The following is a 54272-nucleotide window of genomic DNA, read 5'->3' as shown; positions in this document are numbered from 1 at the left end:
CCTGGCGGAAATCGCGCCCGCGCTCGGTCAGGATGTACTCGGAGCGGGGTGGCCGGTCGCAGTACTGGCGACGCTCCAGCATGCCTTCTTCAACAAGTGAGTTCAGGCGACGGGTGAGCATATTGGGCGCGATAGCCAGGTTTTGCTGGAACTCGTCGAACCGGGTCACGCCGTAAAAGGCTTCGCGCAGGATCAATACGCTCCAGCTGTCGGCAACGCGGGCCGCGGTGCGCGCGATCGGACACGGCGTTTCGCCCAGTGGCTTCTTCTGCATGATTGGCTTCCTCGAAAGACCTACTTGCTATCGATTTGATAGTTAGTCTAGAGTAGTCACTATCAGCATGCAAGTCCGGTTTCCGCTTGTGCTGTATTCCGCGCCTATCAGGCACTGCAAGCACGCGTCTGCCCACACCGTCTGTGTGGAGGACGCTGCCCCAGGTGCTGATTCCGCACGCTGCGCGCCCTCAACCATTTACTTCGCATGCGAACCACCTATATACTTCGCATGCGAACTTAATCGCGATGCGTGCACGGCAGGCGTGCAACTCTCACCTGGAGACCGACCAATGACCCCGGAAATCCGCGTTGACCTCACCGGCGGCGTGCTGACCCTAACGCTTGCCCGGCCGGACAAGATGAACGCCTTGACGAACGAGATGTACGGCGCACTTGCCGATACTATCGAGCAGGCACAGCAGAACCGGGCTATCCGGGTATTGCTGTTGCAGGGGGACGGGAACACCTTTACCGCCGGCAATGATCTCGGCGAATTCGCGGCGATCGCCTCGGGAAATGGCCCCAGCGAACGTCACGTGCATCGTTTCCTGCGCGCCCTTGCCAATTCGACCGTACCGATTGTCGCCGCGGTCAATGGCAAGGCCGTCGGCGTCGGGACCACCATGCTGCTGCATTGTGATTACGTCGTGCTCGGCCAGGACGCGCAACTGATCACGCCTTTCGTCAATCTCGCACTGGTTCCCGAAGCGGCTTCGAGTTACCTGCTCCCGCTGCGGATCGGACACGTCAGGGCCTTCGAGATGTTCGCGCTGGGCGAGCCGCTTGACGCGCAAACCGCCGTGGCATGGGGCATTGCGAACAAGGTTTGCGCCAATGACCAGCTGCGCACGGATGCGCGCCGGATGGCCGAGAAGATTGCCGCCAGGCCGGCGGGCTCCCTGAGCGCAATGAAACAGCTCATGCGTGATGCGGAAAAACTGCTTGCGCAGATGAACAGCGAAAGCGCCAGGTTCGAGGAGCGGCTGGCCAGTGCGGAAGCCCGGGAAGCATTCTCGGCCTTCGCCGAAAAACGCAAACCAGACTTCACCAGGGTTGCCGGGCAGTAAGTCGACTGCCTCGCTTTCCGGCCGCTGCCAGGCTACGCCTCGCCCTCGTCCGCGGCCGGAAACTTTGTCTGCAGGCTGGTCAGCCAGCGCGCCACCACGTCGATCTCGGCGGCGGTGAAACCTTCGGTCAGCCTGGCATTCAATACCTTCATGCTCGCCTTGGAACGCTGGCGCGCCAGGCGCCCTGCCTCCGTCAGCCACAGGCGCGAGGCACGGCCATCGTTCTCGTCCGGCCGGCGCTCGATCAGGCCGGCCCTTTCGGTCCGCTCCGCCAGGCCGCTCATCCCAGGCGCACCCAGGTCCAGCGCCGCGGCAGCCTCGCTCGTCAGCGCGCCATCGTTGCTGCCCAGGAAGAAAAGCAGTCCGGCCTGGGCTGATGTCACGCCACCCGCGGCAGTGCGCGCTTGTGACCAGCGGTGCAGGCGCCGCTGGCCCACGTTCAACAGGTAGACGAGGCGATGTTCCATGTCTGGTGCGCTATAAATGATGAGATTTCGTTCGCATGCGAATATTATCATGCGCCGGTGTCCCGAATAGCGTGAAGCGCAGCGCCCGGCCTGCACTTGCATTGATGCGAAGCTGTCGCCGTGCCGCCCTCCGTCACACGGCGGCCGACTCCGCGATGCGCCGCGCACGGGCGGCACGCTTGAGGGCTTGCGGCGGCTCGCCGAAGATCCGCAGGAACGCTCGCCGCATGCGCTCCGGGTCGGAGAAGCCGGTCTTGCTCGCGATGCGCTCGATTGTCAGCGCGTCGGCTTCCACGAGCACGCGGGCCATGTCGGCGCGCAAGCGCTCGATGGCACGTGCCGGGGATTGGCCCGTGCTCTGCCGGAACTCGCGGCTGAAATGTCGCGGGCTCATGTTGGCGGCGCTGGCGAGCTGCTCCACCGACAAATCCTGGTGCAGATGATTCCTGGCGTAGGTCAATGCCGCTTGTATGCGGTCTGACTTCGATTCCAGTTCCGACAGCATCGAGAACTGCGACTGCCCCCCGGCACGGCGGTGATGAACGACGAGCTTCTTCGCGACCGCCCGCGACACATCGGTCCCGAGGTCTTGCTCCACCAGCGCCAGTGCAAGGTCGATGCATGCCGTCATGCCGGCCGATGTCCACACCGTTCCGTCCCGAACAAAGATTCGGTCCTCCTCGACGCGCACCGCAGGAAAGCGCTGCTGGAGCGTCCTGGCATAGAGCCAATGCGTAGTAGCCCGCCGGCCGTTCAGGATGCCGGCCTCGGCAAAGATGAATGCCCCTGTGCAGATGCTGGCCATGCGCCTGGTCGGCTCGAGTGCCTCGCCAAGCAAGCGCAGCAGCCTGGGCGATGCCGCCGGCACGGAGGAAGCGCCCCCAACCATCAGCGTGTCGTAGGCCAGCGGATCCATCGCGGTGGTCTGGATCGCCGCGCCCATTGAACTCTGCACGGCCCCGCCGCTTTCCGAGACCACATGGATTTCGTAGGCGGGAACCCGCACTTCGAGGTTCGCCATCTCGAAGACTGACGCCGCCGCCATATCGAGCATCTGAAAGCCGGGGAAGAGGGCGAGTCCGATTCGGTTCATGTTGTCCTGAAACGAGGGAAGTTCGTCGTTCAGGACAAAGGCTAGGACCCTATGCTGAAACTGTCAATCCACTCCCGATGGACTTCTCCCAATGAGCGCTATCGACCATGCACAAGGTACCGAATGAACATCATCGCGTTGGCCTGCACAGCTGTCCTCGGTCTGCTTCTGTTCTCACTCGGACTCGCCACCTCGGTGCAGCGGTCCAGGATCGGCGTGCTGAGCGGCTACCCATCCGAGCCTGATCAACTGCTGGCACGGCTGATTCGCGCTCACGGCAACACCACCGAGTACGCGCCGTTCCTTGCGGTGCTCTTCCTGTACCTCGGCACTCAATATCCGCCTGGCTGGGCGGTCTGGTGCATGGCAGGTGCAACCGCCTGCCGCGTGCTCCTGGTGGTTGCACTGCTTGCCTGGCCCTCCATGTCCCTGCCGAATCCGGCCCGCGCGGTTGGTGCCCTGGGAACCTATGCCTTCGGGACAGCCCTTTGCGTGGCCGCCCTCACCGTCTGACCCGGGCTGCCGATGCCGGCAGGGCGGCCACCGTCCAATTCCATTAGTACCTGACCCTTAAGGGGGAATCGCATGAGGACATTGAAAACGTTCATCAGGACTGCAGCGCTTGTTGCCACCGTCAGCAGCCTTGCAGCCGCTGCGAGCACAGCCGCAGCCGCACCGGCTGCGGACAGCCGCACTACCACGGTGGTGTTCGTGCACGGCGCCTTTGCCGACGGATCGGCCTGGGACAAGGTCATTGCCCTGCTCCAGTCCAGGGGGCTTCATGTTGTATCGGTCCAGAACCCGCTGTCTTCCCTGGCCGACGACGTGGCCGCCACGCGCCGCGCGCTCGACATGCAGGCCGGACCGGTCGTGCTGGTGGGGCATTCCTGGGGCGGTGCGGTGATCTCTGAAGTCGGACAGCATGAGCGCGTCAAGGCCCTGGTCTATGTCGCAGCGTTTGCACCTTCGGAAAACCAGTCGGTGGCGGACCTGGCCAAGGACTACCCGAAACCCGAGGGATCCAACTTCATCGTCGCTGACAAGGACGGATTCCTGACGCTGACACCCGAGGGGATGTCCAAACACTTCGCCCAGGACGTGCCGGCGGCCCAGACCCGGATCATGGCGGCGACACAGGGACCCGTCAGCGGCAAGAGCTTCGAGGACAAGGTCACGGTTGCCGCATGGCGGACCAGGCCGTCCTGGTACATCCTCAGCGAGCAGGATCACATGATCCAGCCCGCCTTGCAGAAAGCGATGGCACAGAAGATCTCCGCCCGCATCGTGACACTACCGACGAGCCACGTACCGCAGCTGTCAAGGCCGAAGCAGGTTGCGGACGCCATCTACGCCGCCGCGGTGTATCAGCCGAAACCCGACGTGCACCCGCCAAAACCACGCCGCTGACCGGATTCCACTTTCCCTCTACCTGGTATCGATATGAAACTCCGCGTAACACGCACTGCACCTGCCATCGCCACGCTCGCTTTATGCCTGGCTCAATTGGCCTTGCCAAGCCACGCCCAGGCGTTGCCGGCCGCCGAAGGCGGCGCAATCCCGCAACGCGCGGCGGCCGAAGACGCATCCATTCGCCCCTTCCACGCCAGCTTCCCGCAAGCGGCACTGACCGACCTGCGCCAGCGTATCGCCGCCACGCGCTGGCCGGACCGCGAGACGGTATCCGATCAATCGCAGGGCGTGCAGCTGGCGAAGATCCAGGAACTGGTGCGCTATTGGGGCAACGACTACGACTGGTTCAAGGCAGAGCAAAAGCTGAACGCCTACCCCCAGTTCGTTACCAGGATCGACGGACTCGACATCCACTTCCTTCATGTGCGATCGCGCCATCCCAATGCGCTGCCGCTCGTCATCACCCACGGTTGGCCGGGCTCGGTCTTTGAACTGCTGAAGGTGATTGGCCCGCTCACCGATCCCACCGCCTATGGCGGCCGTGCCGAGGACGCCTTCGATGTAGTGATTCCGTCGATGCCCGGCTACGGCTTCTCCGGCAAACCCGTCGGCACCGGCTGGGGCCCCGACCGCATTGCAGGCGCGTGGGATGTGTTGATGAAGCGGCTGGGCTACACACGCTATGTGTCACAGGGCGGCGACTGGGGCTCGGTCGTGGCGCATGCGCAGGGCCGCCAGGCGCCACAGGGATTGCTCGGCATTCACGTCAATATGCCCGCCACCGTGCCAGCGGACGTCGCCCGCGCGCTGAAGAACGGCGAAGCGGCGCCGGCCGGCCTGTCCGCCGCCGAAAAGTCAGCATTCGAGTCGATGAACAAGTTGTATACGCTGGGCGGCGGCTATGCCGCGATGATGGTGACCCGCCCACAGACCGTGGGCTATGGCCTGGCAGATTCCCCCGCAGGGCAGGCGGCATGGATGTATGACAAGTTTGCCGCCTGGACCTTCAGCGGAGGCAATCCCGAGCGCTCGCTGACCAGGGACGAGATGCTCGACGACATCACGCTCTACTGGCTCACCAACAGCGCCACGTCGTCCGCACAGCTATATTGGGAGAACAACACCAACAACTTCAACGCAGCGGAGCAGATGACAGGACAGATCAAGGTGCCTGTAGGCGTGACGGTATTTCCCGGCGAGCTCTATCAAGCCCCGCGCACCTGGGCCGAGCGCGCCTACCCCAGGCTGACCTACTTCAACAAGGTCGACAAGGGAGGCCACTTCGCGGCATGGGAAGAGCCGCAGCTGTTCGCTCAAGAGCTGCGCGCAGCGTTCAGGTCTCTGCGCTGAGCGCGGCAGGCGGGCGGCGGCGGGTGCTGGGGCATGGCAATGCCCGCAGCGCCCGGGCCGCCCTTGTTTCGTGCCCGCTTATCCGGGCGCATGGTCCGGGGCATGCCGGACCATGCGCACCGATGGCCTGCGCCACCCAGCTCCGATGCCAGCGCCGACAGCGTCATGGCAGCCAGTATCAGCAATCTGCGCATTGCGCCCCTCATGCGTCAGCGCCTGTCTACATCGAGCACCGCCTGCGCAAATGCGGTGGGCGCTTCCTGCGGCGGGTTGTGGCCGATCCCGCCCGTCAGGTTCCGGTGCTCGTAGCGGCCCGTGAACTTGCTGGCATAGGCGCTCGGCTCGGGGTGCGGCGCGCCGTTGGCATCGCCTTCCATGGTGATGGTGGGCACGCCGATGGCGGGCGCCGTGGCGAGCCGCTTCTCGAAGTCGTCGAACCTGGCTTCGCCGCTGGCCAACCCCTGCCGCCAGCGGTAGTTGTGGATGGTGATTTCCACGTGGTCGGGATTGTCGAAGGCGGCGGCGCTGCGGTTGAACGTCGCATCATCGAACTGCCATTGCGGCGATGCCAGTTTCCAGATCAGCCTGGCGAACTGGTGCGTGTACTTCTGGTAGCCGGCGCGGCCCCGATCGGTGGAGAAATAGAACTGGTACCACCACTGGAGCTCGGCCTCAGGCGGTAGCGGCTGCTTGCCGGCTGCCTGGTTGCCGATCAGGTAGCCGCTGACCGAGACCAGCCCCCTGCAGCGGTCCGGCCAGATCGCCGCCATGATGTCGGCGGTGCGCGCGCCCCAGTCAAAGCCGGCCACTACGGCATTGCGGATATTCAGCGCGTCCATCAGCGCGATCATGTCGGCGGCTATCGCTACGGGCTGGCCGTTGCGCATGGTGTCGGCAGACAGGAAGGACGTCGAGCCGAAGCCACGCAGGTGGGGAATGATCACCCGATAGCCGCGGGCCGCAAGCAGCGGTGCCACGTCGACAAAGCTGTGGATGTCGTAGGGCCAGCCGTGCAGCAGCAGCGCGACCGGCCCTGTGGCAGGGCCGGCCTCGGCGTAGCCGATATTGAGCACGCCGGCGTTGACGTGCTTGACCGGCGCGAAGCTGGCATGGGTGCCCGGCGTGGTCAAGGGCAGCGCCGGCGCCTTCGACACACCGGTTTGCGCGCGGGCGGCCTGCGGCAGCCCGAACGGCGCGGAGGCCAGCGTCACTGCCGCTGCACCCAGAAAGCCTCGACGAGGTAGATCGACTGTCTTCGACATTTTCTTCTCCTGTTTGCGTGATCAATGTGAGCACGAGTCTAGGCGGCCACGGCACGCGGCATGTGTCGGATTTCAGGGGATTTGTATCGCTGTGTATTGATCCGCGATGGCGACATACTTGGATACAAAGCAGCCCGGCTGACGGACTGCCACGCCAGTCAAGCGGACTCTCCCTGCGGCACGCCTTGCGGCATTGGCCTGTTGCCCTGATCTGGAAGATTGCAATAAGCATTACCTGCACGAGCGCACGCCACACCGTTGTCGCGCGGGCGCTCCCCCGCATAAGCCACCGTGGCGCTCGCCGCGATCAGCGCGGCAGACAGGAAGCGCTTGCACAGACTGATTGTCATGGTCATTCCCTCATCAATGCGCGTCTGCCGACGGACCCTTCGGCGCTCCAACCTTGCGCATCAGCGGCACCATGGCGGTGGCGATCGCGAAGCAGACCAGGATCAGCAGGAAAATGTCGCCAAAGGTCTGGGTCTGCGCCTCGCGCCAGGCCAGCGCCCACAATTGCCTGAGGGCCGCGGTCTGCGCATCGAGGGCATCGTGCCCGACCGCCACGAACTGGTCGCTGATCCCTTGCAACAGGTTGCCCATGGCTTCATTGCGGATGTTCAGGTGCTCTGCCTCGCGCAGGAAGTGCATGTTGCCGCGGTTGTTGAGGGCGGTCGCGCAGGCCGCGATGCCGATGGCCCCGCCCAGGTTGCGCATCAGGTTGAACAGCCCGGACGCAAGCTTGAGCCGCGCCGGCGGCAGGCTGCCCAGGGTCAGTGTCACCGTGGGCGCCACCGCGAACTGCTGGCCCATGCCGCGCAGCGCCTGCGGCAGCAGCAGCTGCGCCGCGCCCCAGTCGTGCGTGATGGGCGCGAAGTACCACATCGACACCGCGAACAGCCCCAGGCCGATCATCATCAGCCAGCGCAGGTCGACCCGGTTGGCCAGGAAGGCATAGAGCGGGATCGACGCCATCTGGAACACGCCGGTGGAAAACACCGCCAGCCCGATATCGAGCGCGCTGAAGCCGCGCACGCGCCCCAGGAACAGCGGCGTCAGGTAGATGGTGGCAAAGATGCCGATGCCGGTGACAAAGGAAAAGAAGCAGCCAAGCGCGAAGTTCCGGTCCTTGAGCGCGCGCAGGTCCACCACGGGGTTGGCATAGGTCAGCGTGCGCCAGATGAAGCCCACGCCCGACAGGCCGGAGATCCAGGCGGTGGCCAGGATCACGTCGTCGCCGAACCAGTCCCAGCGCGGCCCTTCCTCCAGCGTGTATTCGAGGCAACCCAGGAACAGCGCCATCAGCACCATGCCCAGGTAATCGGCACCGCGCACCAGCGACCAGTCGGGCCGGTCGACCTTGACCAGCAGCGGCACGGCGACGGTGACGAAGATGCCCGGCACCAGGTTGATGAAGAACAGCCAGTGCCAGGAATAGTGATCGGTGATCCAGCCGCCGATGGTGGGCCCCAGCGTCGGCGCCAGCGAGGCCAGCCCGCCGACCGTGGCAGCGGCGATGACACGCTGGGGGCCGACGAAGAAGGCAAAGGCCGTGGTGAACACCATCGGGATCATCGAGCCGCCCAGGAAACCCTGCAGCGCCCGGAACACGATCATGCTGTTGATGTCCCACGCCACCCCGCACAGCAGGCTGGCCACCGTGAAGCCCGCCGCGGAGGCGGCGAACAGCCAGCGCGTCGACATCACGCGCGACAGCCAGCCGGACAAGGGAATCACGATGATCTCGGCGATCAGGTAGCTGGTCTGCACCCACACGGTTTCATCGGCGCCGGCCGAGAGCGCGCCGCCGATATCGCGCAACGAGGCGGAGACAATCTGGATATCCAGCAAGGCGATGAACATGCCCACGCACATCGTGCTGAAGGCGAACACCTTGGCGGCAGTGGACATCTCGTCCGGCATCGCCACGGCGGACGCAGGGGTGGTCAGGGTGGCCGTGGTCATCACTGCACCTGCTTGCCTGGCTGCGTGTTGACCTGGGCGATCACCGACAGCCCCGGGCGCAGGACGCCAAGCCGGGCGTCCTGCTCGTCCAGGCGGATCCGCACCGGCACGCGCTGGACGATCTTGGTGAAGTTGCCGGTGGCATTCTCCGGCGGCAACACGCTGAACTGCGCACCGGTGGCCGGCGCCAGGCTGGCGACGTGGCCATGGAAGACCCGCCCCGGCAGCACATCGGCTTCAATTTCGACCGCCATGCCGGGGCGCATGTGCGCCAGTTGCCCTTCCTTGAAGTTGGCGTCCACCCACAGCCCGCTGGCCGGCACGATGGACAGCAACTGGCTGCCGGCACCGGCAAAGGCGCCGACGCGGGCGCGCCGGTTGCCCACGGTGCCATCCACGGGCGCGCGCAGTTCCGTATAGCCAAGATTCAGCTTCGCGATGTCGCGCTCGGCGGTCGCCTGCGCCAGTGACGCCTGCGCCTGCTGCTTCTGCGTGCCGATCACGTCCAGCTGGCGCTGCGCGGCCAGCAGCGCGGCACGCGCCTTCTCGCCATTGGCCTGGGCCTGCTTGTAGTCCGAGTCAGCCTTCTGCGAGCTCTGGATGGAGACAGCCGCCTTCGCCACCAGGCTGGCGTAGCGCACCTGGTCGTCGCGCGCCCGTACGGTGTCTGCATTAGTCGCCGAGATGCCGGCCTTGGCCTGGGCGATGACCGCCTCCTGCAGGCGCGCGGTGGCATCCAGGTTTGCCAGCAGTGCCTGTTGCGCCGCCACGGCGCCTTCGGCCTTGGCCAGTGCGGCGCGGTAGTCGCGGTCGTCGATGCGCACCAGCACATCGCCCGCGTGGACCGTCTGGTTGTCCGTCACCGCGACTTCCGCGATGTAGCCCCCGACCTTGGCGCCGATCACCGTGACATCGCCGCCAACGTAGGCGTCGTCGGTACGCTGCAGGTGGCGAGCCGATGTCCACCAGTGGTAGCCGTATCCGATCGCGGCCAATCCGGCCACAACCAGCGCGCCGGTCGCCAGCAGCCGCTTGGGGCTGGCCTTGGATTTCGAAGCGGGAACGGGTTCGGTACCCGCCCGTTCAGTCAGCGTATTACTGCTCATGGCACTTCCTTTCTGCTTTCAGGACTTATCCCGCCTGCGAGGCGGCATGGGTGGAGGGTTCGGTAGGGTACGGGAGAGTTCGGGTCAGGCTTCGGCCGAGCGGTCCAGCCGGCGCCGCAGGCCGTCGGTAGCCGCCGGCCCGGGGGCGATGTGGAAATCGGGGTCGGTGACGGGGCGACCGCTGGCGGCATCGACCAGTACCGGCTCGACACGCTCGCCAGTGAGTCGGTTGGCCAGCTGCACGCTTTGGCCCTCGGGCGCGAGATGCTTGTTGGCCCAGGCCAGCATGGCCAGCAGGACCGGGCGGAAGTCATGGCCGCGCTCGGTCAGGATGTACTCGGAACGCGGCGGGCGGTCGCAGTACGGGCGGCGCTCCAGCATGCCGTCCTCCACCAGCGAGTGCAGGCGGCGGGTCAGCATGTTGGGGGCGATGCCCAGGTTCTGCTGGAACTCATCAAAGCGCGTCACGCCGTAGAACGCTTCGCGCAGGATCAGGACGCTCCAGCTGTCGGCAACGCGGGCTACCGTGCGAGCGATGGGGCAAGGCGTATCAGCAAGCGGCTTTCTGTGCATGACTGGCTTCCTCGGAAAATGTGGTTGCTATCAATTTGAAAGTTAGTCTAGAGTAGCAACTATCATCATGCAAGTTAGTTTTTGGCTTGTGCTTTATTCGTCGCTGTTGAAAGGTGTCCGTCATGCCCCAAAGTCCATTCCGTCCCCCGCTCCGGCGCACCCGCGCCGGTATCGCCCGCCTCCTGCCCACCCTGCTTGCGGCCAGCGCCGCGGCCGCCCTGGTGGCCTGCGCTGCCGGCCCCGATTACCACATGCCGGCCTCGGATATGCCTGCGGCCTACCCGCACGCAGCGGCGCTGGACGCCCGCGAGGCCCCGCAGCCCGCGCCGTCACTGGACAGCTGGTGGCTGGGCTTTGACGATCCCGCGCTGACGCGCGTCATCCAGCGCGCGCTGGAGCAGAACCTGGACCTGGCGGCGGCGATTGCGCGGGTCGACCAGGCGCGCGCCGCGGCCAGCCACGCCGGCGCTGAACTGCTGCCGCAGGCCTCGTTGTCCGGCAGCGTGGCCACGCAGCGCCAGTCGCTGGAGGGGCCTTTGGGCAGCCTCGGCAAGAACGCGCCGGGTTTTGACCGCAACAAGACGGTGTACAGCGCTGGTGTGGGGGCAAGCTGGGAGATCGACGTGGCCGGCGGCCTGCGGCGCGGCGCCGAGGCCGCCAGCGCGGAGGCCCAGGCCGCGGAAGCCGAGCACATGGGCGTGCGCGTGCTGGTGGCCGCCGAAGCGGCCGATGCCTACTTCCGTGTGCGCGGCGCGCAGCAGCGCATCGCCATCGCGCAACAGCAGGTGCGGACCAATGCCAAGCTGCTTGAACTGGTGCAGCTGCGGCTGGCCGACGGCATTGGCGCCGAGCGGGAACGGGCCCAGGCGGAAGCACAGCTGGCACAGACCCGCGTGACCATCCCGCCGCTGCAGATCGAGCTGGAGACACAGCTGAACCGGCTCGATGTCTTGATGGGCGCGCATCCGGGCACCTATGCCGCCGAACTCCTGACGCCAACCGAGCGCACCGCCGTGCCGCAGATCGCCGTGGCGCAAGGTCCGGCCAACCTGCTGCAACGCCGCCCGGACGTGATTGCCGCGGAGCGCCGGCTGGCGGCATCCAGTGCCCGCATCGGCGTGGCCACTGCCGAGTACTACCCGAAGCTGTCGCTGTCAGCGCTGCTCGGCTTCGAGAGCCTCTCCGCCGGCAAGCTGTTCACCGGGTCCGCCTTCCAGCCCGCCGCGATCGCGGGACTGCGCTGGCGCCTGTTCGACTTCGGCCGGGTCGACGCCGAAGTGGCGCAGGCCAAGGGCGCCAACGCCGAGGCCCTGGCCACCTACCGCAAGGCCATGCTGCGCGCCACCGAGGACGTGGAGAACGCGATCATTACGCTGACCCAGCTGGAGTTGCAGGGCAAGGAGCTGACCGTGGAAGTGGCTGCGCACGCGCGCTCGCGCGGCGCCGCCGAGGACGCCTACAAGGGCGGCGCGGTCAGCCTGTTCGAAGTGCTGGAGGAAGACCGCCTGCTGCTGGCGGCGCGCGACCAGCAGGCACGTGTGGGCGCCGACAATGCCCGCGCGGCGGTGGCAACGTTCCGTGCGCTGGGGGGCGGCTGGTAACGTAGCGGGCGGCGGCTCAACCCACCCTGAGCCGCGCCTCCAGGCCACCGCCCTCGCGATTGCGCAGCGTCAGTGAGCCGCCGATGGCCAGCGCAAGCTGGTGCGCAATCGCCAGGCCCAGGCCGGTGCCGCCGGTCTCCCGGTTGCGCGATGCCTCAAGCCGGACAAACGGCTGCAGCACGGACTCGAGCTGCTCAGCCGGGATGCCGGGCCCGCGGTCGAGCACGCTGATGGTCACCGCGCCGCCGTCCTCGCGGTGCACGCTCAGCTCCGCCGCCCCGCCGAACTTGAGCGCGTTGTCGGTCAGGTTGGTCAGGATGCGGCGCAAGGCGTGCGGGCGCGTGTCGAGGGTACCGCCGGCACGCTGCAGGATGGTGACGGCCTTGCCGGTGTCCTGGTAGTCGTAGACCAGGCTCTCGACGAACGAGCCGATGTCGATCCGCGACCGCGTCTCGCCATCGCCATGCATGGCGCGCGCGTAGGCCAGCCCCTCCTTCACCAGCGTCTCGATCTCGGTGAGGTCTTGCACCAGCTTGCGCTTGTCTTCAGAGTCTTCCGTCATTTCGGCGCGCAGCTTCATCCGCGTGATCGGCGTCTGCAGGTCGTGGGAGATCGCGGCCAGGATCTGCACGCGCTCTTCGACAAAGCGGGCAATACGCTCGCGCATGGCATTGAATGCGCGCGCGGCACGCACCAGCTCGGTGGGCCCGGTCTCGCCCAGCGGCTGGGTCCTGGCATTCGGGTCGAGCGCGTCGGCGGCATTGGCCAGCGCCACCAGGGGGCGGATCGCCAGGCGCACGGCAAGCCAGCAGCACAGGACCAGCAGCAGCAACTGGATCCCCAGCACATAAGGCAGCCATTGCGCCACCGGCGTCGGCTTAGGATGCACGTCGATGGTCAGCGGGCTGCCATCGCTGAGGGTCAGGTGGGCCTGCATGCGCTTGCCCTGGCCGGGGATGGACTCGACCCTGACCGCGAAGCGGCCGCCGCTCGCTTCCATGATCCGGTCGGCAACTTCCGTGGCCTGCGCGGTCATCTCCGGCACGCCTGGCAGGCCCGGCCCCAGGATGTATTGGTAGGCGCCGCGATTCACGTGGCGCAGCCACTGCGGGCGCTCCGCCGCGGGCAAGCGGTCCAGGATGGCGATCGAGGTGGAGACGTCAGTCTCCAGGGTGCCGAGCATGATCTTGCGCGCGGTGATGTAGCGCTCGGCAAACAGGACGCCAAACGACAAGCCGTGGGCGACGATAAGCCCGGCCAGCAGGATCAGGAACAGCCGCGAGCCCATCGTACGGGGCCAGGGCAAGGCACGGAGATTCACTGGCGTGCCTCCCGGATCTCCACGGGCGTCGAGAAGACATAGCCCTCGCTGCGCACGGTCTTGATGTAGCGGGGCTCGCGCGCATCGTCCCTGAGGTGCTGGCGCAAGCGGCTGACCAGCAGGTCGATCGAGCGTTCGAACATTTCCGCTTCGCGGCCCTGCGTCAGGCTGAGCAGCTGGTCGCGGTTAAGCACGCGCTGCGGATGGTCGACAAAGACGCGCAGCAGCCGGTATTCCGCGCCGCTCAGCGCGACGATGACGCCATCCTGGTCAATCAGGTGGCGCGCGGTGGTGTCGAGCTGCCAGTCGCCAAATGCAAGCAGCTGCCCGGCCTCGGTGATCTGCAGGTTGGGCGGAAGCATCCGGGTCCGCCTCAGCACCGCCTTGATGCGGGCCAGCAGCTCGCGTGCGGCGAAAGGCTTGGCAAGGTAGTCGTCGGCGCCCATTTCCAGGCCGACGATGCGGTCGGTCTCGTCGCTGCGCGCGGTCAGCATCAGCACCGGGGTGGCCTTGTGCTTGCCTGCCCGCAGTTCACGGCACAGCACCAGGCCATCGTCGCCCGGCATCATTACATCCAGCACGATCAAGTCGACGCTGTTGACGTCCAGGAACGACCGCATGTGCCGCCCGTCAGGCACCACGGTAACGCGCAAGCCGTTCTTGGTGAGGTAGGTTGAGACCAGTTCACGGATCTCGCGGTCGTCATCCACGATCAGGATGTGGTCGGTGTGTGCGTCCATCGGCGTCACCTTGGCAGATTGATTGAAAACCGCCAGGCGCGGCGCCGGGCACCGAAAGATTAACGCAATACGGCGCGACGGGTATTCCCCCGTCGCGCCGTCGGGAACCACCCGCGGTGCGCCGGCGCGCGCCGCGGGGGTGTCCGCTCAATGCCCTGCGCTCTGGCCGCCGTCTACATGCAGGATCTCGCCCGTGACGAACGGTGCGCTGTCGAGATACAGGACAGCATCGACGATATCGCGCATCTCGCCCATATGACCCACCGGGTGCAGCGCGCCCAGCCCCGCATGGGTTTCGGGCGGATGCATCGGCGACTTGATGATGCCGGGCGAGACAGCATTCGCGCGGATGCCGGTCTTGGCGTACTCGATGGCCAGCGACTTGGTCGCGGCGTTCAGGCCACCCTTGGTCAGCGAGGCCAGCACCGACGGCACCCCGCTGATCGCATGGTCGACCAGGCTGGTCGTGATGCTGACCACGTGGCCGCTGCGCTGCTTCTCCATTTCGGCGATGGCCAGCTGCGTGATATGGAAGAAGCCCGTCAGGTTGATGCCGGTGGCGGCCGCGTAGTCCTCGTCGGTATAGCTGGTGAACGGCTTGGCGATGAAGATGCCGGCGTTGTTGACCAGGGTATCGATGCGCCCGAACCTTGCCACGGCCTCGGCGATGACGCGGCGCGCCGTGGACGGATCGGCGATATCGCCGGCGACTGCCAGGATGTCCTGGTCGTCCGACTGCTTGATGGTGCGCGCGGTGGCGACAACGCGATGGCCACGTTCCCGGAACGCCTTGACCAGTTCAGCGCCAATGCCTTGCGATGCGCCCGTGATGACAACGACTTTCTGTGCTGCGCTCATTTTCTTGAACCTCGATGTAGATTGAATCGGCTTGCTTGCCGATCGGGCCGGCGGCTCCGATGGGTTCCAATCTAGGCAATTCCCTTTCGCATTCGAAGACCTCGGCGGCACAAACAGTCTTGCGCCACAAGCACAAATAGAGCGGGACGAATCCTCCGGCGCCCATGGCAAACGCAGCCTCGCGGTCACTTCGGCGCCAGCCACAGCCCGGACATCGACTTCTGCCAATGGCGCACATATGATGGATACATCGCTTGATCCGGTGCGAGACATGAAACGGCAATTCGACGACCTTCAGCTTGGCAGCATCGAGCTGTTCTGCCTGGCCGCGGAGCTGGGCAGCTTCACCGCGGCGGCAGTGGCCGCGGGCGTGACACCGCCCGCAGTCAGCCGCACTGTGCAAAGGCTGGAGGAGCGCCTGGGGGTGCGGCTCTTCGTGCGGACCACGCGCCAGATCCGCCTGACCGACGAAGGCCGGGTGTATTTCGAGCAGAGCCGCGGCGCACTGGCGCAGCTGGTGGATGCGGAGCGGCAGATCAGCGGCCAGCAGGCAGCCCCTGCGGGGCGCTTGCGGATCAGCCTGCCGACCCCTTACGCGCACTATCGCGTGCTGCCAGTGCTGCCGGCATTCCGCGAGCGCTACCCCGAAGTCGAGATCGACGTGCACATCAGCAACCGCAATGTGGATTTCGCCGATGACACCTATGACCTGTCGGTGCGCGGGCGTGCGCCGGATGACTCGAACCTGATCGCGCGCAAGCTGGAAGACGCTGAGCTGGTGGTGGTGGCAACGCCTGGCTATCTGGGGCGTGCCGGCACGCCGCAGTCATTGGAAGACCTGCTCAGGCATGAGTGCATCCAGTTCGAGCGCCCTAGCAGCGGCCGGCGGATCCCATGGACGTTCCAGGTCAACGGCGAGGACACGGATATCGTGACCGCCGGCTCGTATGCGGCGTCAGAAGACATCCTGGGCGGGGCCACGCTGGTGCGCGCCGGCGCGGGCCTGTTCCAGACCTACCGCTTCGTGGTGGAACAGGACCTGCGCGACGGCACGCTGGTGGAGGTGCTGAAGGACTACGGCGGCAGTACGCGCCCCTTTGTGCTGCTATACCCGTCCGCGCGCCACGTCTCGCGCCGGGTACGGGCGTTCGTCGACTTCCTGGTCGAGAAATTCTCAGCGTAACGGCACAAGCCGCGCTGCTTATTCAGGCCGGATCTGGGCAATGACCACGAGGATCACGGCCGCATTCGCCGGCTGCTGGAAGTGCGAGGAAATGGTTCGCGCGTGGCCGGCCTTCTCTACCAGCACCTCGCCAAACAGGTCGGAGGCACCGTCGAGCACCGCCGGCTGCCCGAACCAGCCGGGCGCGCTGGAAATGTGCCCGTCGACGCGGACGATGTGGTCCAGGCGCTCGAAGCCACCCAGATAGGCATGGATCTGCGCCAGCACGTTGAGCGCCGCCAGCTGGGCGGCACGCTTGCCCTGCCCGACATCCAGGTCCTTGCCGACCTGGCCTTGCCAGACCACCTTGCCATCCTGCAAAGGCAACTGCCCGGAAATGAACAGCAGGTCGCCGGCCTGGCTGACCGCGGTATAGCTGCCGAGGGGCTGCGGGGGCTGCGGCAGCACCAGGCCGCGCGCTGCGAGACGTTCTTGCACAGACATGCTGGCTCCAATCAGGTGAGGGTCACGCGACCAACTCTATGTGCGCGCCGGCCTGGGATAAAGGCATGGCGCGGAACAGGAATTGGTACCTGGGGTAACAAGTCGGATGCCCGGCTGCCTTCCATGCCCCTGTCGGCACGGCCGCCCCTACGCAGTCTGCAATTCGTCGCCGCGCGCCATGCGCCGGATTGCCTGCGGCGGTTGGCCGAACGCCCGCAGGAACGCACGCCGCATGCGCTCGCGGTCACCGAAGCCGGTATCCCGCGCGACCACATCGATGGCATGGCGGCCGCTTTCCATCATCAGCCTGGCCGCCTCCACGCGCAGGTGCTCCACGGCCTTGGCGGGGGTCTGCCCGGTCTCGTCACGGAATGCGCGCGCGAACTGCCGCGGGCTCAGGTGCGCCGCATCCGCCAGTTGGTCCACCGAAAGTTCCTGTTGCAGGTTCTGCCGCGCGAAATCCAGCGCGGCACGAATGCGGTCCGAGCGCGGTTCCAGGTCCAGCAGTGCCGAGAACTGTGACTGCCCGCCGGCGCGTCGGTGATACACGACCAGCGACTTCGCCACATCGCGCGCAACCGCGGCGCCCGCGTCTTTCTCCACCAGCGCCAGCGCCAGGTCGATGCAGGCCGACATGCCGGCCGAGGTCCAGACCGGGCCATCGATGATGAAGATGCGGTCCTCTTCCACGCCGACGTTCGGGAAGCGCCGCCGCAACTGCTCGGCGTAATACCAGTGCGTGGTGGCGCGGCGGCCATCCAGCACCCCGGCCTCCGCCAGGTTGAAGGCACCGGTGCAGGTGGCGCCGATGCGCCGCGAAGTCCGCGCCGCACGTTGCAGGAACTTCACCAGCGCGGGCGCCGTGGGCAGCACGTCGTTGTCTCCCACCACCAGCACGGTATCGAAGCGGCGCCTGCCGAACGGCTCGGTGCTGACGAAAAAGCCACCGGAACTCAACACCGGTCCGCCATGCTCGGACAGCAGGTGGACCTGGTACAGCGGCTCTCCGAGCGAGCGGTTGGCGAACTCCAGCACTGTCGAGACCGCAAGGTTCAGCACCTGGAAGCCGGGATAGAGGGCAAGGGCCACGTGATGCATGTCTAACTCCTCATGGCAGTGAAAGGCATTCTGTGCGCACGGCAGAAAAGGTGGCATCTATGACATTGGTGTCATGGCCATTGTGCTCCTAATCTTGGTTTCACGCAGCCGGCCGATCCGGGCCGACCGCCACGAATCTCCCTCCCTCACTGAATCCGGAGCTTTGACATGACCACGCACAACCATCCCGGCACCGCCCTCATCACCGGTGCTTCTTCCGGCATCGGCGCCATCTATGCGGAGCGCCTGGCGCGCAGGGGCCACGACCTGATCCTGGTGGCGCGCAACCGCGCGCGGCTGGAAGCACTGGCCCGCCGCATTACCGACGATACCGGCCGCTCGGTCGAGATCGTGACCGCGGACCTTGGCCAGGCAGCCGACGTACGACGCATCGAAGAGATCCTGCGCACGGATGCAAGCATCACCACGCTGGTCAACAACGCCGGCTTCGGCGGCGCTGCACCGCTGCTGGAATCGGATGTCGACACCATGCAGGCAATGATCGAGCTCAACGTCACGGCCCTGACCCGGCTCACCTACGCCGCCGCCCCGGCCTTCGTCGCGCGCGGCGAGGGCACGATCATCAATATCGCCTCGGTCGTGGCGGTCGCGCCCGAGATCCTGAACGGTGTCTACGGCGGCACCAAGGCGTTTGTGCTGGCCTTTACCCAGTCGCTGCAACATGAGCTTGCGGGCAAGGGCGTGCGCATCCAGGCGGTCCTGCCGGGGGCCACCCGCACCGAGTTCTGGGACACCGCCGGCCAGCCGGTCGAGAACCTGCCGCAAGCGATAGTCATGAGCGGCGACGACCTGGTCGACGCGGCCCTGGCAGGGCTGGACCAGGGCGAGGTGATTACCGTGCCGTCGTTGCCCGACGTGGCCGACTGGAACACGTTCGAGGCAGCACGCGCCGCGCTCGGCCCAAATCTTTCGCGTGACCAGCCCGCTACCCGGTACGGCGTTGCCCGGTAACTGACGGCTCGCGGACGCGCGCGGCCTTTACACCACCTTCCGCCGGGCGCGCGGTATCCGGAAGCGCTCCGGCCGCCGCGCGCCGCCTCCCTGCCATCTACGCCAGCAGGCGCCTCCCATGGTCCTTTTGTACCGCTATGTATCAGGCACAGGGGACGATACGTGCCCTGACAGAAACAGGGTCTCCACGCTATAGCGCAGATACACCGGTTTCCTTTAATGCATCTCGTGGACCGACGGCATGCGTCAACAAGACGATCCCCCGGCCGCGCAGTTCAACCCAGACCTCAAGGAAACCGACCATGATTACCGATCTCACCAAGCGCATTGTTCTCGCCCTCGCCCTGGCAGCTGCCGCCGCCGGCGCCCAGGCCGCCGGTCCCGGCGCACGCGATCCGTTCAGCGAAGGCGCACGTTCCGTGCAGGACGCACGCAACGCATTCACCGACGGCGCCCGCGCCGTGCAGGACGCACGCGACCCGTACACCGAGGGCGCGCGCAATGTCGATCCGTACGATAAGGGTGAACGCATCCTGGCCGGGTGGGACCGCACGGGTCCGTCCGCTGATCCGGCGCGCAGCTTCGATCCCTACCAGGACGGCGCCCGCGCCTGACTGCCGGCTTTGGCCTCGGCTATGCCTCTTCGCGTGGTGCTGCCGTGGAACCCCGCACGATCAGTTGCGGCGTCAGTTGCACGGTGACGGCATCGGAGGCTGGCTTGTCGATCTTCCTGAGCAGGAGGCGGGCAGCCTCCTCGCCCATTTCGTGGACGGCAATGCGCACGGTGGTCAGCGGCGGCGTCAGGGCGTCGGCGAAAGGCATGTCGTTGTGGCCCACCACCGAGACGTCCTCGGGGCAACGCATGCCGCGCTCGCGCAGGAAGTCGTAGCAGCCCATCGCCACCAGGTCATTGCCGGCGGCGATGGCGGTCATCTGCGGGAATGCCGCGAAGAGTTGCTCGCAAGCGAGCCGGCCGGCTTCACGCGAATAGCTGGCGGCTTCCATGACTTGCCATTCGCCGCGGCGCAGGCGGTGGCGCTTTACCGCCTGAAGGAAGCCCTCGCGACGCAGGAAGCCGGTCGACAGCGAGGCTGGCCCGGCAATATGCCCGATGCGGCGGTGGCCCAGGCCGACCAGGTGGTCGACCGTCTGCCGCATCGCCAGCAGGTTGTCGCTCACCACGCAGGACACCCGGCCCGTGTCTTCGCCGCGGTTGACCGTGACCACGGGGATATGCTGCTTGAGGCAGTACGCGAGGATCGGATCGTCCCGTTCCGCGGTGGCGAGCACCAGTCCTTCTACCTGCTGGCCGATCATCTGGTCGATGACAAAACGCTGCCGGCTTTTGTCGGTACCGGCATTGACCACAATTGGCACGTAGCCTTGCTGCGCCAGCACGGATTCAATCCCGGCCAGGATCGGCGGAAACACCGGGTTGGAAATATCCGGCAGCACCACGCCCACCAGTCCGGAACGCTGGGTGCGCAGCCCCGCCGCGATGCGATTGGGGCGGAAGCCGCGGGCCTCGGCAACCGCCAGGATGCGAGCCGCCACTTCCTCAGCCACCAGGTGCCGCGTGGCCGGGTTCATCACTCGCGAGACGGTCGAGTAATGCACGTCGATCTCGGCAGCCAGGTCTTTCAGGGTGAGGCGCTTGCGCTCGGGCATGACGGCAGTTGGCGGGGCGGCAGCCCGGGGAGAGTTGGAATACGCCATTCTAAGCCACCCCCGCGCCGTCGCCGCTCGCCTTCGGGCTAGCGCTACTGCCCCGCCTTCACGCCGGATTGCCTGACCACCGGCGCCAGCTTGCCGATCTCCGCCTGGATATAGGCGGCAAACTCCTGCGGCGACGAGCGCTTCGGCTCCGCGCCCTGGGCGGCCAGGCGCTCGCGCACATCCGGCGCGGCCAGTGCCTTGCCGATCTCGGCATTGAGCGCATCGACGACTTCCTTCGGGGTGCCGGCGGGCGCCAGCACGCCGAACCAGGAGTCGAACGCGTAGCCGGGGAAGCCGGACTCCGCCACCGTCGGAATATCCGGCAGCGCGCTGGCGCGCCTGGCCGTGGTGACCGCCAGCGCCCGCAGCTTGCCCTGTTTGACGAACGGCATGGCCGATACGCTGGGCGCGAACATCATGTCGCCCCGGCCAGCCATGACGTCGGTCAGCGCTTCGCCCGTGCCCTTGTACGGGATATGGACGATGTCGATGCCGGCCTGCATCTTGAACATCTCGCCGCTCAGGTGCGTAGAGCTGCCGGAACCCGCCGAGTCGAAATTCAGCGCTCCCGGCGTCGCCTTGGCGGCGTTGACAACGTCCCGCACCGATTTGTACTTGCTGCCGGCATTGACCACCAGCACATTGGGGACCGTCGCCACCAGCGAGACCGGTGCGAAGTCCTTCACCGTGTCATACGAGAGCTTGGGATACAGCGTGGCGTTGATGGCGTGCCCGACCGAAACCAGGATCAGCGTGTAGCCGTCCGGCGCCGCCTTGGCCACGCCGGTGGCGCCCAGGGTGCCGCCGGCGCCGGGGCGGTTGTCGACGATCACCTGGTAGGTGCCGCCCTCGCCCATCTTGCTGCCGATGATGCGCGCCAGGATGTCGGTGGCGCTGCCGGCCGAGAACGGCACCACCAGCCGGATCGGCTTGCTGGGGTATTGCGGTTGCGCGTGGACGGCGGGCGCGGCCGCCAGCATCAGCGATGACGCCAGCGCCAGCACGGTGCCTTGGATGGATCGAATCATTCTGTGTGTCTCCTCACTTCAGAAGCGAGCGCGGGCACCGCGCATCGCCGTTGAATGCGGCGCGCCCATGCGGGCGTGCCGTTCTGCCTCAGAAGAAGTGCCGCATGCCGAGCGCGACCGTCTGCGGGTCTGCACCCGCGCTCACGCCCAGTTCATTGATGGCAAAGTCGTAGATCGCATTGCGCTTGTTGTTGATGCGGCTGTAGTACGCATACAGCGCTGTGCGTTTGGACAGCGGATAGTCGTAGCCGACCGTGATCTGCGTGGCGCCCGTTTCCGCGCCGCTGCGGAAGAAGCCCACGGTCTCGGTCGCATTGCCCGCGCCATTGCTGGCAAGGCCAAAACCGACGCGCACGCTGCCCGGCCCGAGCTTTTGCACCACCGAGGCGTAGTACCCGTTGCGGGTCAGGTCACCGGTCGCGGTGCGGTAGTGGAGCCGTTCATAGAGCAGCGCCACGGTGGTGGTCGGGAACTTGTACGAGACGCCCGCCTTCATCGCGTCATCGTTGCGGCCGGCGGTCTGGTAGTGCTGGTGGACTTCATAGGCCAGCGCCACGTTGAGCGGGCCGTTGTCGTAGGCGGCCGAGAACGAATACAAGCCGGGATTGCGCGGTACGGTGGCCTTCTCCTCGTTCACGCCCCACGCCGCGGCGCCGCTGAAGCCGGCGAACGACGGCGTCTTGTAGACGATGATGTTCTTCTGCCGGCGGTCGAACGAGCTGGTGTCCTGCACGTTGTCGGAACTGGACGTGGAGCCGTTGCCGATCAGCGCCATATAGCCGGCAGTGGTCGGATAGTACGGGTCATAGGCCAGCGTCGATTCGGTGTATGGCGTCTGCCAGTGCCCCAGGAACAGCGTGCCAGCATCGCCCTGCAGCCCCACCCGCGTATTGCGCCCGGCCACCTGGCCCTGGCCGGTATCAAGCGAGAAATTGCTTTCGATCTGCCAGATCGCTTTCAGGCTGCCGCCCAGGGCTTCTTCGCCACGCATGCCGAAGACCGAGCGGTTGTTGGTCAGGCGCCCCACGCCGCCAAGGCGGGAACCGTCGGTCGCGGTGTTGGCATAGGAATACTCCAGTGCCGTATTGATGCGCCCGTACAGGGTCACGGCTGACTGCGCGCAGGCCTCACCGCCACAGCCTGCGGCCATGGCCAGCACGAGCAGATGGCTGCGCTTTCTGATGGGTTGCATTTGCTTTGTCTCCCCTGGTTTGTCGTGGTTGTTGTCGGCGGGCCGTCTGCTCCGCTCTTTTTTGCAATCGTTTGCAGTTCGGCCCGAGAAAATCAGCCCTTGGGATACGGCATCGCCAGCAGCAGCATCGCCGGCCGGTTACCCGGGTTCGACACCTGCCGCGCCTCACCCGGCGCCAGGCACACGGAATCGAACTGGGCCAGCGTCACGACCTCGTCGGGCGTGGCGATGCGGACTTCGCCTTCCAGCACGACGTAGTGCTTTTCCACCGGCGAGGCATCCATCGACGTATGGCCGCCCGGCAGCAGTACCGAGACCCCCATCCACAAGGCTTCGGACGGTCCCGCTTCATGCCCTTGCAGGCGCAGGCAGTGCATGCCTTCATGATTCGCCGGGAAGTAGGCTGGCGCCTTTGCGAACCGGGTCGTGTTCATGGCTTCAGCACCACGCGTTCGGTCGCGCCCTGCAGGACCGCCCGGTAGGCCTCCTTGGCGTTGGAGAGCGCATAGGTGTAGTCGGAAAGGACCGGGAACGGCCGCAGCGCACCCGAGGCAAACATCGGTGCGAGCTGGTCAAGGATGCCCGCGCAGGCGTTGCTGTCCAGCGCAAGGGTGTCGACGCCCACATAGGTGTGCTGGCCACGATAGAAGGCGAAGATATCGAACGGCACCGGCTTCTCGATGGTCGAGATGAAGATCTGCGCCGCGCCGATCGCCATGGCCTGGTTGGCCTGTTCGAAGTAGGGGCTTCCCACCGTGTTGTAGACGATATCCGCACCGTGCCCGTCGGTCTCTTCGCGCACCACCGCGGCGATGGATTCGCTGCTGGCATCGATCATGCGCACGTCGCCGCTGGCATGGCCACGATACGCCTCGGCGGTGCGCTCCACGGCAAAGACGCGCGCGCCGAGCGCCGTGGCGATCTGGATCGTTGCCTGCCCCACCTTGCCGTTGCCGCCACACACCAGCACGGTGCTGCCAGCCTGCGGCATGCCCGCGCGGCGCAGCCCTTCATAGGCGGTGATGAACGGCACCCCCACGGCGCCGGCTTCCAGCAGCGACACCGACGCCGGCTTGGCGCGCACCGCGCTGGCCTGGATGCGCAGGTACTTGCCATGCGTGCCGTCGCGGCGGATGCCGAGCTCGCCGCCGCTGCCCCAGACCTGCTGGCCCAGCAGTTCGGTGGGACCGTCGACGACCAGGCCTGCATAGTCGCGGCCTGGCGTGCGCGGCCAGATCGCATGCGGCATCATGCCGAGCGTTGCCTTCACGTCGCTCGGGTTCACGCCGGCGCTGGCCACTTCGATGATGACCTGACCCGGCGCCGCTTCCGGACGCGGCACGCCGAGCAGCTCCAGCTGCAGGACATCGATATTGGCGGCTTTTTCGCTGACTCGAATGGTGTTCATGGTGATTCCTTCCTGAAATGTTTAGTTCTGTATGGCGGGGGTCAGGCTTCGCGCAGCCCAAGCGTGCGCCGGGCCTCGGCCGACGATGCAATCTCGCCGCCGAGCGACCTGACGATGTCACGCGCCTTGGCGACCAGCGCCGCGTTGCTTGGCGCCAGCACGCCCTTCTCAAGATAGATGTTGTCTTCCATGCCGACGCGCACGTGTCCGCCTGCAAGCCATGCCTGGGCCACGATCGGGAACTCCGCGCGGCCGATGCCGAAGGCCGACCAGTGGGCGCCGGCGGGCAGCATGTTGCGCGCGTAGAAGATGGTTTCCGGCGTGGGCGCAAAGCCGTACTTCACGCCCAGCACCAGGGTCCACAGGCCGGGACCGTCCAGCACGCCTTCACGGATAAAGTCGAGCGCCATGTTCAGGTCCCCGGAATCGAAGATCTCCAGCTCGGGCATGACGCCGGCCGCGCGGATCACGCTGGCCATCTTGCGCACGTTGGTGGGCGTGTTGATGACCACGTCGCCGCCTGAATTCATGGTGTTCAAGTCGAGCGAGCAGACGTCCGGGCGCAGCGCCGCGATGTGTTCGACGCGCTTCGAGGGATGCAGCAGCGTGGTGCCGGGCGCGGCCACGCGCGGCTCGTCCTCGCTCGGCACGAAGCGGCCACCGGGTCCGGTGGTGAGGTTGATGATCAGCGAGCGGTTGCGCTTGCGGATGCGGTCGATGACATCGGCGTAGTAGTCGAGCGACATCGACGGGCGCCCCGTTTCAGGGTCGCGCACGTGGATGTGGGCGGCGGCTGCGCCGGCCTCGGCGGCTTCCAGCGCGGCGTCGGCAATCTGGGCCGGCGTGACCGGCAAGCCGGGGTGCTGCTCCGGGGTGACGATATTGCCGGTCACCGCGCAGGTGATGATGGTCTTGCGTGCGTGCATGAGCGAAGGTCAGTAATGGAAATGCTATTGGGTAGACATGGAGGGGCCTGGCCTATCCAAGCTGGCGGCCGCCGTCCACGACGATGGTGGTGCCAGTGGCAAAGCGCAGTGACGTCGCGCAGGCAGCGATGGCATCGGCCACGTCCTGTGCCTGGCCGACGCGCTTGAGCGGCGTCGACTTGGCGGCGCGCTCGTTGAAACCGCTGTCGCGTCCCGGCACGAAGGCGGTATCGACCACGCCCGGTGAAACGTTCAGCACGCGGATATGCGGCGCCAGCGCGCGCCCGAGCGACATCGCCATGACATCGAGCCCGGCCTTGGCAGCGCAGTACGCAACATTGCTGCCCTGCCCCGTACGGCCGGCGATCGACCCGACATTGACCACCAGCCCGTCGCCATTGGCGCGCAGGTGCGGCGCGAACGCACGGATCGCGGCAAACTGACCGCGCCAGTTGACGGCAAACAGTTCATCGATCAGCGCATCGTCCAGGGCGTCGAGGTCGGCGTGCGGGATCGCCCGCGTAAAGCCCGCGGTGTTCACCAGGATATCGACGCGGCCGTAGTGATGGCTGACCTCGTCGGCCAGCGCGCGCAGCGAGGCGCTGTCGGCAATCTCGGCCACGGCGGCAAGATGGTTGCCGGCCGGCAAGGCCGCCGCGGCACTGGCCGCCTTGTCGGCGTCGCGCCCGGTCAGCACGACGCTTGCGCCAAGGCGCACCAGCGTTTCACCGGCGGCAAAGCCGATGGCACCGGTGCCGCCGAGGATCACGGCCACCTTGCCGGAAAGAGAAGTAGCACTCATGGTTTCAATGTGGGAATGGGTCAGGGGAAGCCGATTCGGCCTTCAGTCGATCGGCGGCTTCGGGAAGGTCTGCTCGCCGGGCTCCAGCGTGAAATCGAACGCCAGCGTGTAAAACGGCGCCGGCACATCGCCCCACGGGCTGGGGCCTTGGTGGTGCAGCCGGAGATCGCCAACCAGTTGCCGATGCACGCCGAACGTGACATCGGATTCCAGCTTGTCCGGCGCGTCGGCAAACACCTGGGTGACGAGCGTCCGGTAACCCGGCGCCGCGACGATGAAATGGATATGCGCCGGCCGGTACGGATGGCGCTGCTGCTCGGCCAGCAACGTGCCTACCGGGCCGTGGGTCGGCACCGGATAGCCGGCAGGCCGCACCGTGCGAAAGTGATAGCCGCCGCTTTCATCGGTATGGAAGCAGCCGCGCAGGTTGCGGTCGGGCTGGGTCGGATCCTGGTTGTCATACAGTCCCACCGGCGACGCCTGCCAGATCTCGACCAGCGCGCCTGGCAGCGGCGTGCCATCGGTCGCCCGCACGGTGCCGCTGACCAGCAGCGGCAAGCCAGGCGCGTCGTCCTGCACCACGCAGTCACCGCAGTCATAACGCGGCGCGTTGGCGCGATAGAACGGGCCGAGCAGCGCGCCGGGCGTGCGCCCGTCCCTGGTGCTGTTGTTAATGACGGTCACCAGCGTCGACAGCCCCAGCACGTCGGCAGCCAGGACAACCTCGTTATGTTTGGCATTGGTCGCATGGCCCAGGCTGGCGATATACCCCAGGGCAAGCTCGAATTCCTCGTCGGACAGCCGCACCTCGGACAGGAACCCGTGAAGGTGCCGCACCAGGGAATCCATGATGAAGCGCAGGCGGGGATTGGTGGTATTGGCCATGGCCGCCTGGACCACGCCTGTCACCGAGTGTTCGTCCTCGATCAGCGCCAGACGCTCGCCTTGTGGCGCCTGCCGCTCGCTGGAAGTTTCCATGTTTTGCCTCCTTTGCAAACGTTTGCATTATCGGCGGTTTCGACGGATGGTCAAGGTCGAAGTTAGTCACCGCCACGACTTGCAACGGCTGCCGTTCAACCAGAATCACAATCAAAACAAGGGAGTACGGACGATTTTCGGGAGAAACCCTAGGTGCATGCCAAGGCGCAGAATGTGGCGCATAGGCCTGTCCGAGTCCCCTGCCGATGCGGCTCCCCAGCCCGTTCGCGCATGAATTTGTACCCGTCTGTATCACGCAGCCGCAACGATACGTGTTTCGACGGAGACACCTCTCACGCGCTACGGGCCAGATACATCGATCGCCTTAAATGCATTCCGTGGCCCGGCGGCGAACCTCAACGAAGCCAGTCCCTGCCGCGCAATACCGAACCCAAACCTTTAAGGAAGACGATCATGACTACCCACAACATCGCCAAGCGCTTTGTCTTCGCCATCGCCCTGGTTGCCGCCGCTGCCGGTGCGCAGGCCGCCGCACTGCCCCAGCCGGGCGCGCGAGACCCCTTCACCGACGGTGCCCGCTCCGTGCAAGAGGCACGCAGCCCGTACAGCGACGGCGCGCGTGCCGTCGACCCGTTCACGGACGGTGCGCGCAACGTTGATCCGTACTACGACGGCGCACGCACCCTGTCCGGCCTGGACCGCACCGGCGTGTCGGCGGACCCGGCGCGCAGTGTCGACCCCTATCTTGACGGCGCCTACGCCTGAGCCCCAACTCTCTGAATGACCAAGGAACGCATCATGACCCGTATCGAAAAAGTGCTGTACACCGGCAAAGTCCACATCACCGCAGGCGGACGCGACGGCGAAGCCCACAGCGATGACGGCCGGCTGAACCTTCAACTGTCCTCGCCGGGCACCAAAGGCCAGGGCACGAACCCGGAGCAACTGCTCGCCGCGGGATGGTCGGCGTGCTTTATCGGCGCGATCGGGCTGGCCGCCGGCAAGATGAAAGTGAAGCTGCCGGCCGAGCTTTCGGTCGACGCCGAGGTTGATCTGGGCAGCGCTGGCGAGGCCTATTTGCTGCAGGCCCGGCTCAATGTCCATATCCCCGGCATCGACCGTGAAGTGGCCCAGGCACTGGTGGATACCGCGCACCGGACCTGCCCGTACTCGAAGGCCCTGCACGGCAGCATCCACGTCGAAACCAGGCTGGTCTGACGCACACGGTGACCTGCCTGAGGCAACCGGGCAGGTCATTTTCCACAACCAAAGCGAGCCCTCTGTCCGGTGCAGTCGCGTTCCATGCGACGTTCTAACGTTTGCGCGCGTAGAGACTCGGTGGCTGGCCGACGTGCCGGCTGAACGCGGTGCTGAAGGTACTTGCCGAGCCGTAGCCGACCCGTTCGGCAACCTCGGCGATCCCGAAGTCATGGCGACGGAGCAGGTCCTTCGCCACAGCCATGCGCCAGGCGATCAGGTATTCCATCGGTGGCATTCCAACGGCGCGGGTGAAGCGCTCAAAAAAGGTCGAGCGCGACAACGCGGCCTTCTTTGCGAGTTGGGCCACCGTCCACGTGCGCGCGGGATCGGCGTGCATCTGCCGCATCGCTGACGCGAGTCGGGCATCGGCCAGGCCACGCAGCAAGCCCGGGGGTGCGTCCTCCCCCGACGTTGAGCGCAGCGCTTCGATCAGCAGCACCTCCACCAGGCGCGTGAGCACGAGCTCGCGGCCCGACCTCCGTTCACCCGATTCCTCGCCGACGAGCCGAACGATGGCCGAAAGCCGCTCGGCGCCGCGCACATGCACCAGCGCCGGCAACAGCGACACCAGCAGCGCGGCATTGGACGAGTCAAAGACAAAGTAGCCGCCGAGCAGTCGCACATCGGGACGTCCACCGCGCCTGCCGTGACGGACTTCGCCCGTCGGCGCAGACGTCACCTTGGGGTCGATGCGCTCGGGCGCAACCGGCTCAAAACCCGACAGGGTGAAGCCCGGCGTTGCCGGCAGGAGCACGAAGTCGCCTGCCTCAAGCGTGATGGCATGGTGGCCGTCGACGGCGAGACGACAGCTGCCCTCGCGCACGGCGCAGAAGCTTGGCTGGCCGAAGTCAGCGTAGCGAACACCCCAGCGGCCGGCGCCGCTGATGGACTTGGAGAACACGGCACGCGGCTGCAGCAGTGAGATGACTTCTGACAGGGGATCGCTCATCGCCGGACGATTGCAAATGAAATCTGGACTTTTCATTGTAGGCAGTCCGTCGCAGCCCCGCTATCGTTGCCGACATCAAAACCACCACCGAAATTCCCATGAAAACCGTGTTGATTACCGGCTGCTCCTCTGGCTATGGCCTTGAAACCGCGCGCCACTTCCACGCGCAGGGCTGGAACGTTATCGCCACCATGCGAACGCCGAACGAAGAACTCTTGCCCAGATCCCACCAGATCCGCATGCTGGCGCTCGACGTGACGAAGCCCGATAGCATCGCCGCCGCGCTTGAAGCAAGCGGGCCCATCGACGTGCTCGTCAACAACGCGGGCATCGGCCTGTTTGGCGCCTTTGAGGCCACGCCGATGGCCACGACGCGCGAGGTGTTCGAGACCAACACCTTCGGCGTGATGGCGATGACCCAGGCGGTGCTGCCGCAGTTCCGGGCGCGCGGGTCGGGCGTGGTGGTGAACGTGACCTCGAGCACTACGCTGGCGCCGATGCCGATGGTGGCCGTCTACACCGCGAGCAAGATGGCCATCGAAGGCTTCACCGCGTCGCTCGCGTTCGAGCTCGAAGCGTTCAGGGTGAGCGTGAAGCTGGTCGAGCCGGGCTACGGTCCGACCACGCGCTTTACCAGCAACGGGGGACCGCGCATGGAGGGCCTGATCCCCGAGGCGTACGCGTCTTTCGCGCAGCGCATCTTTGCTTCACTCTCGCAACCGGCAGCGGTGACGACCGAGGCCGAGGTGGCCGAAGCGGTTTGGCGTGCCGCCAACGACAGGTCCGGGCTGCTTCGGTTTCCGGCAGGTGCCGATGCGGTAGCGCTGGCTCATTCGGGATAAGCGGCAAGGGAGTCTGGCCCTTCGCCGGTTCGCCGCACGAGGTATCGGAGCCCAATTACGGCCTCGCACAATCGGATGGCCCGCAGGCTGGCATATCCCGACACGCCCGAGGCATAATCGTGAAACTGGTTTCACCGAGACCCGAATCCTATGCCGCGCCCTGTTATCCGACCTGTGTCCGACCAGAAACCCGCAGAGAAGCTCACCATCCAGGACGTTGCCGACTATGCGGGTGTCTCCAAGGCAACCGTATCGCGCTACCTGAACCGGGGCGGCGAGCAGTTGTCCGCGGACGTCGAGGCGCGCGTCGCCGCGGCCATCCGCGCGCTCGGCTATAGCCCCAGCCCGATGGCGCAGGGGCTCAAGCGCGGCAAGTCGCGCCTGATCGGGCTGGTGGTTGCGGATGTCTCCAATTCGTTCTCGGTGGCCGTGCTGCGCGGCGTTGAGAAGGCCTGTCGCGACGCCGGCTATATGGTGATGCTGTTCAACCTCGGCAATGACGAGCAACTGGAGCGTGAGGCCATTCGCTCGCTGTCGGCGTACCGGGTCGAGGGTTTCATCCTGCACACGCTGGGCCACGATGCCGGCGCCCTGGCCGATGCGGCGCAATTGGGCAAGCCAGTGGTACTGGTCGACCGCAAGGTCGGTGATGCCGAAGTCGACCTGGTGGCCCTGGACAACCTGACCGCCGTACAGGAAGCCGCCGGCCACCTGGTCGAAGCCGGCTACCGGCACCTGCTGTTCATCAGCGAGCCGATCAAGGCCATCAGCTCGCGCAATGAGCGCGCGCGCGCGTTCCAGGCCTTTGTCGCCGAACACGCGGACACGGTTGGCGGGACCGTTTTTGAAGCCCAGCGGGGTGACGACGATGCCCTGGATGAAGCGCTCCGCGCGCTGCGCCGTGGCGCCGGACAGGCACCCGTTGCCGTGCTGGCGGCCAACGCGGTGATCTCGCTGCGCGTGGCCGCATCCGCCGCCAGACTGGGGTGGCAACTTGGCGCCGACCTGGGCCTGATCGGCTTCGATGATCCGGAATGGGCCGCATTGGTCGGCCCTGGCCTCAGCGCCATTTCCCAGCCCACCGACGATATCGGGCGCGTCGCCACCAACTGCCTGATCGAGCGCCTGCAAGGCGCGCAACTGCCGCCGCGCCGGGTGCTGTTGCCCGGCACCCTGGTCACGCGCGGATCCACCCGCCGCGCCTGATTGCAGAGCCCTTCCCCGCCGGCGTCCGCCGTGCCCGCCTGATCCATGCCTGCACCCGCTGCGCACGTCCAGCGGGTGCCTGACGTGCCTGTTTCCGCATCCGCCAAACGCGGTTTTTGCCCGTAAGGGTTTCCACTGCTGGATCTCTGAAACCGGTTTCCTATAATTCTGAAACCGGTTTCAAGACGGTGCTTGCCAAACGCTGCGACGCCAGCGACACATTCCATAACAGGAGACATTGATGAACGTCCAACGCTTGTTGCGCCGCGTAGCCGCGCCCGTGCTGACTCTGCTGGTCCTGACCAGCGCCGCTTTCACCGCCCAGGCGCAGACCGTCGCCGAGATCGTCAAGAAGGGCAAGGTCACCATCGGCGTGGTGACCGGCGCGCCGCCCTTCGGCACCACCGACGCCACCGGCAAACCCGCCGGCTATGACGTCGACGTAGCCAACCTGCTCGGCAAGTACCTGGGCGTTCCGGTCGATATCGTTCCCCTCACCTCGCCCAGCCGGATTCCGGCGCTGGAGGCCGGCAAGGTCGATTTCCTGGTCGCCACGCTGGCGCCGACGCCCGAGCGCGCGCGGGCCATCATGTTCAGCGCGCCCTACAGCGCGTTCGAGCTGACCATCTTTGCTCCCGTCGCTGCCAAGTACGCCAAGCTGACGGAACTCGGGAAGAAGAAGGTAGGCGTGACGCGCGGCACCACGCAGGACACCGCGCTGACCCGGCTGGCCGTGCCCGGCATGAACATCGTCCGCTTCGAGGACGATGCCACCTGCGCGCAGGCCCTGATCAGCAACCAGGTCGAAGCCATTGCCCTGCCCAATACCACCGGCAACGAGATCATGAAGGCGCGCGGCGCCGGCAAGTTCGACGCCAAGTTCGCATTCTCGGTGCAGCCCAATTCGATGGCCGTGCGCCGCGACGCCTTCGAGCTGCGCCAGTGGCTCAACACCACCATCTCCTACGTCAAGCTGAATGGCGAACTCGACGCCATTGCGCAGAAGTGGACCGGCAAGGCGCTGCCCGCGCTGCAAGCGTTCTGAACCAGGCCGTCTGAGGTTGCGCGCCGGCGCCAGCCGGCCTGCCAGGAGACCCGCATGAACTATCAATTCGAATGGACCCCGGTGCTGTCGCAGCTGGATCGCTTCGCGGAAGGCGCGGCGATGACGCTGGCGCTCAGCTTCGGCTCGATCCTGCTTGGTACCGTGGTCGGCACCGCCGGCGCCATTGCGGCCGCATTCGGCGGTCCGTGGCTGCAGCGTGCCACCCGGGCCTACGTCGAGGCGATCCGCAACACGCCCTTCCTGATCCAGCTCTTCATCATCTTCTTCGGCTTGCCAACCGTGGGCCTGCAGATCGATGCCGTCACCGCCGCGGTGATTGCCATGACCGTCAACCTCGGCGCCTACTCGACGGAAATCATCCGGGCCGGCCTGCAGGCGGTGCACCTCTCGCAGCTTGAAGCCGCCGCCGCGCTGGGCATGACACGCTGGCAGCTGATCCGCCACGTCGCGCTGGTGCCGGCCTTCGAGAAGGTCTATCCGGCCCTGACCAGCCAGTTCACGCTGATGATGCTGACGTCGAGCGTGGTGTCGACGATCTCGGTGGAAGAGCTGACGGCAGTTGCCAACCATGTCGATTCGCAGACCTTCCGCACCTTCGAGAGCTACATCCTGGTCATGTTCGTCTATATCGGGCTGGCACTGCTGCTGCGCGCAATGTTCGGCCTGATCGGCAACGTGGTGTTCAAGCGGCGCCGCGTGGTGGCGCGCGCACGAAAGCTGGCCCGCACGGCCCGGATCGCGCCGCTGGCGCAAACGGAACTGACGGCAGCGGTTGCAGGGAGCGCGAAATGATCACCGAGTTCTCCTGGAATCATCTTGAAATCCTGCTGCTGGCGGCGCGCTGGACGCTGTGGGTGACTTTGCTTGCCTTCATCGGCGGTACGCTGGCCGGTTTCCTGGTGGCACTGGCGCGTACCTCCAGAAGCCCGCTGCTGCGCCTCGCCAGCACGGCCTATATCCAGGTCGTGCAAGGGACGCCGGTGCTGATCGTGCTGTTCCTGAGCTACTACGGACTCTCCGTGCTCGGGTTCAAGCTGTCGCCGATGGTCGCTGCCATGCTGGCGATGTCGATCTACGCCAGCGCCTACCTTGGCGAGATCTGGCGCGGCTGCATCGAGGCCGTGCCGCAAGGACAGTGGGAAGCCAGCGAAGCGCTCGCCCTCACCCGCTGGCAGCAGCTGCGCTACGTGGTGCTGCCACAGGCGGTGCGGCTGGCCTTGCCGCCCACGGTGGGGTTCTCGGTCCAGCTGGTCAAGAACACCTCGATCACTTCCATCATCGGCGTCATCGAACTGACCCGCGCCGGCCAGCTGATCAACAACGCGACCTTCCAGCCCTTCGCGGTCTTCGTCGTCGTCGCACTTATCTACTTCGCGCTCTGCTTCCCGCTGTCGGCGGCAGCCCGGCGCATGGAAAGGACGCTCCATGTCAATCGTTGAAGCACAAGGCGTGCACAAGTCGTATGGCGCCGTCGAAGTCCTGAAGGGCGTTTCGTTTGCGATCGAGCCGGGCCAGGTGGTCGCCATCATCGGCCGCAGCGGCTCCGGCAAGAGCACCATGCTGCGTTGCCTGAATGGCCTGGAGACGATCAACGCCGGCAATATCACCGTCGCCGGGCACAAGCTGGATCACGACCGGAAGCGCTTGCTCGACCTGCGCCGCGACGTGGGCATGGTGTTCCAGAGCTACAACCTGTTTCCGCACCTGACCGTGGGCCAGAACATCGCCCTGGCGCCATCCATCGTGAAGAAGCTCGCCGCAGGCAAGATCGACGGCATCGTCGACCAGGTGCTGACCCAGGTCGGCCTGCTCGACAAGAAGGACTGCTACCCCGAGCAACTATCGGGCGGCCAGCAGCAGCGCGTGGCCATCGCCCGTTCGCTGGCGATGGAGCCCAAGGTGATGCTGTTCGACGAGGTCACCTCCGCGCTCGACCCCGAGCTGACGGCGGAAGTGCTTCGGGTCATGGAGAACCTGGCCGCCTCCGGCATGACCATGGTGCTGGTCACGCACGAGATGGAGTTCGCGCGCCGCATGGCGCATACCACCATCTTCATGCACCAGGGCAAGGTCCACGAGGCGGGTCCGTCGAAGGCGCTGTTCGCGCAGCCGCAGACAGCGGAACTGCAGCAATTCCTCAGCGCGGGAGCACTGAAATGAGCCAGTGGCAAGCAGATGGTTCTTCGCGCCCGCCGGTGCTGATCTCGCTGACGGCCTATGGCGCCGACCTCGCCCTGCGCGACGGACAGGCTGCACTGGCACGGATTGCCGCGGCAGCCGGCGCGGACGGCGTGGAATTCCGCGGCGAACTCCAGCGCGGGCACAAGGATGAAGTCATTGAACAGCGCGAGGTCGCCCAGCAGCATGGACTGAGCGTGGTGTGGTCCAGCCCGGAAGGCCTGTGGAATGACGCAGGCAGCCTCGATGCTGCCGCGCTCGACCGCGCCTTCGCCACCGCGCTGGCGCTCCGTGCGACCCGGGTCAAGATGTCGCTTGGCGGCTATCGGGAAGGCACGGCGCTGGAAGCACTGCTTCCCTGGCTGCGGCACGATGGCATCGAACTCGTCGTGGAAAACGACCAGACCGCCCAAGCCGGCACCGTGCCGCCGCTGCGCGACTTCTTCGCGCGTACCAGCGCGCTCGGCCAGTCCGTGCCGATGACCTTCGACATGGGCAACTGGCACTGGACCGGCGAAGACCCGCTCGACGCCGCGCAGGTCTTCGGCGCCGGCGTCGGCTACGTGCACTGCAAAGGCGTGCAGCGCACGCCCGCCAAATGGATCGCGGTGCCGCTTGACCAGTCGGCCGCATCATGGCGCAGCGTCTTGCGCCGCCTGCCCACGCACGTTGCGCGTGCGATCGAATTCCCGCTGCAAGGCGAAGACCTGGTGCAGGTCACGCGCCATCATGTCGAAGTACTGCGTTCGGTGGAGATTCCCGCATGAGCACCGATCTTGATGTAGTCACGCTGGGCGAGGCGATGCTGATGCTGGTCGCCGGCGAAGCCGGGCCGCTCGAAACCGCGCAGACCTTCCACAAGCGCACCGCCGGTGCCGAGACCAATGTAGCCATCGGCCTGTCGCGCCTGGGCCTGAAGGTCGGATGGGCCAGCCGGCTGGGCGACGACTCGATGGCCCGCTACCTGCTCGGGGAAATGCAGCGCGAAGGCGTGGATTGCAGCCAGGTGGTGTGCGAGCCCGGTGAGCGCACCGGTTTCCAGTTCAAGGGCCGGGTCGACGACGGCAGCGATCCGCCCGTCGAATACCACCGCCGCGGCTCGGCGGCCAGCCGCATGAACCCGGAGCACCTGGACGGCAGGTGGCTGCGGCGCTCGCGGCATCTGCACGTCACCGGCGTGTTCCCCGCGCTGGCCGCAGGCACGCAGGCTGCCACACGCCAGGCCATCGCCACCATGCAGGCCGCCGGCCGCACGATCTCATTCGATCCCAACCTGCGGCCCACGCTGTGGGCCTCGCCCGAGCTGATGCGCGAGACGCTGAACGACCTCGCGCAACAGTGCGACTGGGTGCTGCCCGGCATCGAGGAAGGCCGCTTCCTCACCGGCCATGCCGAGCCGGAACGCATTGCCGCCTTCTACCGTGCGCGCGGCGCCAGGCTGGTGGTGGTGAAGCTTGGTGCCGACGGCGCCTACTTCGATGGCGAGGCCGGCACCGGCCATGTCGAGGCATTCAGCGTCGAGCGTGTCGTCGACACCGTTGGCGCCGGCGATGGCTTTGCCGTGGGCGTGATCAGCGCGCTGCTGGAAGGCAGGCCGGTGGGCGACGCCGTCCGGCGCGGCGCCTGGATCGGCGCGCGGGCTGTGCAGGTGCGGGGCGATACCGAAGGCCTGCCGACCCATGCCCAACTGGCGGCTGCCAGTTTGTGAAGCCAAAGCAAGGATTTCCCATGCGCAAGAAGGTACTGGTGTTCCGTCCGATTCCTGACGACCTGCTCGCCAGGATCGAGTCGGAGCATGACGTGATCGTGGCCGACCCGCGCCAGCCGGCACAACGGCCGGCCTTCCGCGCCGCGCTGGCAAACGCCCATGGCCTGATCGGCTCCAGCGTGAAGCTGGGCGCGGCGGAACTGGCCGAAGCGGGCCAGTTGGAGGTGATTTCGAGTATTTCGGTGGGCGTCGACAACTACGACCTCCCCTGCCTGCACCGGCGCGGCATCACCCTGTGCCATACGCCCGGCGTACTCACAGAGACCACCGCCGACACCGTCTTCGCGCTCATCATGGCCACGAGCCGCCGCCTGGTCGAACTGGCGGCCCATGTGAGCGAAGGCCGCTGGACCGCCAATATCGGCGAAAGCCTGTTCGGCTGGGACGTGCACGGCAAGACCCTGGCGATCCTGGGCTTCGGCCGCATCGGCCAGGCCGTGGCACGCCGCGCGGCGCTCGGCTTCGGCATGGAGGTGCTCTACGTCAACGAGACTGCCGCGGAGCCGTCCGACCTGGTGGGACGCGCCACCCGGATGGAGCTCGACGATGCGTTGCAGCGAGCCGATATTGTCGCCGTCACGCTGCCCCTGACCGAAAGCACGCGCGGCCTGATGGGCCTGCGCGAGTTCGCGCTGATGAAGCCGGGCGCCATCTTCGTCAACGGCGCCCGCGGCCAGATCGTGCAGGAAGACGCGCTGCTCGCGGCGCTCGACAGCGGCCACCTGCGCGCGGCCGGGCTGGACGTCTTCGCCACCGAGCCGCTGCTTCAGGATTCACCGCTGCGCAGCCATCCCAGGGTGACAGCCCTGCCCCATATCGGCTCGGCCACGCATGAGACCCGGCGCGCCATGGCCGAACTCGCCACGCGCAACCTGCTGGACGCGCTCGCCGGGCGGCAGCCCGCCGCGCCCTTCGACCTGGCGGCCTTTGCCGTCCAGGCAGCCGCCTGATTTTCCCCGCAAGGACACCCCGCAATGCCCGGTTCCATTCCCACGCTGTGCGGCTCGATCATGGGCGAGCCCTTCACCTTCAATGTGCGCATCCACAATGCCGCCTACCGGGCGCTCGGGATCGACTACACCTTTGTATGCTTCGGGGTGCAGGACGTGCCCGGCGCCGTGCAATCGATCCGCGCGCTCGGCGTGCGCGGCATGAATGTCTCGATGCCGCACAAGCAGGCCGTGATCGCGCATCTCGACCATCTCGACGAGACCGCCCGCGCCATCGGCGCGGTCAACACCATCAACAATATCGATGGCGTGCTGACCGGCTACAACACCGATTGCATCGGCGCCGTCCGGGCGTTCCAGGAAGTGACTGAAGTGGCCGGCAGCCGCATTGCGCTGCTGGGCGCTGGCGGCGCGGCGCGGGCGATGGCCTATGGCCTGCGCGAGGCCGGCGCCAGCGTGACCGTGTTCAACCGCACCACGGCGCGCGGCGAGGAACTGGCCGCCTCACTTGGCCTGCGCTTTGGGGGCGGATTGACGGACTTCCGCGCGGCGGACTTCGACATGCTCGCCAACGCGACCGCCGCGGGCTTTCGCGCACCCGATGTCAACCCGGTCGCCGGACAGCTCGCGGCACACCTGATCGTCATGGACGCTGCCTTCATCCCGGTCAGGAGCAAGCTGATCCGGGATGCCGCCGCACTTGGCTGCCGCACCATCGACGGCACGCGCATGATGCTGCACCAGGCGTGCGCCCAGGTCGAGTTCTACACCGGCTGCGCACGCGCGCCGATCGATGCGATGGAGACCGCGCTGCTTGAGGAGATTGCCCGCCTGTCTTGAGCCCCCCCCTGCCGCCCTTGGCACTTCTGGATCGATGCGGACGCGCTGCCTCACTTGCGGAGGTTGGTCTTGGCCACCAGTGCCTTCATCACCGCGTTGTCTGCCGCGATCATCGCCTTGAAGGTCGCCGCGTCGGCATAGGCAATGCCCAGGTTCTGCCGGCGCAGCGCCGCCACGAAGACAGGATCCGCCACCGCCTTGCGGCTGGCGGCCGCAAGGGTTTCGAGCACTTCAGGTGGCGTGCCTTTGGGCGCGGCCAGCCCGCGCCATGTGCCGATCGAAAGGTCGATACCACGCTCACGCAGCGTCGGAACGCTCTCGAAACCCCTGACACGCTGCTCCGCCATCACCGCGAGCGTCTTCACTTTGCCTGCGGCCACATAGGCCGATACCTCGGCGGGACTGACGGCCACCGCGTCGATATGCCCGCCCATCAACGCCACCAGGGCCGGCGCCGCACCGGAGAACGGCACATGAGTGAACCTGACGTGCGCCTTGTCCTCCAGCGCCGTCGCCGCCAGGTGCCAGATCGAGCCCGGGCCGGAATTCCCCACCTGCACCTCCCCCGGGTGCGACTTGGCGAATTCCAGGAACGCCTCGATGGTGTTCCAGCGCGAGTCGGCCTTGACCGTGATCGCGGACGGATCGGCATTCAGGCGCGCGATCGGCACCAGCTCGGCGGCGTCGAGGGTGGTCGGCCCGAGATGCGGGACGATCACGGCTTCGGCGATGATGATGCCGAGCTTGTAGCCATCCGGCTTGGCGCGGGCCACATCCGTCATGCCGATGGCACCGCTGGCCCCTGGCTTGTTCACCACAGTCAGCGGCTGCGGCAGATACTTTCGCATGGCTTCGCTGAAAGCCCGCGCAACCGTGTCGGTACCACCGCCCGCCGCGCTCGGGACCACGAGTTCGACAGGATGATCCGGGTAGGGCGCCGCGCGCGTCTGGCCGACGACGGCAAGTGAGGCCAGCAGGGCGGCCATGTGAAACAGCTTGCGGGGCGATCGCATCTATGGCTCTCAATTCAGGGGGGGCGGAGAAGTTGATTCCGTGGGGGGAAGGCTCGGACACACGACGTGAAAGACTATCGCATCCCGGGTATGGGCTCTTGTCCGAGAGCGCGGATTTTGCCGAAACCGTTGGAAGGGACGGGTTGGTATGCATCGGGCCTACCGCGGCTTCGATCCGGCGCATGGGCGACAAGGTCAGCGCCAAACGCGCCATGATCGAAGCCGGTGTCCCCGGCGTTCCGGGCTCCGAGGGCGCACCGACAGATTCTACGCCAGCCCCCCCTGATGGAAGAGACCTGCGCGCTCGTCGACCGCACCGTCGAAGCCGGCGAGAGAGTGGGTTGCTTACCTCCGTGTCGGTTCAGTGCGGTGAACGCCGGAGAGCGCGGCGTGCCAGGCGCGCAGCTTGCCGACAGCGGTACGCTGGTTCGCTAACGGGCTGACTCCTTCCTTGCCGCACGCGTGCGAGCGGCCTTGCGGGCCGCTTCGGAGCGACCGGCAGCTCCCTTGGTGCTGGCGGCCTTCTTCGCGGCAGCCGAGCGATCGGTCGCCGTGCGCTTGCTTGCCGCGCTCTTGGCCTGGGCAGACAGCGCCTTGGGAGAAGCACCGGCGGTGCTCTCGCGCTTGAGTGCCTTGAGCGCAGCCTGGGACCGCTTGGCCGTGCTTTCTGAACTCGCCCGTCGCGGTGCGGCCTTGGCGGCAGCAGCCTTGGTTTCCGCCTTGGTCGCACCCTTCTTCGGCGGCACAACGACGCCAGCGCGGCGTGCCTCCGACAAACCGATCGCTATGGCCTGCTTGGCCGAGCGCACGCCGTGCTTACCTTTTCGCACGGCTTCGATCTCGTCGTGAACGAAATGGCCGGCCTGGGTGGTCGGCGACTTGCCTGCTCTCTTGTCTGCCCTGGCTTGGGCAATGCTCGATGCCCTTGGCATGGTCGTCTCCATGGCAGCCGCGGTCATCCGGCACGGGCCATGGCAGATGCAATGTCCGCGGCACTGTTCAGGGCCCGCCATCTGCCGGCGGGTTAAAAAATCCCTCGCAAATGTCGTTCCAGGCGTGCAACAGGCGCGCCACCGCCACTCATAGAGGCGACGGTTGTACTGCCGCGTGCGAAATCTGCACACCTTGGGCCAAATCTACCCTGCGAGACGCGGTCTACACCAGGCAACGCGGCGCCTGGAATTCGATTACGTCCTTGATGACATCGCGCATCTCCGTGATCAGCACGCGCGCGTCGTCGCGACGCCATTGCACGACATAGTGCAGCGGTTCCAGCGCGCCGCCCTTCTTCAGGATCTGCAACACCCCGCGCGCTTCCAGCGCTTCGGCCCACTGCTTTGGCATGAAGGCGAAACCCAGCCCCTCCGCCACCATGCCGACCACGGCGCCCCAGCTGTTGCACACCAGGCGACGGTTGACCGCCATGCCACGGGTGGCCAGCCACTGGTCGAGTACCCGGGTGCCGCCCGCGCCGACCGGCAGGGACAGCAGCAATTGCTCCGCCATCAGCCGCCGCGGATCGTCGGTGCCGGTCTGGTCGATAAAAGACTCGCTCGCGACCCAGACAAAATCGACCTGTGCGATCCGTTCCGACGCAAGGCTGCTGCGCGAAGACGGCCCGGCGATCACCGCGAGGTCGAGTTCGCCATCTTCCAGGCGCTGCTCCAGCACTTGACCGATATCGACGTAAGGCTCGAGCTGAAGCTCGGGGTGCCGGATGGCCGTCTGCCGTACCAGCCGGGGCAGCCAGGTCAGGCCGCTCAGTTCGCCCAGGCCCACGCGGCAACGGCCTTGCAGGCCACGGCTCTGCCCCGCTGACTGCTGCAACTCGGCGGCAACCCGCAGCAGTTCGCGGATACGCGGCAGCATCTGCTCGCCCTGCGCCGTCAGCTCGGCGCGGCGGCCGCTTCGGTCGAACAGCTGCACGCCGAGGGAGGTTTCGAGCTCGGCCACCCTTTTGGACAGCGAAGACACGGACAGGTGGCAGCGCTCGGCGGCTACCGAGAAGTTGAGGCAGGTCGCGGCCCAGTAGAAGGCTTCGAGTTGCTTGAGGGTCATGGAATCCGCGCCGCGGGCGGCGATTATCAGTTTCCTAAAAGCGAAATTATAGCTTCGTTATTTTTCGCTTTTATCGATTCCTTGCGGTTGCTAGATTGAAGCCTCGTCGTCGCCCTGCCCCCCTATATCGATCATGTCAGCTCTTCATGCCCCTGCTGCAGACAACGCCGCTGACCGCGCCACAAATGCCGTCAGCACCGCTTCCGCGCCGCGCGTGACGACCGCGACCGCAAGCGGCGCAGGCACCTTGCGCAGGCAAGTGCTTTCGCTAAACGACCTTGAACCGCTCGCCCGCCGCCGCCTGCCCCGGCCGCTGTACGCCTATGTCAGCGGTGCGGTGGAGGACAGCGTCTCGCTGGCGGAGAACCGCCGCGCCTTCGCCAAGATCGCGCTGCGGCCGCGCGTGCTTGCCGGCGTGGCCACGCGCGAACTCGGCTTCGAGCTGTTCGGCCGGCGCTATGCCGCCCCGTTCGGCATTGCGCCCATGGGTATTGCCGCGCTGTTCGCTTACCGCGGCGATATCGTGCTGGCGCAGGCCGCGCAGCAGGCCGGGGTGCCGGCGATCATGAGCGGTTCATCGCTGATCCGGCTGGAAGAAGTGATGGCAGCCGCGCCCGGCACCTGGTTCCAGGCCTACCTGCCCGGCGACATGGCGCAGATCGACGGGCTGTTGTCGCGCGTCGAGGCGGCAGGCGTCGGGACGCTGGTGATCACCGTCGATACGCCCGTTGCGGGCAATCGCGAGAACAACGTGCGCGCTGGCTTCTCGACGCCGCTGCGCCCGAGCGCAAGCCTGGCATGGCAAGGCATCACCCACCCGCGCTGGCTGCTCGGCACCTTTGCGCGCACGCTGCTGCGGCACGGCATGCCGCATTTCGAGAACGCCTATGCGCACCGCGGCGCGCCCATCCTGTCGTCGCGCGTGCTGCGCGACTTCTCCGACCGCGCACATTTCACCTGGACGCACCTCGAAGGCATCCGCCGGCGCTGGAAAGGCACGCTGGTGGTCAAGGGCATCCTGACCGCGGAAGACGCGCTGCTGGCGCGCCGCCACGGCGTGGACGGGATCATCGTCTCGAACCATGGCGGCCGGCAACTGGACGGCGCCATCGCGCCGCTGCGCGTCCTGCCCGAGATCGTTCACGCCGTGCCCGATCTGCCGGTGATACTCGACAGCGGCGTACGCCGCGGCACCGACGTGATCAAGGCGCTCGCGCTCGGCGCGCGTTGCGTCTTTGTCGGACGGCCGTTCGCCTATGCGGCGACGGTCGGGTCCACCCCCGGCGTGGCGCACGCCATCGACTTGTTGCAGGCCGAGATCTCGCGCGATATGGCGATGCTCGGCCTGCCCCGGCTGGCAGACATCGGCCCTGCCTGCATCCGTCCTGCCGCTTCACTACCCCACATGCCCCCTCACCCGGAGACTTATCGATGAGCACGCTTCACGGCTTCCGCATCCACCCCAAGCCGGCGCCGACCGTCAGCAACGCGCTGCTGGAACGCTACGGCAGCTTCCCGGTGGCCAATGTCAGCGACGCAATGAGCCGCACCGTCGGCACCACGCGGCTGCGGCCCCATCACCGGCGCGATGGCGTCATGGCCGGCCGCGCCCTCACCGTGCGCACGCGCCCGGGCGACAACCTGATGGTGCACAAGGCCCTCGACCTCTGCGGACCCGGCGATGTGATCGTCGTCGATGCCGGCGGCGCCGGTCCCAATGCCATCATCGGCGAGATCATGCTGGCGCTGGCGATCGCGCGCGGCGCAGCGGGCTTCGTCATCGACGGCCTGATCCGCGACAGCGATACGATCGGCAAGGAGACGTTGCCCGTCTATGCGCGCGGGGTCTCGCACCGCGGTCCTTACAAGGACGGTCCCGGCGAATTGCATGTACCCGTCTGCATCGACGGCATGGTGGTGCGCCCCGGTGACCTGGTGCTGGGCGACGGCGACGGCCTGCTGGTCGTTGCGGCCGAGGATGCCGAGGAAATCGCCGCGCGCGTGGAGAACGTACAACGCACCGAAGCAGCGGTGCTCGAGTCGATCGCGCAAGGTCGCGCCGATCGGAGCTGGGTCGAGCGCACGCTGCGCGAAAAGGGGGTGGCCGTATGAACGCGCCCGTCCTGCCGATGCCTGCCGCCGGCACGGTGGTCCGTTTCGACCACTGGCTGGACGCGGCCTTTGACCGCATCATTACGGCCACGCCAGGCCTGACGCTGCATACCTGCGCCCGCGAAGGCGCCGACGCGGCCGCCTGGGACCGGCTGTCCGGCGCTCATGTCTACCAGATCTCGGCCGCCAAGGACGAGATCCCGCGCCGCTGGTTCGCCGACGCCGCGCTGCTGGCGCGCTGCCCGAACCTGCTGGCGGTGTCGTCCAGCGGCTCCGGCTGCGACACCATCGACATCGATGCCTGCACCGAGGCCGGCGTCGCGGTGCTCAACCAAGCCGGCGGCAACGCCGACTCGGTGGCGGAGATGACGCTGGGCCTGATGCTCGCGGTACTGCGCCGCATCGCCGAATCCGACCGCAGCCTGCGCGCGCACAACTGCGAGAGCCGTGAGGACCTGATGGGCCACGAACTGCGCGGCCGCACGCTCGGCCTGGTCGGCGTGGGCCACGCCGGCCGCCGCGTCGCCGCACTCGGCCGCGCCTTCGGCATGCGCGTGATCGGGTGCGACCCGGCGCTGGATGCAGCGGAGCTGGCCGCGCGCGGCGCACAGGCGGTGTCGCTCGAGGAATTGCTGCGCAGTGCCGACGTGGTCTCGCTGCATTGCCCGCGCGACGCCACCACGCTGCGCATGATGGATGGCGCCGCCTTTGCCGCGATGCGGCCGGGCAGCATCTTCGTCAGCACCGCGCGCGGCGGCATCCACGATGAGGGCGCGCTGCATGCGGCGCTGGCCAGCGGCCATCTTGCCGGCGCCGGTCTGGACGTGTGGGAACAGGAGCCGCCACCACGCTCCCACCCCTTGCTCGCGCTGGACAACGTCGTCGCCACCTTCCACACCGCTGGCGTTACTCACGAGGCACGACGCAGGAACGCCGAACTGGCCGCCACTCAAATCGTCACGCTGCTGGCCAGTGGCGAGCGGCCCGAGCGGCTGGTCAACCCCGAAGTCTGGCCGCGTGCGCAACAGCGCATCGCGGCAGCGTTGCAGGCTGCCGCCGTGTCATCGGTCACACCTTAGCCCGCAATTCCGCGGACTATTCTTTACACATAACACGCTGGCATACCAGACCGGCGAGGAGACACCAACCATGCACCCGACCCAAGACCAATGGCGCCGGCGCTTTCCCCTTCGCCTGGTCGGCGCGCTCGCACTGGCGTGCGGCCTCGCCGCCACGGCCGGCGCCAGGGCAGAGGCGCCCTATCCCAACCGCCCTATCCAGATGATCGTGGCCTACGGTCCCGGGGGCGGGACGGACCTGGTGGCACGCCTGCTGGCCCGCCACCTCGAGAAGCAACTCGGCGGCGCCACGGTGGTGGTACAGAACAAGCCCGGCGCGGGCGGCGCCATCGGCTTCGCTGAACTGGCACGGTCCGCGCCGGACGGCTACACCATCGGCTTTATCAATACGCCGAACCTGCTAACCATTCCCATCGAGCGCAAGACCACCTTCACCTGGCGCAGCTTCGACCTGATCGGCAACCTGGTCGACGATCCGGGCGGCTTCACGGTACACAACGGCAATCGCATTGACTCGCTGGCCGCGCTGGTGCACCATGCCAAGGCGCATCCGGGAGAGGTGTCAGTCGGCACCACCGGCGTCGGCTCGGACGACCACCTTGCCATGCTGCTGTTCGAGAAGGCCGCGGGCGTCAAGCTAACCCATGTCGGCTACAAGGGCGCAGGCGACGTCCGCGCGGCGCTGGTCGGGCAGCAGCTCACCATCGGAGCCATCAACGTGGGCGAAGCGCTGCAGTACCAGAAAGGCGGCTCGCCGATCAAGTTCATCGGCCAGATGGGCGCAACACGGGCAGCACTGGCCCCGAACGTGCCCACCTTCCGCGAACAGGGCTTCGACATCGAGCTGGCTTCGCTGCGCGGCCTGGCGGCGCCCAAGGGCCTGCCTGAGCCGGTAAGGAAGAAGCTGGTGGATGCCATGGCGCGTGTGGTCGCCGATCCGCAGTTCCGCCAGCAGGCCGAGGCGATGTATGCGCCGCTGCGCTACCTCGCGCCAGCGGCCTACAGCGCGGAGCTGGAGCGCGGCGAGGCGGGCTTCCAGAAACTGTGGAAGGAGATGCCGTGGCAGGAAAACTGAGCGTGCTGGCGGCTATCGGTTAGTGCTCTTTGCAGGCTTGCGCCCGGCATCCTTGCGTGGCCTCAGCGAGGCGTCATCTGCTGGCAATGCGGGGATCGCCGGATACTGATCGAAGGTCTGCTTGACGAGCTGCCGCAACCAGACGATCGCGGGATCGTGGTGAAAGCGCGGGTGCCAGTACTGGCTCAACGCGAACGGTGGCAAGGCAACCGGCGGTTTCACCACGCGCACCACGCCATATCGGCTGAAGACGTTGGCGAGCTCCTCGGGCACGGTGGCGATCAGGTCCGGCTCCCGGTCCATCAGCAGCGGCACGCTCAGGAAGTGGGGTGTGTAGACATAGACGCGCCGCTTCAGTCCGTGGCTCTCAAATGCGGCGTCATAGGCCGGGCTCGAGCGCCCCGCCAGGCTGACCGCAATGTGCGGCATGGTCTCAAACTGCTCGACAGTCAGCGTGTCGCCAACCGTCTTGTTGCGGCTGCTGACGATGGTCACGAATCCATGCATGAACAGCTGCTGCTGGAACAACGCCTCGGGTGCGGTACGCACTGAGCCGAGCACCAGATCCGCCTCGCCCGAGGCGAGCAGCGCCTCGATCTGCGGCATCGGTACCTGCAAGGTGCGCAGCGAGCAGCGCGGCGCGATGGCGCGCAGGCGCTGCATCAGCGGCGGGAGGAATACAAGCTCGCCCATGTCCGTCATGCATAGCGTGAACGTGCGCTGCATGGTCGCCGGGTCGAAGCTCGACTGCGGCAGCACGCGCGTCTGCATGGTCGTCATGACGTCGAGGATCGGCCCGGCCAGGCCCTCGGCCTTGGTCGTCGGCGTCATCCCGTGCGCGGTCTTGACAAACAGCGGGTCATCGAAATAGCTGCGCAGCCGGTTCAGCGCATGGCTCATCGCGCTTTGCGTCAGGCCTAGCTGCTCGGCCGCACGCGTCACATTGCGCTCGCGGAGCATGGCGTCGAACACGGCAAGCAGGTTGTAGTCGAACGGAGCGTTATGCACGGCGTACATCCTTACTATGTTATGCATGCGATTGACGCATAGTGAGCCCCTGCCTAATCTCCTGTCAAGGCGGCCCCAGAGAGGCCGAAAATCGATACAGGAGACAGAGGATGTTTGTCAGGAACACCTGGTATGTGGCGGGCTGGGACAAGGAAGTCGGGGCCAGCGACTTGTTCAGCCGGACCATCATCGGCATCCCGGTGCTGATGTATCGGGCCGAAGACGGAACGCTGGTGGCGATAGAAGACCGCTGCTGCCACCGCGGTGCGCCGCTGTCGGTGGGTCGGCGCGAAGGCGACTGCGTGCGCTGCATGTACCACGGGCTCAAGTTCGATCCAACCGGCCAATGCGTCGAAGCGCCGGCGCAGCAGCGGATCCCGCCGCAAGCGCGCGTGCGGACCTTCCCCGTGGTCGAGCGCAATAGCTGGATCTGGATCTGGATGGGTGACGCGGAAGCGGCTGATCCGGCGCTGATCCCTGACACCCACTGGTTGGACGACCCGGCGTGGCGCAGCCTCGATGGCTACATCCACTACGACGTCAACTACCTGTTGATCGCAGACAACCTGCTGGACTTCTCGCACTTGCCGTTCGTGCATCCCACCACGCTTGGGGGCAGCGAGGACTACGCGGGCGTGCAGCCGACGGTCGAGCGTCTCGAAGATGGCGTGCGCATTACCCGCTGGACCATCGATACCGAGGCCCCGCCATTTGTGAAGCAGGTCAAGGACTGGCCGGGAAAGGTCGACCGCTGGAACATCTACAACTTCACGCTGCCGGCAATCCTGCTGATGGACTCCGGCATGGCGCCGACCGGGACCGGGGCACAGGAAGGCAGGCGCATCGACGCCGCGGAATTTCGCGGCTGCCAGGCACTGACGCCGGAAACCGAGAACTCCACGCACTACTTCTTTGCCCATCCGCATAACTTCGCGATCGACCAGCCGGAGGTCACCCGGTCCATCCACCAGGCCGTAGTGGCCGCGTTCGACGAGGACCGCGACATCATCACCGCGCAGCAGCGCTCGCTGGCACTCGCGCCCGACTTCAAGATGATACCGTTCTCCATCGACGCGGCCCTGTCCCAGTTCCGCTGGGTGGTCGCGCGCCGGCTGGAAGAAGAAGCCGCCCAGCGTGGGCGGGTGCGGCAACTAAAGGAGGCATGACGTGATGGAACTGGTTGTCACCGGATTGCGCACGGAAGCGGAGGGCGTGCTGGGCGTTGAGTTGCGCTGCCCGTCGCGTGCAGCGCTGCCAGGCTTTGATCCCGGCGCACACGTTGACGTGGCGCTTCCCAACGGCCTGACGAGGCAGTACTCGATTGCCAGTTCGGCTGCCGATATCGGACGCTATTGCCTTGGCATCGGCCTGGCGCCGGCATCCCGCGGCGGATCGCGCTATGCACATGAGCAACTGCGAGTGGGCGATCGCCTGCAGGTCGGCACGCCGCGATCGTTGTTTCGCCTGGAAACGTCCGCGCCAGGGCATCTGTTTATTGCCGGCGGTATCGGCATCACACCGATCCTCAGCATGATCCGCTGGTGCGTCGAGCATGGACGCGAGTGGCGCCTGTTGTACTGCGTACGCTCGCGCGGCGGCGCCGCCTACCTCGATCGGCTTGCGTCCCATGCCGATCGCGTTGTCGTGCATGCCGATGACGAGCATCGCGGCGAACGGGTCGACCTGGGCGCTGCGCTGCGTGAGATGCCTGCCGGCTGGCACGTGTACTGTTGCGGCCCGGGACCGATGATGAACGCCGTGTCGGATTGTGGCCGGGCGGCCGGGATCGAGTCCGGCGCCGTACACTTCGAACGCTTCGGCGCCGATGCCGACCGGAGCGACAAGCCAGACCGCGCGTTCGAAGTCAGCTTGCTGCGGCATGGCGGGCGTTTCACCATCCCCGCCGGTGACAGCATCCTGTCCGTGCTGGAAGCGAATGGCCTGTGCCTGCCCTCAGCGTGTCGCGAAGGCCTGTGCCGGAGTTGCGAAGTTCCGCTCCTTGCCGGCGCCGCGGACCATCGCGACTATGTACTGAGCGAGGACGAGCGGGCCGCGAACCGGTCCATCCTGATCTGTGTTTCCCGGGCGCAAGGCGCAGAGCTGGTGCTGGATCTCTGACGACTGGGAGACCGCGGAAGAAAAAACGACCCGCTCGAAGGCGGGTCGCAAGGTCCAGGAGACCACGGAAGCAAAACCTCAGAACGACCGCGGCATCCCCAGGATGTGCTCGCCGACGTAGGAAAGAATCAGGTTGGTCGAAATCGGCGCCACCTGGTAGAGCCGGGTCTCGCGGAACTTGCGCTCGACGTCGTACTCCGCCGCGAAGCCAAAGCCGCCGTGATACTGCAGGCAGGCGTTAGCCGCTTCCCACGACGCGTCCGCGGCCAGCAGCTTCGCCATATTGGCTTCGGCGCCGCAGGGCTGGTGCGCGTCGAACAGCTTCGCCGCCTTGAACCGCATCAGGTTGGCCGCTTCCACGTTGACGAAGGCCCTGGCGATAGGAAACTGCACGCCCTGGTTCTGGCCAATCGGCCGGCCGAAGACGACGCGCTCGTTGACGTACTTGGTCACCTTGTCGATAAACCAGTAGCCGTCGCCGATGCATTCGGCGGCAATCAGCGTGCGCTCGGCGTTGAGGCCGTCGAGGATGTACTTGAAACCCTTGCCCTCCTCGCCGATCAGGTTCTCCGCCGGGATTTCCAGGTTGTCGAAGAACAGCTCATTGGTCTCATGGTTGACCATGTTGATGATGGGCTGGACCGTCAGGCCCTTGCCGATGGCCTCGCGCAGATCGACCAGGAAGATCGACATGCCTTCCGACTTCTTCTTGCACTCGGCAAGCGGCGTGGTGCGGGCCAGCAGGATCATCAGGTCCGAATGCTGGACGCGCGAGATCCACACCTTCTGGCCGTTGACGACATACTTGTCGCCCTTGCGCGCGGCGGTAGTCTTGATCTTGGTCGTGTCGGTGCCCGTGGTCGGCTCGGTCACGGCCATCGATTGCAGGCGCAGTTCGCCGCTGGCGATCTTGGGCAGGTACAGCTTCTTCTGCTCGGCCGAGCCATGGCGCAGTAGCGTGCCCATGTTGTACATCTGGCCGTGGCAGGCGCCCGAATTGCCGCCGGCACGGTTGATTTCCTCCATGATGACGGACGCCTGGGTCAGGCCCAGGCCCGAGCCGCCGTACTCCTCCGGGATCAGCGCGGCCAGCCAGCCGGCCTGGGTCAGCGCGCTAACGAATTCCTCGGGATAGCCCCGTACTTCGTCAACCTTTCGGAAGTATTCCGATGAGAACTGGCCGCACAGATCGCGCACGGCCTCACGGATTTCCTGGTATTCATCGATTCTGTTCTGCACAGCCTGGTCTCCAGCAACTTTGGGGTTAGTTCAGTTCAGTTCAGCGGTCGCGCTCATCGCGAGGGCGCCATCTTCATGGCGGACCCACAGCTCGACGGTCTTGCCGTCCTCGCTGCGCTTGCCGCAGACGAAAATGCGCTGGGGCACGAAGGTCGGCCGCACGCCCCGGAACGAGAAGGTCTTGACCACTGCGTCCGGCAGGTTCGTGCGCACCAGTTCCAGCATCAGCAGTGCCAGCAGCGGGCCGTGGACGATCAGGTCCGGATAGTGCTCGATCGCGGTCACGTACTGCTTGTCGTAATGGATGCGATGGCCGTTGAAGGTCAGCGCGGAGAAGCGGAACAGCAGGACGGGATCGGTCGCCACCTCGTGCACCCATTCTTCGCCCGTCGGCGCCCGCACCGCTTCCGGTGCGGGCGCGTTCGGCGATGCGCTCTCGCGGTAGACGATGTCGTGCTCTTCGGTAACCGCCAGTCCATTGCCGCCGTAGTACTTGTGCTCGACCGTCACAAAGGCGAGCGATCCGCTACGTCCGCTCTTGGCGCTGACATCGAGGATGCGCGACACCTTCGAGGCGGCATCGCCGATGCGCAGCGGCTGGTGGAACCACAGGCGGCCGCCGGCCCACATGCGGCGCGGCAGCGGCACCGGCGGCAGGAAGCCGCCGCGGCTGGCATGGCCATCGGCACCAATCTCGGATTGCCGGTGCAGCGGCAGGAAATAGAGCCAGTGCCAGAGCGGCGCAATGGCATCGCCGCGAACGGGTGCCCGCTGATCGTAGTCCAGGGTCGCTGCGAGCGCCTTGACGGGATATGCCGTGATCTCGTCCTGGCTTTCCGCCGTCCTGCCAATCCATTCCTTCAGCTTCACAACGTCCATCACATCTCTCTAGTCTTGATTGCCTGGCTTCCACTATGCACGCTGCCGCCGCAGCTTCCAATTCGAAAGTTCGGAACGAGCCATTCGCTTGGACGGAAAGCACGTACCCTTCCGGAATGAGGTCAGATGGCGCCTTCCGTGCGCAGCCGCGACACGTCGTCGCCGGTGTAGCCGAGCTCGCGCAGGATGTGCTCGCTGTGCTCACCCAGCGCCGGGATGGCGTCCATGCGCGGCTCGAACGCATTCGGCATGCCGGGCGGCAGCAATGCCGGGATCACGCCCACGGGAGAGCGGACCGATGTCCAGCGCTCGCGTGCCTTGAGTTGCGGGTGGTTCCAGACCTCGCGCATATCGTTCATGCGGGCGTTAGCGATCTGGGCACGCTCCAGCCGCTCGACCACCTGGTCGATGTCCAGCGCGGCGAAGGCGTCGGTGATGATCTGCGTCAACTCGACGCGGCTCCTGGCGCGCAGGGAGTTGGTGACGAAGCGCTCGTCGCTCGTCAGCTCCGGCCGTTCCAGCACCACCCGGCAGAAGGCCTCCCACTCGCGCTCATTCTGCAGGCCGAGAATGATGGTCTTGCCATCGCCTGCTGTGAACGGGCCATAGGGGAAGATGGTCGCGTGCGAGGCGCCCGCGCGCGGCGGCGGCGTGGCGCCGTCGAAGGCGTAGTAGAGCGGATAGCTCATCCACTCAACCATGCTTTCCAGCATCGAGACATCGATATGGGCACCCTTGCCCGTCTTGCCGCGCTGCAGCAGCGCCGCCAGGATATTGGTGTAGGCGTACATGCCGGCGGCGATATCCGCGATCGAGCAGCCTGCCTTGGATGGGCTTTCCGGGGTGCCCGTGATCGAGACGAAGCCGGACTCCGCCTGGATCAGCAGGTCGTAGGCCTTCTTGTCCCGATACGGGCCGTCGTTGCCATAGCCAGAGATGTCGCAGACAACGATGCCGGGATAGCGCTGGGACAGCGCTTCATATGACAGCCCAAGCCGGTCGGCGGCGCCCGGCGCCAGGTTCTGCACCAGCACGTCCGCCTTGTCCAGGATCTTCTGCAGGATGGCGGGGGCCTCCTGGTGCTTCAGGTCCAGCGCCAGGCTTTCCTTCGAACGGTTGGTCCAGGCAAAGTGCGAGGACATGCCGTCCACTCTTTCGTCATAGCCGCGGGCAAAGTCGCCGACCTTGGGCCGCTCGATCTTGATCACGCGCGCGCCCAGGTCCGCGAGCTGGCGGGTGCAGAATGGCGCAGCGATTGCATGCTCCAGGGAAACCACGGTAATGCCATCGAGGGGACGCATAGCAGCCTTTTCGGGGGGGAGGATTGCGTTCGAACTGCCTTGGCGGCAACGAACGACTGAGATTCAGTTGGCGATGCAATTCGCCTCTGAGCAAGTCTCGCAGCGACGCTGGCTTGGGTAAATCTCGTTTTCTCGAAGCAGCCGTTCGTCTGCGCCGAAAACACCGAAGACCTGCCGGTTTGCGACAAATTTGACGCCTTGGTAAAGTTCAGCAGAAGGAGCACATATGCATTTCGACTTTGCCGACCTGAGGCTGTTTGCACGCATCGCCGAGGAGGAAAACCTGTCGCGCGGGGCGCGCAAGGCATTTCTGTCGCCCGCCGCAGCCAGCGCGCGGCTCAAGGCGCTGGAGGACCAGCTAGGCACCCGCCTCTTCTATCGCGAGAGCAAGGGCCTGGCCCTGACCCCGGCCGGCGAGCGCCTGCTGCGGCATACCCGGGTGATCGAGCGCCAGTTCGAGCATGTCAAAAGCGAGTTCGAGGAATACGCCAAGGACTCGGTCGGTCATATCCGCATCTTTGCGAACACCACCGCCGTGACGGAGTTCATGCCAGAGGTGCTGGCGCGCTTTATGTCAGAGCGCCCCGCCGTCACCGTCGACCTGCAGGAACGCCTGACGCGGGACATCATCCGCGGCGTGCTGGACGGCAGCGCGGACCTTGGCATCATCTCCGGACCGCTGAACTCGGAAGGGCTGGAGGTCATCCATTTCAGTACGGACAAGCTGGTTCTGGCCACACCGCTCGGCCATCCGCTGACGCAGAAGCCGAACCTCGCTTTTGAAGACACGCTCGACTATGAGCATGTCAGCCTGCATGAAGGCAGCACCCTGCACGCCTTTCTTACCGAGCTGGTCCGCGACCAGCGGCGCAAGCTGCAGATCCGCATCCAGATCCGCAGCTTTGAAGCCATGTGCCGGATGATCGAGGCTGGCGTCGGCATTGGCGTGGTGCCGTTATCGGCCGCGTTGCGCCACCGGCAGACGATGAAGATCGAGATCATCGAGTTGCACGAACCGTGGGCGCTGCGGGAGCGTGCGGTGATCGTGCGGGAACTGGAAGGCCTGCCCGGCTGCGCGAAGGCGCTGATCGACGAACTGATCGAGGTGGCACAGGCAGCGGGCGGGAGCCCTGACAACGCACTGTCATAACGCGTTCCCCCCCCTCTCCCATAAATGGGAGAGGGGAGAAAACAAGCGGCCCCCGCCACAGGCTTCGGTAAAACACAATCAGCGGATCATGAACGGATTACCCGTAGCCGCTCCCGTATTGATCCACACACTCTTGGTCTGCAGGTACGACTCGATGGCAGCGATGCCGTTTTCACGGCCGAGGCCCGAGTCCTTGTACCCGCCGAACGGCGACATAAAGCTGACCGCGCGATAGGTATTGACCCAGACCGTGCCCGCCTGGATCTTCTCCGACATGCGGAAGGCACGACCGATGTCGGATGTCCAGACCCCCGCTCCAAGCCCATAACAACTGTCATTGGCAATCGCGATGGCGTCGGCTTCGTCCCTGAACTTCAGGATGGACAGCACCGGCCCGAACACCTCCTCCTGCGCGATGCGCATCTTCGGCGAGACCCTGGCAAAGATGGTCGGCTCGACAAACCATCCGTCGCCGCAGGACGCCGGCTTGCCGCCGAGCAGCAGCTCCGCCCCTTCGTCCTGCGCGATCTGGATATACGACAGCACCTTTTCGTATTGCGCGGGCGTGGTGATGGGCCCCACCTGCGTGGAGGCATTCATCGGGTTGCCGAGCTTTGCCGTGCTGGCCAGCGCCAGCAGCTTCTCGACAAAGATATCGTGAATGTCTTCCTGCAGCAGCAGCCGCGAACCGGCGATACAGGTCTGGCCGCTGGCGGCGAAGATGCCGGAGACGGCGCCGTTGACGGCGTCATCCAGGTTGGCATCGTTGAAGACGATGTTCGGCGACTTGCCGCCGAGCTCCAGGCTCACGTGCTTGAACTGCGCCGCACACTGCTGGTTGATCACGCGTCCGGTGGCGTCCGATCCGGTGAAGGTCACCTTCTTGACCAGCGGATGCGTCACCAGCGGCGAGCCCACCTCGACGCCAAACCCGGTCACGACGTTGAAGACGCCCGCGGGAAAGCCGGCTTCCTCGAACAGCAGCGCAAGCTCGAGCGCAGACACCGAAGTGAACTCCGACGGCTTCACCACCACGGTACATCCCGCCGCGAGAGCCGGCGCGATCTTCCACGCCAGCAGCATCAGCGGTGAGTTCCACGGCGTGATGGCCGCCACCACGCCCAGCCGCTCGCGCCGCGTGTAGTTGAAATAGCCCTTCTTGTCGAGCGGAATGACCGTGCCTTCGATCTTGTCGGCCAGCCCGCCGAAGTAATAGAACCACTGCGGCAGGTACTTGAGCTGGGCGCCCATCTCCGCCAGCAGCTTGCCGTTGTCCTGCACTTCGAACTCGGCCAGCCGCTCCGCGTCCCGGGCGATCAGGTCGCCGAGCTTGCGCAGCAAGGCGCCA

Annotated in this window: 57 protein-coding genes and 1 pseudogene (2 of these 58 only partly in view); 28 read left to right on the top strand and 30 right to left on the bottom strand. The window is 66.2% G+C overall.

From position 1 onward, the window contains the following. Positions 1 to 274: the 5' portion of a winged helix-turn-helix transcriptional regulator gene (locus AC3WL8_RS07825; RefSeq protein ID WP_211981759.1), read on the bottom strand. 215 nt of this gene lie to the left of the window's left edge; 274 of the gene's 489 nt are visible here — the first part of the coding sequence; it begins with the start codon at positions 272 to 274; its stop codon lies off the left edge, out of view. Positions 275 to 566: 292 nt separating this feature from the next. Between AC3WL8_RS07825 and AC3WL8_RS07820 the strand changes: the two genes are divergently transcribed. Next, positions 567 to 1343, top strand: a complete 777-nt coding sequence (locus AC3WL8_RS07820; RefSeq protein ID WP_492378099.1) for an enoyl-CoA hydratase — start codon at positions 567 to 569, stop codon at positions 1341 to 1343. 32 nt (positions 1344 to 1375) lie between these two features. Here AC3WL8_RS07820 and AC3WL8_RS07815 read toward each other — a convergent pair whose 3' ends face one another. Both AC3WL8_RS07815 and AC3WL8_RS07810 read right to left on the bottom strand, forming a co-directional pair. Then, positions 1376 to 1810, bottom strand: coding sequence for a MarR family winged helix-turn-helix transcriptional regulator (locus tag AC3WL8_RS07815; protein WP_211981763.1), 435 nt, complete (start codon positions 1808 to 1810; stop codon positions 1376 to 1378). 133 nt (positions 1811 to 1943) lie between these two features. After that, positions 1944 to 2903, bottom strand: a complete 960-nt coding sequence (locus AC3WL8_RS07810) for a GlxA family transcriptional regulator (protein ID WP_211981765.1) — start codon at positions 2901 to 2903, stop codon at positions 1944 to 1946. A gap of 123 nt (positions 2904 to 3026) precedes the next feature. On the opposite strand from AC3WL8_RS07810, the gene AC3WL8_RS07805 reads away from it, so the two are divergent. From AC3WL8_RS07805 to AC3WL8_RS07795, 3 genes are all read left to right on the top strand, one after another. Next, complete coding sequence (locus AC3WL8_RS07805) at positions 3027 to 3416, top strand: MAPEG family protein (protein WP_492378098.1); 390 nt, start codon at positions 3027 to 3029, stop codon at positions 3414 to 3416. A 72-nt stretch (positions 3417 to 3488) separates the two neighbouring features. Continuing rightward, positions 3489 to 4310 (top strand): alpha/beta fold hydrolase, encoded by an 822-nt coding sequence (locus AC3WL8_RS07800; RefSeq protein ID WP_492378097.1) that lies wholly within the window; start codon positions 3489 to 3491, stop codon positions 4308 to 4310. 33 nt (positions 4311 to 4343) lie between these two features. Further along, positions 4344 to 5663: an epoxide hydrolase family protein gene (locus AC3WL8_RS07795; protein ID WP_211981770.1), complete on the top strand. Its 1320-nt coding sequence runs from the start codon at positions 4344 to 4346 to the stop codon at positions 5661 to 5663. Positions 5664 to 5872: 209 nt separating this feature from the next. Here AC3WL8_RS07795 and AC3WL8_RS07790 read toward each other — a convergent pair whose 3' ends face one another. From AC3WL8_RS07790 to AC3WL8_RS07770, 5 genes are all read right to left on the bottom strand, one after another. After that, entirely contained in the window at positions 5873 to 6925 is a 1053-nt protein-coding gene (locus tag AC3WL8_RS07790; protein ID WP_211981771.1) for an alpha/beta fold hydrolase, read from the bottom strand. Positions 6926 to 7083: 158 nt separating this feature from the next. Then, positions 7084 to 7275, bottom strand: coding sequence for a hypothetical protein (locus tag AC3WL8_RS07785; protein ID WP_211981772.1), 192 nt, complete (start codon positions 7273 to 7275; stop codon positions 7084 to 7086). Between the two features lie 13 nt (positions 7276 to 7288). Further along, the gene (locus AC3WL8_RS07780; RefSeq protein WP_371827404.1) at positions 7289 to 8887 is read right to left on the bottom strand and encodes a DHA2 family efflux MFS transporter permease subunit; all 1599 of its coding nucleotides are present in this window, start codon (positions 8885 to 8887) and stop codon (positions 7289 to 7291) included. Then, positions 8887 to 9993, bottom strand: coding sequence for an HlyD family secretion protein (locus tag AC3WL8_RS07775; protein ID WP_211981773.1), 1107 nt, complete (start codon positions 9991 to 9993; stop codon positions 8887 to 8889). The genes AC3WL8_RS07780 and AC3WL8_RS07775 overlap by 1 nt, the downstream gene beginning before the upstream one ends. An 84-nt stretch (positions 9994 to 10077) precedes the next feature. After that, positions 10078 to 10566 carry a winged helix-turn-helix transcriptional regulator gene (locus tag AC3WL8_RS07770; RefSeq protein WP_211981774.1) on the bottom strand — a complete coding sequence of 163 codons (489 nt, stop codon included), beginning with the start codon at positions 10564 to 10566 and terminating at the stop codon, positions 10078 to 10080. A gap of 122 nt (positions 10567 to 10688) precedes the next feature. Between AC3WL8_RS07770 and AC3WL8_RS07765 the strand changes: the two genes are divergently transcribed. Further along, complete coding sequence (locus tag AC3WL8_RS07765) at positions 10689 to 12167, top strand: efflux transporter outer membrane subunit (RefSeq protein ID WP_492378096.1); 1479 nt, start codon at positions 10689 to 10691, stop codon at positions 12165 to 12167. A 16-nt stretch (positions 12168 to 12183) separates the two neighbouring features. On the opposite strand, the gene AC3WL8_RS07760 is transcribed toward AC3WL8_RS07765, so the two are convergent. From AC3WL8_RS07760 to AC3WL8_RS07750, 3 genes are all read right to left on the bottom strand, one after another. Beyond that, entirely contained in the window at positions 12184 to 13488 is a 1305-nt protein-coding gene (locus AC3WL8_RS07760; protein WP_114130551.1) for a sensor histidine kinase, read from the bottom strand. Next, positions 13485 to 14228 (bottom strand): response regulator, encoded by a 744-nt coding sequence (locus AC3WL8_RS07755; protein ID WP_013953371.1) that lies wholly within the window; start codon positions 14226 to 14228, stop codon positions 13485 to 13487. The genes AC3WL8_RS07760 and AC3WL8_RS07755 overlap by 4 nt, the downstream gene beginning before the upstream one ends. 147 nt (positions 14229 to 14375) lie before the next feature. Continuing rightward, the gene (locus AC3WL8_RS07750) at positions 14376 to 15086 is read right to left on the bottom strand and encodes an SDR family NAD(P)-dependent oxidoreductase (protein ID WP_211981776.1); all 711 of its coding nucleotides are present in this window, start codon (positions 15084 to 15086) and stop codon (positions 14376 to 14378) included. A gap of 271 nt (positions 15087 to 15357) precedes the next feature. On the opposite strand from AC3WL8_RS07750, the gene AC3WL8_RS07745 reads away from it, so the two are divergent. Beyond that, positions 15358 to 16269 (top strand): LysR family transcriptional regulator, encoded by a 912-nt coding sequence (locus AC3WL8_RS07745; RefSeq protein ID WP_211981777.1) that lies wholly within the window; start codon positions 15358 to 15360, stop codon positions 16267 to 16269. Between the two features lie 18 nt (positions 16270 to 16287). On the opposite strand, the gene AC3WL8_RS07740 is transcribed toward AC3WL8_RS07745, so the two are convergent. Beyond that, positions 16288 to 16752, bottom strand: a complete 465-nt coding sequence (locus tag AC3WL8_RS07740) for a RidA family protein (protein WP_211981779.1) — start codon at positions 16750 to 16752, stop codon at positions 16288 to 16290. 147 nt (positions 16753 to 16899) lie between these two features. Then, a complete protein-coding gene (locus AC3WL8_RS07735; RefSeq protein ID WP_114130546.1) occupies positions 16900 to 17850 on the bottom strand; it encodes a GlxA family transcriptional regulator in 951 nt (316 codons plus the stop codon). 168 nt (positions 17851 to 18018) lie between these two features. On the opposite strand from AC3WL8_RS07735, the gene AC3WL8_RS07730 reads away from it, so the two are divergent. Next, positions 18019 to 18822, top strand: a complete 804-nt coding sequence (locus AC3WL8_RS07730) for an SDR family NAD(P)-dependent oxidoreductase (protein WP_492378095.1) — start codon at positions 18019 to 18021, stop codon at positions 18820 to 18822. Positions 18823 to 19124: 302 nt separating this feature from the next. Next, complete coding sequence (locus tag AC3WL8_RS07725) at positions 19125 to 19436, top strand: hydroxyquinol 1,2-dioxygenase (protein WP_211981785.1); 312 nt, start codon at positions 19125 to 19127, stop codon at positions 19434 to 19436. Between the two features lie 19 nt (positions 19437 to 19455). Here the strand turns inward: AC3WL8_RS07725 and AC3WL8_RS07720 are convergent, their stop codons facing one another. The 8 genes from AC3WL8_RS07720 to AC3WL8_RS07685 all read right to left on the bottom strand — a co-directional run bounded on the left by AC3WL8_RS07720 (position 19456) and on the right by AC3WL8_RS07685 (position 26872). Continuing rightward, positions 19456 to 20490 (bottom strand): LacI family DNA-binding transcriptional regulator, encoded by a 1035-nt coding sequence (locus AC3WL8_RS07720; RefSeq protein WP_249221302.1) that lies wholly within the window; start codon positions 20488 to 20490, stop codon positions 19456 to 19458. 92 nt (positions 20491 to 20582) lie between these two features. Further along, the gene (locus AC3WL8_RS07715; RefSeq protein WP_153953417.1) at positions 20583 to 21566 is read right to left on the bottom strand and encodes a tripartite tricarboxylate transporter substrate binding protein; all 984 of its coding nucleotides are present in this window, start codon (positions 21564 to 21566) and stop codon (positions 20583 to 20585) included. Between the two features lie 88 nt (positions 21567 to 21654). Next, on the bottom strand, positions 21655 to 22758 hold the full coding sequence (locus AC3WL8_RS07710; RefSeq protein WP_492378094.1) for a porin: 1104 nt from the start codon (positions 22756 to 22758) through the stop codon (positions 21655 to 21657). A gap of 92 nt (positions 22759 to 22850) precedes the next feature. Then, a complete protein-coding gene (locus AC3WL8_RS07705) occupies positions 22851 to 23192 on the bottom strand; it encodes a cupin domain-containing protein (RefSeq protein WP_114130541.1) in 342 nt (113 codons plus the stop codon). Continuing rightward, positions 23189 to 24166, bottom strand: a complete 978-nt coding sequence (locus AC3WL8_RS07700) for a quinone oxidoreductase family protein (protein WP_211981801.1) — start codon at positions 24164 to 24166, stop codon at positions 23189 to 23191. Before AC3WL8_RS07700 ends, AC3WL8_RS07705 begins: the two co-directional genes overlap by 4 nt. Before the next feature lie 41 nt (positions 24167 to 24207). After that, entirely contained in the window at positions 24208 to 25092 is an 885-nt protein-coding gene (locus AC3WL8_RS07695; protein ID WP_114130539.1) for a beta-keto acid cleavage family enzyme, read from the bottom strand. A 52-nt stretch (positions 25093 to 25144) separates the two neighbouring features. Beyond that, positions 25145 to 25894, bottom strand: coding sequence for an SDR family NAD(P)-dependent oxidoreductase (locus tag AC3WL8_RS07690; protein ID WP_492378093.1), 750 nt, complete (start codon positions 25892 to 25894; stop codon positions 25145 to 25147). Positions 25895 to 25936: 42 nt separating this feature from the next. Then, positions 25937 to 26872: a dioxygenase family protein gene (locus AC3WL8_RS07685; protein WP_492378092.1), complete on the bottom strand. Its 936-nt coding sequence runs from the start codon at positions 26870 to 26872 to the stop codon at positions 25937 to 25939. A gap of 414 nt (positions 26873 to 27286) precedes the next feature. Here AC3WL8_RS07685 and AC3WL8_RS07680 point away from each other — a divergent pair, with 414 nt between their 5' ends. Then, the gene (locus tag AC3WL8_RS07680) at positions 27287 to 27598 is read left to right on the top strand and encodes a hydroxyquinol 1,2-dioxygenase (protein WP_211981805.1); all 312 of its coding nucleotides are present in this window, start codon (positions 27287 to 27289) and stop codon (positions 27596 to 27598) included. 33 nt (positions 27599 to 27631) lie between these two features. Continuing rightward, complete coding sequence (locus tag AC3WL8_RS07675; protein WP_211981807.1) at positions 27632 to 28051, top strand: organic hydroperoxide resistance protein; 420 nt, start codon at positions 27632 to 27634, stop codon at positions 28049 to 28051. A 94-nt stretch (positions 28052 to 28145) separates the two neighbouring features. Here the strand turns inward: AC3WL8_RS07675 and AC3WL8_RS07670 are convergent, their stop codons facing one another. Then, positions 28146 to 29042 (bottom strand): AraC family transcriptional regulator, encoded by an 897-nt coding sequence (locus tag AC3WL8_RS07670; protein WP_492378091.1) that lies wholly within the window; start codon positions 29040 to 29042, stop codon positions 28146 to 28148. A 98-nt stretch (positions 29043 to 29140) separates the two neighbouring features. Here AC3WL8_RS07670 and AC3WL8_RS07665 point away from each other — a divergent pair, with 98 nt between their 5' ends. The 10 genes from AC3WL8_RS07665 to AC3WL8_RS07620 all read left to right on the top strand — a co-directional run bounded on the left by AC3WL8_RS07665 (position 29141) and on the right by AC3WL8_RS07620 (position 37892). Beyond that, positions 29141 to 29884, top strand: a complete 744-nt coding sequence (locus AC3WL8_RS07665; RefSeq protein ID WP_211981811.1) for an SDR family oxidoreductase — start codon at positions 29141 to 29143, stop codon at positions 29882 to 29884. Between the two features lie 150 nt (positions 29885 to 30034). After that, complete coding sequence (locus tag AC3WL8_RS07660) at positions 30035 to 31090, top strand: LacI family DNA-binding transcriptional regulator (RefSeq protein ID WP_211981813.1); 1056 nt, start codon at positions 30035 to 30037, stop codon at positions 31088 to 31090. Positions 31091 to 31331: 241 nt separating this feature from the next. Further along, positions 31332 to 32135: a transporter substrate-binding domain-containing protein gene (locus AC3WL8_RS07655; RefSeq protein WP_211981815.1), complete on the top strand. Its 804-nt coding sequence runs from the start codon at positions 31332 to 31334 to the stop codon at positions 32133 to 32135. 54 nt (positions 32136 to 32189) lie between these two features. Beyond that, positions 32190 to 32948 (top strand): amino acid ABC transporter permease, encoded by a 759-nt coding sequence (locus AC3WL8_RS07650; protein WP_492378090.1) that lies wholly within the window; start codon positions 32190 to 32192, stop codon positions 32946 to 32948. Continuing rightward, positions 32945 to 33595: an amino acid ABC transporter permease gene (locus AC3WL8_RS07645; RefSeq protein WP_211981819.1), complete on the top strand. Its 651-nt coding sequence runs from the start codon at positions 32945 to 32947 to the stop codon at positions 33593 to 33595. Before AC3WL8_RS07650 ends, AC3WL8_RS07645 begins: the two co-directional genes overlap by 4 nt. Further along, complete coding sequence (locus AC3WL8_RS07640; protein WP_211981821.1) at positions 33582 to 34316, top strand: amino acid ABC transporter ATP-binding protein; 735 nt, start codon at positions 33582 to 33584, stop codon at positions 34314 to 34316. The genes AC3WL8_RS07645 and AC3WL8_RS07640 overlap by 14 nt, the downstream gene beginning before the upstream one ends. Continuing rightward, positions 34313 to 35101: a sugar phosphate isomerase/epimerase family protein gene (locus AC3WL8_RS07635; protein WP_492378089.1), complete on the top strand. Its 789-nt coding sequence runs from the start codon at positions 34313 to 34315 to the stop codon at positions 35099 to 35101. Before AC3WL8_RS07640 ends, AC3WL8_RS07635 begins: the two co-directional genes overlap by 4 nt. Continuing rightward, the gene (locus AC3WL8_RS07630; RefSeq protein ID WP_211981825.1) at positions 35098 to 36042 is read left to right on the top strand and encodes a sugar kinase; all 945 of its coding nucleotides are present in this window, start codon (positions 35098 to 35100) and stop codon (positions 36040 to 36042) included. The genes AC3WL8_RS07635 and AC3WL8_RS07630 overlap by 4 nt, the downstream gene beginning before the upstream one ends. 20 nt (positions 36043 to 36062) lie before the next feature. Further along, complete coding sequence (locus tag AC3WL8_RS07625) at positions 36063 to 37052, top strand: 2-hydroxyacid dehydrogenase (protein ID WP_211981827.1); 990 nt, start codon at positions 36063 to 36065, stop codon at positions 37050 to 37052. Positions 37053 to 37076: 24 nt separating this feature from the next. Next, positions 37077 to 37892 (top strand): shikimate dehydrogenase family protein, encoded by an 816-nt coding sequence (locus tag AC3WL8_RS07620; protein WP_211981830.1) that lies wholly within the window; start codon positions 37077 to 37079, stop codon positions 37890 to 37892. A gap of 50 nt (positions 37893 to 37942) precedes the next feature. Here the strand turns inward: AC3WL8_RS07620 and AC3WL8_RS07615 are convergent, their stop codons facing one another. Continuing rightward, on the bottom strand, positions 37943 to 38905 hold the full coding sequence (locus AC3WL8_RS07615; RefSeq protein WP_211981832.1) for a Bug family tripartite tricarboxylate transporter substrate binding protein: 963 nt from the start codon (positions 38903 to 38905) through the stop codon (positions 37943 to 37945). Between the two features lie 80 nt (positions 38906 to 38985). Between AC3WL8_RS07615 and AC3WL8_RS07610 the strand changes: the two are divergent. After that, positions 38986 to 39171 (top strand): annotated as a pseudogene (locus tag AC3WL8_RS07610) (biotin carboxylase N-terminal domain-containing protein); the annotation flags it as partial. Positions 39172 to 39336: 165 nt separating this feature from the next. Here the strand turns inward: AC3WL8_RS07610 and AC3WL8_RS07605 are convergent. Together AC3WL8_RS07605 and AC3WL8_RS07600 are read right to left on the bottom strand one after the other, a co-directional pair. After that, entirely contained in the window at positions 39337 to 39837 is a 501-nt protein-coding gene (locus tag AC3WL8_RS07605; RefSeq protein WP_211982200.1) for a DUF6496 domain-containing protein, read from the bottom strand. Between the two features lie 223 nt (positions 39838 to 40060). After that, positions 40061 to 40963 carry a LysR family transcriptional regulator gene (locus AC3WL8_RS07600; RefSeq protein ID WP_013953402.1) on the bottom strand — a complete coding sequence of 301 codons (903 nt, stop codon included), beginning with the start codon at positions 40961 to 40963 and terminating at the stop codon, positions 40061 to 40063. Positions 40964 to 41096: 133 nt separating this feature from the next. On the opposite strand from AC3WL8_RS07600, the gene AC3WL8_RS07595 reads away from it, so the two are divergent. The 4 genes from AC3WL8_RS07595 to AC3WL8_RS07580 all read left to right on the top strand — a co-directional run bounded on the left by AC3WL8_RS07595 (position 41097) and on the right by AC3WL8_RS07580 (position 45229). Beyond that, positions 41097 to 42398 carry an alpha-hydroxy acid oxidase gene (locus tag AC3WL8_RS07595; RefSeq protein ID WP_492378088.1) on the top strand — a complete coding sequence of 434 codons (1302 nt, stop codon included), beginning with the start codon at positions 41097 to 41099 and terminating at the stop codon, positions 42396 to 42398. Beyond that, positions 42395 to 43075, top strand: coding sequence for an RraA family protein (locus AC3WL8_RS07590; RefSeq protein ID WP_211981836.1), 681 nt, complete (start codon positions 42395 to 42397; stop codon positions 43073 to 43075). Before AC3WL8_RS07595 ends, AC3WL8_RS07590 begins: the two co-directional genes overlap by 4 nt. Then, a complete protein-coding gene (locus tag AC3WL8_RS07585; protein ID WP_249221305.1) occupies positions 43072 to 44154 on the top strand; it encodes a hydroxyacid dehydrogenase in 1083 nt (360 codons plus the stop codon). The genes AC3WL8_RS07590 and AC3WL8_RS07585 overlap by 4 nt, the downstream gene beginning before the upstream one ends. 70 nt (positions 44155 to 44224) lie before the next feature. Then, on the top strand, positions 44225 to 45229 hold the full coding sequence (locus AC3WL8_RS07580) for a tripartite tricarboxylate transporter substrate binding protein (RefSeq protein ID WP_492378087.1): 1005 nt from the start codon (positions 44225 to 44227) through the stop codon (positions 45227 to 45229). Positions 45230 to 45241: 12 nt separating this feature from the next. On the opposite strand, the gene AC3WL8_RS07575 is transcribed toward AC3WL8_RS07580, so the two are convergent. Continuing rightward, positions 45242 to 46246 (bottom strand): LysR family transcriptional regulator, encoded by a 1005-nt coding sequence (locus AC3WL8_RS07575; RefSeq protein ID WP_249221306.1) that lies wholly within the window; start codon positions 46244 to 46246, stop codon positions 45242 to 45244. 101 nt (positions 46247 to 46347) lie between these two features. Between AC3WL8_RS07575 and AC3WL8_RS07570 the strand changes: the two genes are divergently transcribed. Continuing rightward, a complete protein-coding gene (locus tag AC3WL8_RS07570; RefSeq protein ID WP_492378086.1) occupies positions 46348 to 47403 on the top strand; it encodes an aromatic ring-hydroxylating dioxygenase subunit alpha in 1056 nt (351 codons plus the stop codon). Between the two features lie 118 nt (positions 47404 to 47521). Continuing rightward, the gene (locus tag AC3WL8_RS07565) at positions 47522 to 48355 is read left to right on the top strand and encodes a PDR/VanB family oxidoreductase (RefSeq protein ID WP_492378085.1); all 834 of its coding nucleotides are present in this window, start codon (positions 47522 to 47524) and stop codon (positions 48353 to 48355) included. Between the two features lie 78 nt (positions 48356 to 48433). Here AC3WL8_RS07565 and AC3WL8_RS07560 read toward each other — a convergent pair whose 3' ends face one another. The 3 genes from AC3WL8_RS07560 to AC3WL8_RS07550 all read right to left on the bottom strand — a co-directional run bounded on the left by AC3WL8_RS07560 (position 48434) and on the right by AC3WL8_RS07550 (position 51774). Continuing rightward, positions 48434 to 49594 carry an acyl-CoA dehydrogenase family protein gene (locus AC3WL8_RS07560; RefSeq protein ID WP_013953410.1) on the bottom strand — a complete coding sequence of 387 codons (1161 nt, stop codon included), beginning with the start codon at positions 49592 to 49594 and terminating at the stop codon, positions 48434 to 48436. A gap of 30 nt (positions 49595 to 49624) precedes the next feature. Beyond that, a complete protein-coding gene (locus AC3WL8_RS07555; protein ID WP_211981840.1) occupies positions 49625 to 50473 on the bottom strand; it encodes an HTD2 family dehydratase in 849 nt (282 codons plus the stop codon). A gap of 122 nt (positions 50474 to 50595) precedes the next feature. Beyond that, positions 50596 to 51774, bottom strand: a complete 1179-nt coding sequence (locus AC3WL8_RS07550; protein ID WP_211981842.1) for a CaiB/BaiF CoA transferase family protein — start codon at positions 51772 to 51774, stop codon at positions 50596 to 50598. A 226-nt stretch (positions 51775 to 52000) separates the two neighbouring features. Here AC3WL8_RS07550 and AC3WL8_RS07545 point away from each other — a divergent pair, with 226 nt between their 5' ends. Further along, positions 52001 to 52924, top strand: coding sequence for a LysR family transcriptional regulator (locus tag AC3WL8_RS07545; RefSeq protein WP_211981844.1), 924 nt, complete (start codon positions 52001 to 52003; stop codon positions 52922 to 52924). Positions 52925 to 53002: 78 nt separating this feature from the next. On the opposite strand, the gene AC3WL8_RS07540 is transcribed toward AC3WL8_RS07545, so the two are convergent. Further along, positions 53003 to 54272: the 3' portion of an aldehyde dehydrogenase gene (locus AC3WL8_RS07540; RefSeq protein WP_211981847.1), read on the bottom strand. It continues 200 nt past the right edge of the window; 1270 of the gene's 1470 nt are visible here — the last part of the coding sequence; its start codon lies off the right edge, out of view — the gene reads right to left on this strand; its stop codon occupies positions 53003 to 53005.

It is taken from the genome of Cupriavidus sp. FW305-F7 (genome assembly GCF_058782875.1).
This window is presented reverse-complemented; position numbering and strand designations above follow the sequence as displayed.

Bases quoted from the DNA above. Each gene is read 5' to 3' on its own strand.
- AC3WL8_RS07615 (WP_211981832.1), bottom strand. From the start codon at position 38,905: ATGCGATCGCCCCGCAAGCTGTTTCACATGGCCGCCCTGCTGGCCTCA.
- AC3WL8_RS07580 (WP_492378087.1), top strand. From the start codon at position 44,225: ATGCACCCGACCCAAGACCAATGGCGCCGGCGCTTTCCCCTTCGCCTG.
- AC3WL8_RS07665 (WP_211981811.1), top strand. From the start codon at position 29,141: ATGAAAACCGTGTTGATTACCGGCTGCTCCTCTGGCTATGGCCTTGAA.
- AC3WL8_RS07600 (WP_013953402.1), bottom strand. From the start codon at position 40,963: ATGACCCTCAAGCAACTCGAAGCCTTCTACTGGGCCGCGACCTGCCTC.
- AC3WL8_RS07595 (WP_492378088.1), top strand. From the start codon at position 41,097: ATGTCAGCTCTTCATGCCCCTGCTGCAGACAACGCCGCTGACCGCGCC.
- AC3WL8_RS07765 (WP_492378096.1), top strand. From the start codon at position 10,689: ATGCCCCAAAGTCCATTCCGTCCCCCGCTCCGGCGCACCCGCGCCGGT.
- AC3WL8_RS07810 (WP_211981765.1), bottom strand. From the start codon at position 2,903: ATGAACCGAATCGGACTCGCCCTCTTCCCCGGCTTTCAGATGCTCGAT.
- AC3WL8_RS07710 (WP_492378094.1), bottom strand. From the start codon at position 22,758: ATGCAACCCATCAGAAAGCGCAGCCATCTGCTCGTGCTGGCCATGGCC.
- AC3WL8_RS07695 (WP_114130539.1), bottom strand. From the start codon at position 25,092: ATGCACGCACGCAAGACCATCATCACCTGCGCGGTGACCGGCAATATC.
- AC3WL8_RS07545 (WP_211981844.1), top strand. From the start codon at position 52,001: ATGCATTTCGACTTTGCCGACCTGAGGCTGTTTGCACGCATCGCCGAG.
- AC3WL8_RS07780 (WP_371827404.1), bottom strand. From the start codon at position 8,887: ATGACCACGGCCACCCTGACCACCCCTGCGTCCGCCGTGGCGATGCCG.
- AC3WL8_RS07745 (WP_211981777.1), top strand. From the start codon at position 15,358: ATGAAACGGCAATTCGACGACCTTCAGCTTGGCAGCATCGAGCTGTTC.
- AC3WL8_RS07725 (WP_211981785.1), top strand. From the start codon at position 19,125: ATGATTACCGATCTCACCAAGCGCATTGTTCTCGCCCTCGCCCTGGCA.
- AC3WL8_RS07550 (WP_211981842.1), bottom strand. From the start codon at position 51,774: ATGCGTCCCCTCGATGGCATTACCGTGGTTTCCCTGGAGCATGCAATC.
- AC3WL8_RS07575 (WP_249221306.1), bottom strand. From the start codon at position 46,246: ATGTACGCCGTGCATAACGCTCCGTTCGACTACAACCTGCTTGCCGTG.
- AC3WL8_RS07795 (WP_211981770.1), top strand. From the start codon at position 4,344: ATGAAACTCCGCGTAACACGCACTGCACCTGCCATCGCCACGCTCGCT.
- AC3WL8_RS07700 (WP_211981801.1), bottom strand. From the start codon at position 24,166: ATGAACACCATTCGAGTCAGCGAAAAAGCCGCCAATATCGATGTCCTG.
- AC3WL8_RS07630 (WP_211981825.1), top strand. From the start codon at position 35,098: ATGAGCACCGATCTTGATGTAGTCACGCTGGGCGAGGCGATGCTGATG.
- AC3WL8_RS07775 (WP_211981773.1), bottom strand. From the start codon at position 9,993: ATGAGCAGTAATACGCTGACTGAACGGGCGGGTACCGAACCCGTTCCC.
- AC3WL8_RS07585 (WP_249221305.1), top strand. From the start codon at position 43,072: ATGAACGCGCCCGTCCTGCCGATGCCTGCCGCCGGCACGGTGGTCCGT.
- AC3WL8_RS07620 (WP_211981830.1), top strand. From the start codon at position 37,077: ATGCCCGGTTCCATTCCCACGCTGTGCGGCTCGATCATGGGCGAGCCC.
- AC3WL8_RS07730 (WP_492378095.1), top strand. From the start codon at position 18,019: ATGACCACGCACAACCATCCCGGCACCGCCCTCATCACCGGTGCTTCT.
- AC3WL8_RS07790 (WP_211981771.1), bottom strand. From the start codon at position 6,925: ATGTCGAAGACAGTCGATCTACCTCGTCGAGGCTTTCTGGGTGCAGCG.
- AC3WL8_RS07690 (WP_492378093.1), bottom strand. From the start codon at position 25,894: ATGAGTGCTACTTCTCTTTCCGGCAAGGTGGCCGTGATCCTCGGCGGC.
- AC3WL8_RS07740 (WP_211981779.1), bottom strand. From the start codon at position 16,752: ATGTCTGTGCAAGAACGTCTCGCAGCGCGCGGCCTGGTGCTGCCGCAG.
- AC3WL8_RS07640 (WP_211981821.1), top strand. From the start codon at position 33,582: ATGTCAATCGTTGAAGCACAAGGCGTGCACAAGTCGTATGGCGCCGTC.
- AC3WL8_RS07820 (WP_492378099.1), top strand. From the start codon at position 567: ATGACCCCGGAAATCCGCGTTGACCTCACCGGCGGCGTGCTGACCCTA.
- AC3WL8_RS07815 (WP_211981763.1), bottom strand. From the start codon at position 1,810: ATGGAACATCGCCTCGTCTACCTGTTGAACGTGGGCCAGCGGCGCCTG.
- AC3WL8_RS07805 (WP_492378098.1), top strand. From the start codon at position 3,027: ATGAACATCATCGCGTTGGCCTGCACAGCTGTCCTCGGTCTGCTTCTG.
- AC3WL8_RS07555 (WP_211981840.1), bottom strand. From the start codon at position 50,473: ATGGACGTTGTGAAGCTGAAGGAATGGATTGGCAGGACGGCGGAAAGC.
- AC3WL8_RS07570 (WP_492378086.1), top strand. From the start codon at position 46,348: ATGTTTGTCAGGAACACCTGGTATGTGGCGGGCTGGGACAAGGAAGTC.
- AC3WL8_RS07720 (WP_249221302.1), bottom strand. From the start codon at position 20,490: ATGCCCGAGCGCAAGCGCCTCACCCTGAAAGACCTGGCTGCCGAGATC.
- AC3WL8_RS07785 (WP_211981772.1), bottom strand. From the start codon at position 7,275: ATGACAATCAGTCTGTGCAAGCGCTTCCTGTCTGCCGCGCTGATCGCG.
- AC3WL8_RS07675 (WP_211981807.1), top strand. From the start codon at position 27,632: ATGACCCGTATCGAAAAAGTGCTGTACACCGGCAAAGTCCACATCACC.
- AC3WL8_RS07605 (WP_211982200.1), bottom strand. From the start codon at position 39,837: ATGCCAAGGGCATCGAGCATTGCCCAAGCCAGGGCAGACAAGAGAGCA.
- AC3WL8_RS07770 (WP_211981774.1), bottom strand. From the start codon at position 10,566: ATGCACAGAAAGCCGCTTGCTGATACGCCTTGCCCCATCGCTCGCACG.
- AC3WL8_RS07750 (WP_211981776.1), bottom strand. From the start codon at position 15,086: ATGAGCGCAGCACAGAAAGTCGTTGTCATCACGGGCGCATCGCAAGGC.
- AC3WL8_RS07715 (WP_153953417.1), bottom strand. From the start codon at position 21,566: ATGATTCGATCCATCCAAGGCACCGTGCTGGCGCTGGCGTCATCGCTG.
- AC3WL8_RS07655 (WP_211981815.1), top strand. From the start codon at position 31,332: ATGAACGTCCAACGCTTGTTGCGCCGCGTAGCCGCGCCCGTGCTGACT.
- AC3WL8_RS07670 (WP_492378091.1), bottom strand. From the start codon at position 29,042: ATGAGCGATCCCCTGTCAGAAGTCATCTCACTGCTGCAGCCGCGTGCC.
- AC3WL8_RS07735 (WP_114130546.1), bottom strand. From the start codon at position 17,850: ATGCATCACGTGGCCCTTGCCCTCTATCCCGGCTTCCAGGTGCTGAAC.
- AC3WL8_RS07650 (WP_492378090.1), top strand. From the start codon at position 32,190: ATGAACTATCAATTCGAATGGACCCCGGTGCTGTCGCAGCTGGATCGC.
- AC3WL8_RS07705 (WP_114130541.1), bottom strand. From the start codon at position 23,192: ATGAACACGACCCGGTTCGCAAAGGCGCCAGCCTACTTCCCGGCGAAT.
- AC3WL8_RS07645 (WP_211981819.1), top strand. From the start codon at position 32,945: ATGATCACCGAGTTCTCCTGGAATCATCTTGAAATCCTGCTGCTGGCG.
- AC3WL8_RS07800 (WP_492378097.1), top strand. From the start codon at position 3,489: ATGAGGACATTGAAAACGTTCATCAGGACTGCAGCGCTTGTTGCCACC.
- AC3WL8_RS07625 (WP_211981827.1), top strand. From the start codon at position 36,063: ATGCGCAAGAAGGTACTGGTGTTCCGTCCGATTCCTGACGACCTGCTC.
- AC3WL8_RS07590 (WP_211981836.1), top strand. From the start codon at position 42,395: ATGAGCACGCTTCACGGCTTCCGCATCCACCCCAAGCCGGCGCCGACC.
- AC3WL8_RS07685 (WP_492378092.1), bottom strand. From the start codon at position 26,872: ATGGAAACTTCCAGCGAGCGGCAGGCGCCACAAGGCGAGCGTCTGGCG.
- AC3WL8_RS07755 (WP_013953371.1), bottom strand. From the start codon at position 14,228: ATGGACGCACACACCGACCACATCCTGATCGTGGATGACGACCGCGAG.
- AC3WL8_RS07680 (WP_211981805.1), top strand. From the start codon at position 27,287: ATGACTACCCACAACATCGCCAAGCGCTTTGTCTTCGCCATCGCCCTG.
- AC3WL8_RS07660 (WP_211981813.1), top strand. From the start codon at position 30,035: ATGCCGCGCCCTGTTATCCGACCTGTGTCCGACCAGAAACCCGCAGAG.
- AC3WL8_RS07635 (WP_492378089.1), top strand. From the start codon at position 34,313: ATGAGCCAGTGGCAAGCAGATGGTTCTTCGCGCCCGCCGGTGCTGATC.